This window comes from Limosilactobacillus reuteri, assembly GCF_020785355.1.
GTDB classification, from domain to species: domain Bacteria; phylum Bacillota; class Bacilli; order Lactobacillales; family Lactobacillaceae; genus Limosilactobacillus; species Limosilactobacillus reuteri_I.
In genome coordinates, this window is the sequence record NZ_JAJGVH010000073.1 from 1 (window position 1) to 57,671 (window position 57,671).

66 protein-coding genes and 1 tRNA gene (1 of these 67 running past the window's edge) are annotated in these 57,671 nt (G+C 37.5%); 16 read left to right on the forward strand and 51 right to left on the reverse strand.

What is annotated here, in order from left to right:
* Positions 1-352 precede the first annotated feature (352 nt).
* Together LMB56_RS05080 and LMB56_RS05085 are read left to right on the forward strand one after the other, a co-directional pair.
* Positions 353-1,582: an IS110 family RNA-guided transposase gene (locus LMB56_RS05080; RefSeq protein ID WP_229282092.1), complete on the forward strand. Its 1,230-nt coding sequence runs from the start codon at positions 353-355 to the stop codon at positions 1,580-1,582.
* Between the two features lie 183 nt (positions 1,583-1,765).
* Complete coding sequence (locus LMB56_RS05085; RefSeq protein WP_063164152.1) at positions 1,766-1,969, forward strand: hypothetical protein; 204 nt, start codon at positions 1,766-1,768, stop codon at positions 1,967-1,969.
* Here the strand turns inward: LMB56_RS05085 and LMB56_RS05090 are convergent.
* Complete coding sequence (locus LMB56_RS05090; RefSeq protein WP_102816426.1) at positions 1,947-2,207, reverse strand: hypothetical protein; 261 nt, start codon at positions 2,205-2,207, stop codon at positions 1,947-1,949. The two genes, LMB56_RS05085 and LMB56_RS05090, sit on opposite strands and share 23 nt — an antisense overlap.
* 62 nt (positions 2,208-2,269) lie before the next feature.
* Here LMB56_RS05090 and LMB56_RS05095 point away from each other — a divergent pair, with 62 nt between their 5' ends.
* The gene (locus tag LMB56_RS05095; protein WP_003663756.1) at positions 2,270-2,440 is read left to right on the forward strand and encodes a hypothetical protein; all 171 of its coding nucleotides are present in this window, start codon (positions 2,270-2,272) and stop codon (positions 2,438-2,440) included.
* A gap of 167 nt (positions 2,441-2,607) precedes the next feature.
* Here LMB56_RS05095 and LMB56_RS05100 read toward each other — a convergent pair whose 3' ends face one another.
* Positions 2,608-2,823, reverse strand: coding sequence for a helix-turn-helix domain-containing protein (locus LMB56_RS05100; RefSeq protein WP_063164154.1), 216 nt, complete (start codon positions 2,821-2,823; stop codon positions 2,608-2,610).
* A gap of 157 nt (positions 2,824-2,980) precedes the next feature.
* Here LMB56_RS05100 and LMB56_RS05105 point away from each other — a divergent pair, with 157 nt between their 5' ends.
* Genes LMB56_RS05105 through LMB56_RS05125 form a run of 5 tightly spaced genes read left to right on the forward strand, consistent with a single transcriptional unit; the run spans position 2,981 to position 6,765 of the window.
* Positions 2,981-3,637, forward strand: a complete 657-nt coding sequence (locus LMB56_RS05105; protein ID WP_063164155.1) for a LexA family protein — start codon at positions 2,981-2,983, stop codon at positions 3,635-3,637.
* Between the two features lie 58 nt (positions 3,638-3,695).
* On the forward strand, positions 3,696-4,334 hold the full coding sequence (locus tag LMB56_RS05110; RefSeq protein WP_102816425.1) for a hypothetical protein: 639 nt from the start codon (positions 3,696-3,698) through the stop codon (positions 4,332-4,334).
* Positions 4,335-4,353: 19 nt separating this feature from the next.
* A complete protein-coding gene (locus LMB56_RS05115) occupies positions 4,354-4,932 on the forward strand; it encodes a hypothetical protein (RefSeq protein ID WP_102816424.1) in 579 nt (192 codons plus the stop codon).
* Complete coding sequence (locus tag LMB56_RS05120; RefSeq protein ID WP_229283873.1) at positions 4,916-6,187, forward strand: DUF4231 domain-containing protein; 1,272 nt, start codon at positions 4,916-4,918, stop codon at positions 6,185-6,187. Before LMB56_RS05115 ends, LMB56_RS05120 begins: the two co-directional genes overlap by 17 nt.
* Positions 6,187-6,765: a TIR domain-containing protein gene (locus LMB56_RS05125; protein ID WP_102816379.1), complete on the forward strand. Its 579-nt coding sequence runs from the start codon at positions 6,187-6,189 to the stop codon at positions 6,763-6,765. Before LMB56_RS05120 ends, LMB56_RS05125 begins: the two co-directional genes overlap by 1 nt.
* Here LMB56_RS05125 and LMB56_RS05130 read toward each other — a convergent pair.
* A complete protein-coding gene (locus LMB56_RS05130) occupies positions 6,746-6,946 on the reverse strand; it encodes a hypothetical protein (RefSeq protein ID WP_102816380.1) in 201 nt (66 codons plus the stop codon). The genes LMB56_RS05125 and LMB56_RS05130 overlap by 20 nt on opposite strands.
* A gap of 218 nt (positions 6,947-7,164) precedes the next feature.
* Between LMB56_RS05130 and LMB56_RS05135 the strand changes: the two genes are divergently transcribed.
* Positions 7,165-8,325: a site-specific integrase gene (locus tag LMB56_RS05135; RefSeq protein WP_102816381.1), complete on the forward strand. Its 1,161-nt coding sequence runs from the start codon at positions 7,165-7,167 to the stop codon at positions 8,323-8,325.
* Positions 8,326-8,476: 151 nt separating this feature from the next.
* Here LMB56_RS05135 and lepA read toward each other — a convergent pair whose 3' ends face one another.
* The 5 genes from lepA to hrcA form a co-directional block, all read right to left on the reverse strand.
* Complete coding sequence (gene lepA / locus LMB56_RS05140) at positions 8,477-10,312, reverse strand: translation elongation factor 4 (protein WP_003665812.1); 1,836 nt, start codon at positions 10,310-10,312, stop codon at positions 8,477-8,479.
* Between the two features lie 255 nt (positions 10,313-10,567).
* Positions 10,568-11,719 (reverse strand): molecular chaperone DnaJ, encoded by a 1,152-nt coding sequence (dnaJ, locus tag LMB56_RS05145; RefSeq protein ID WP_003665811.1) that lies wholly within the window; start codon positions 11,717-11,719, stop codon positions 10,568-10,570.
* A gap of 128 nt (positions 11,720-11,847) precedes the next feature.
* Positions 11,848-13,713, reverse strand: coding sequence for a molecular chaperone DnaK (gene dnaK / locus LMB56_RS05150; protein ID WP_229283872.1), 1,866 nt, complete (start codon positions 13,711-13,713; stop codon positions 11,848-11,850).
* A gap of 24 nt (positions 13,714-13,737) precedes the next feature.
* The gene (gene grpE / locus LMB56_RS05155; protein WP_003665807.1) at positions 13,738-14,310 is read right to left on the reverse strand and encodes a nucleotide exchange factor GrpE; all 573 of its coding nucleotides are present in this window, start codon (positions 14,308-14,310) and stop codon (positions 13,738-13,740) included.
* 12 nt (positions 14,311-14,322) lie between these two features.
* Positions 14,323-15,375: a heat-inducible transcriptional repressor HrcA gene (hrcA, locus tag LMB56_RS05160; RefSeq protein ID WP_019254153.1), complete on the reverse strand. Its 1,053-nt coding sequence runs from the start codon at positions 15,373-15,375 to the stop codon at positions 14,323-14,325.
* A 120-nt stretch (positions 15,376-15,495) separates the two neighbouring features.
* Between hrcA and LMB56_RS05165 the strand changes: the two genes are divergently transcribed.
* Entirely contained in the window at positions 15,496-15,867 is a 372-nt protein-coding gene (locus LMB56_RS05165) for a hypothetical protein (protein ID WP_229283871.1), read from the forward strand.
* 60 nt (positions 15,868-15,927) lie between these two features.
* Here the strand turns inward: LMB56_RS05165 and ribF are convergent, their stop codons facing one another.
* The 22 genes from ribF to LMB56_RS05275 all read right to left on the reverse strand — a co-directional run bounded on the left by ribF (position 15,928) and on the right by LMB56_RS05275 (position 39,521).
* Positions 15,928-16,875: a riboflavin biosynthesis protein RibF gene (gene ribF, locus LMB56_RS05170; protein ID WP_229283870.1), complete on the reverse strand. Its 948-nt coding sequence runs from the start codon at positions 16,873-16,875 to the stop codon at positions 15,928-15,930.
* 12 nt (positions 16,876-16,887) lie between these two features.
* Entirely contained in the window at positions 16,888-17,793 is a 906-nt protein-coding gene (truB, locus tag LMB56_RS05175) for a tRNA pseudouridine(55) synthase TruB (RefSeq protein WP_219285279.1), read from the reverse strand.
* A 199-nt stretch (positions 17,794-17,992) separates the two neighbouring features.
* Positions 17,993-18,352, reverse strand: a complete 360-nt coding sequence (gene rbfA, locus LMB56_RS05180; protein WP_003665800.1) for a 30S ribosome-binding factor RbfA — start codon at positions 18,350-18,352, stop codon at positions 17,993-17,995.
* Between the two features lie 19 nt (positions 18,353-18,371).
* Complete coding sequence (infB, locus tag LMB56_RS05185) at positions 18,372-20,630, reverse strand: translation initiation factor IF-2 (protein ID WP_065532820.1); 2,259 nt, start codon at positions 20,628-20,630, stop codon at positions 18,372-18,374.
* Between the two features lie 13 nt (positions 20,631-20,643).
* Positions 20,644-20,955 carry a L7Ae/L30e/S12e/Gadd45 family ribosomal protein gene (locus LMB56_RS05190; RefSeq protein ID WP_003665798.1) on the reverse strand — a complete coding sequence of 104 codons (312 nt, stop codon included), beginning with the start codon at positions 20,953-20,955 and terminating at the stop codon, positions 20,644-20,646.
* A complete protein-coding gene (gene rnpM / locus LMB56_RS05195) occupies positions 20,942-21,244 on the reverse strand; it encodes an RNase P modulator RnpM (protein ID WP_003668183.1) in 303 nt (100 codons plus the stop codon). The genes LMB56_RS05190 and rnpM overlap by 14 nt, the downstream gene beginning before the upstream one ends.
* A 28-nt stretch (positions 21,245-21,272) precedes the next feature.
* Positions 21,273-22,460, reverse strand: coding sequence for a transcription termination factor NusA (gene nusA, locus LMB56_RS05200; protein WP_229283869.1), 1,188 nt, complete (start codon positions 22,458-22,460; stop codon positions 21,273-21,275).
* A 20-nt stretch (positions 22,461-22,480) separates the two neighbouring features.
* Complete coding sequence (gene rimP, locus LMB56_RS05205) at positions 22,481-22,954, reverse strand: ribosome maturation factor RimP (RefSeq protein ID WP_003674323.1); 474 nt, start codon at positions 22,952-22,954, stop codon at positions 22,481-22,483.
* Between the two features lie 133 nt (positions 22,955-23,087).
* The gene (locus tag LMB56_RS05210; protein WP_229283868.1) at positions 23,088-27,419 is read right to left on the reverse strand and encodes a PolC-type DNA polymerase III; all 4,332 of its coding nucleotides are present in this window, start codon (positions 27,417-27,419) and stop codon (positions 23,088-23,090) included.
* A gap of 74 nt (positions 27,420-27,493) precedes the next feature.
* A complete protein-coding gene (locus LMB56_RS05215) occupies positions 27,494-29,227 on the reverse strand; it encodes a proline--tRNA ligase (RefSeq protein ID WP_229283867.1) in 1,734 nt (577 codons plus the stop codon).
* 28 nt (positions 29,228-29,255) lie between these two features.
* Positions 29,256-30,530 carry an RIP metalloprotease RseP gene (rseP, locus tag LMB56_RS05220; protein WP_229283866.1) on the reverse strand — a complete coding sequence of 425 codons (1,275 nt, stop codon included), beginning with the start codon at positions 30,528-30,530 and terminating at the stop codon, positions 29,256-29,258.
* A gap of 22 nt (positions 30,531-30,552) precedes the next feature.
* Positions 30,553-31,338 carry a phosphatidate cytidylyltransferase gene (locus LMB56_RS05225; RefSeq protein ID WP_003665791.1) on the reverse strand — a complete coding sequence of 262 codons (786 nt, stop codon included), beginning with the start codon at positions 31,336-31,338 and terminating at the stop codon, positions 30,553-30,555.
* Positions 31,339-31,357: 19 nt separating this feature from the next.
* Positions 31,358-32,137, reverse strand: coding sequence for an isoprenyl transferase (locus LMB56_RS05230; protein ID WP_229283865.1), 780 nt, complete (start codon positions 32,135-32,137; stop codon positions 31,358-31,360).
* A 305-nt stretch (positions 32,138-32,442) separates the two neighbouring features.
* Complete coding sequence (locus LMB56_RS05235) at positions 32,443-33,618, reverse strand: RNA-guided endonuclease TnpB family protein (protein WP_156249907.1); 1,176 nt, start codon at positions 33,616-33,618, stop codon at positions 32,443-32,445.
* Positions 33,618-34,016, reverse strand: a complete 399-nt coding sequence (gene tnpA / locus LMB56_RS05240; protein WP_035167654.1) for an IS200/IS605 family transposase — start codon at positions 34,014-34,016, stop codon at positions 33,618-33,620. The genes LMB56_RS05235 and tnpA overlap by 1 nt, the downstream gene beginning before the upstream one ends.
* A gap of 179 nt (positions 34,017-34,195) precedes the next feature.
* The gene (frr, locus tag LMB56_RS05245; RefSeq protein ID WP_035157866.1) at positions 34,196-34,759 is read right to left on the reverse strand and encodes a ribosome recycling factor; all 564 of its coding nucleotides are present in this window, start codon (positions 34,757-34,759) and stop codon (positions 34,196-34,198) included.
* Between the two features lie 4 nt (positions 34,760-34,763).
* Positions 34,764-35,486 (reverse strand): UMP kinase, encoded by a 723-nt coding sequence (pyrH, locus tag LMB56_RS05250; RefSeq protein WP_003666862.1) that lies wholly within the window; start codon positions 35,484-35,486, stop codon positions 34,764-34,766.
* 81 nt (positions 35,487-35,567) lie between these two features.
* On the reverse strand, positions 35,568-36,443 hold the full coding sequence (tsf, locus tag LMB56_RS05255; RefSeq protein ID WP_229283864.1) for a translation elongation factor Ts: 876 nt from the start codon (positions 36,441-36,443) through the stop codon (positions 35,568-35,570).
* Between the two features lie 97 nt (positions 36,444-36,540).
* Positions 36,541-37,329, reverse strand: coding sequence for a 30S ribosomal protein S2 (gene rpsB, locus LMB56_RS05260; RefSeq protein WP_229283863.1), 789 nt, complete (start codon positions 37,327-37,329; stop codon positions 36,541-36,543).
* 162 nt (positions 37,330-37,491) lie between these two features.
* Complete coding sequence (locus LMB56_RS05265) at positions 37,492-38,484, reverse strand: D-2-hydroxyacid dehydrogenase (protein ID WP_229283862.1); 993 nt, start codon at positions 38,482-38,484, stop codon at positions 37,492-37,494.
* 1 nt (position 38,485) lies between these two features.
* The gene (locus LMB56_RS05270; RefSeq protein WP_020843055.1) at positions 38,486-38,776 is read right to left on the reverse strand and encodes a GIY-YIG nuclease family protein; all 291 of its coding nucleotides are present in this window, start codon (positions 38,774-38,776) and stop codon (positions 38,486-38,488) included.
* On the reverse strand, positions 38,766-39,521 hold the full coding sequence (locus LMB56_RS05275) for a tRNA1(Val) (adenine(37)-N6)-methyltransferase (RefSeq protein ID WP_229283861.1): 756 nt from the start codon (positions 39,519-39,521) through the stop codon (positions 38,766-38,768). Before LMB56_RS05275 ends, LMB56_RS05270 begins: the two co-directional genes overlap by 11 nt.
* A 94-nt stretch (positions 39,522-39,615) precedes the next feature.
* Between LMB56_RS05275 and LMB56_RS05280 the strand changes: the two genes are divergently transcribed.
* Entirely contained in the window at positions 39,616-40,254 is a 639-nt protein-coding gene (locus LMB56_RS05280; RefSeq protein ID WP_003668200.1) for a lysophospholipid acyltransferase family protein, read from the forward strand.
* Positions 40,255-40,297: 43 nt separating this feature from the next.
* Here LMB56_RS05280 and LMB56_RS05285 read toward each other — a convergent pair whose 3' ends face one another.
* On the reverse strand, positions 40,298-40,525 hold the full coding sequence (locus LMB56_RS05285) for a YneF family protein (protein WP_003666855.1): 228 nt from the start codon (positions 40,523-40,525) through the stop codon (positions 40,298-40,300).
* 73 nt (positions 40,526-40,598) lie between these two features.
* A complete protein-coding gene (locus LMB56_RS05290; RefSeq protein WP_003674333.1) occupies positions 40,599-40,850 on the reverse strand; it encodes a DUF896 domain-containing protein in 252 nt (83 codons plus the stop codon).
* A 128-nt stretch (positions 40,851-40,978) separates the two neighbouring features.
* Here LMB56_RS05290 and lexA point away from each other — a divergent pair, with 128 nt between their 5' ends.
* A complete protein-coding gene (lexA, locus tag LMB56_RS05295; protein WP_003666853.1) occupies positions 40,979-41,605 on the forward strand; it encodes a transcriptional repressor LexA in 627 nt (208 codons plus the stop codon).
* Positions 41,606-41,648: 43 nt separating this feature from the next.
* Here lexA and LMB56_RS05300 read toward each other — a convergent pair whose 3' ends face one another.
* Together LMB56_RS05300 and LMB56_RS05305 are read right to left on the reverse strand one after the other, a co-directional pair.
* A complete protein-coding gene (locus LMB56_RS05300) occupies positions 41,649-42,806 on the reverse strand; it encodes a hydroxymethylglutaryl-CoA synthase (protein WP_229283860.1) in 1,158 nt (385 codons plus the stop codon).
* Between the two features lie 25 nt (positions 42,807-42,831).
* Entirely contained in the window at positions 42,832-43,500 is a 669-nt protein-coding gene (locus LMB56_RS05305) for a ribonuclease H family protein (protein WP_229283859.1), read from the reverse strand.
* 152 nt (positions 43,501-43,652) lie between these two features.
* Here LMB56_RS05305 and LMB56_RS05310 point away from each other — a divergent pair.
* Positions 43,653-43,740: transfer RNA gene (locus LMB56_RS05310), tRNA-Ser, on the forward strand.
* 272 nt (positions 43,741-44,012) lie between these two features.
* On the opposite strand, the gene LMB56_RS05315 is transcribed toward LMB56_RS05310, so the two are convergent.
* From LMB56_RS05315 to LMB56_RS10540, 16 genes are all read right to left on the reverse strand, one after another.
* Entirely contained in the window at positions 44,013-44,429 is a 417-nt protein-coding gene (locus LMB56_RS05315) for a hypothetical protein (protein WP_229283858.1), read from the reverse strand.
* Between the two features lie 247 nt (positions 44,430-44,676).
* Positions 44,677-44,967 carry a head-tail connector protein gene (locus LMB56_RS05320; protein WP_229283857.1) on the reverse strand — a complete coding sequence of 97 codons (291 nt, stop codon included), beginning with the start codon at positions 44,965-44,967 and terminating at the stop codon, positions 44,677-44,679.
* Between the two features lie 443 nt (positions 44,968-45,410).
* The gene (locus LMB56_RS05325; RefSeq protein ID WP_267865204.1) at positions 45,411-46,970 is read right to left on the reverse strand and encodes a phage major capsid protein; all 1,560 of its coding nucleotides are present in this window, start codon (positions 46,968-46,970) and stop codon (positions 45,411-45,413) included.
* A complete protein-coding gene (locus LMB56_RS05330; RefSeq protein WP_229283856.1) occupies positions 46,957-48,075 on the reverse strand; it encodes a phage portal protein in 1,119 nt (372 codons plus the stop codon). The genes LMB56_RS05325 and LMB56_RS05330 overlap by 14 nt, the downstream gene beginning before the upstream one ends.
* A 15-nt stretch (positions 48,076-48,090) precedes the next feature.
* A complete protein-coding gene (locus tag LMB56_RS05335; protein WP_229283855.1) occupies positions 48,091-49,794 on the reverse strand; it encodes a terminase large subunit in 1,704 nt (567 codons plus the stop codon).
* On the reverse strand, positions 49,791-50,273 hold the full coding sequence (locus LMB56_RS05340; protein WP_229283854.1) for a phage terminase small subunit P27 family: 483 nt from the start codon (positions 50,271-50,273) through the stop codon (positions 49,791-49,793). Before LMB56_RS05340 ends, LMB56_RS05335 begins: the two co-directional genes overlap by 4 nt.
* 328 nt (positions 50,274-50,601) lie before the next feature.
* Positions 50,602-51,054: an HNH endonuclease gene (locus tag LMB56_RS05345; RefSeq protein WP_229283853.1), complete on the reverse strand. Its 453-nt coding sequence runs from the start codon at positions 51,052-51,054 to the stop codon at positions 50,602-50,604.
* Between the two features lie 63 nt (positions 51,055-51,117).
* On the reverse strand, positions 51,118-51,498 hold the full coding sequence (locus LMB56_RS05350) for a phage head closure protein (protein ID WP_182590295.1): 381 nt from the start codon (positions 51,496-51,498) through the stop codon (positions 51,118-51,120).
* Entirely contained in the window at positions 51,491-51,628 is a 138-nt protein-coding gene (locus tag LMB56_RS05355) for a hypothetical protein (protein WP_229283852.1), read from the reverse strand. Before LMB56_RS05355 ends, LMB56_RS05350 begins: the two co-directional genes overlap by 8 nt.
* Positions 51,629-51,921: 293 nt before the next feature.
* Positions 51,922-53,346, reverse strand: a complete 1,425-nt coding sequence (locus LMB56_RS05360) for a DNA primase family protein (RefSeq protein WP_229283851.1) — start codon at positions 53,344-53,346, stop codon at positions 51,922-51,924.
* Complete coding sequence (locus LMB56_RS05365; protein ID WP_229283850.1) at positions 53,343-54,179, reverse strand: bifunctional DNA primase/polymerase; 837 nt, start codon at positions 54,177-54,179, stop codon at positions 53,343-53,345. The genes LMB56_RS05360 and LMB56_RS05365 overlap by 4 nt, the downstream gene beginning before the upstream one ends.
* 4 nt (positions 54,180-54,183) lie before the next feature.
* Positions 54,184-54,387, reverse strand: coding sequence for a hypothetical protein (locus LMB56_RS05370; protein WP_229283849.1), 204 nt, complete (start codon positions 54,385-54,387; stop codon positions 54,184-54,186).
* A 63-nt stretch (positions 54,388-54,450) separates the two neighbouring features.
* Positions 54,451-54,687, reverse strand: a complete 237-nt coding sequence (locus LMB56_RS05375; protein ID WP_229283848.1) for a hypothetical protein — start codon at positions 54,685-54,687, stop codon at positions 54,451-54,453.
* A 117-nt stretch (positions 54,688-54,804) separates the two neighbouring features.
* Entirely contained in the window at positions 54,805-54,990 is a 186-nt protein-coding gene (locus LMB56_RS05380) for a hypothetical protein (RefSeq protein ID WP_229283847.1), read from the reverse strand.
* A 14-nt stretch (positions 54,991-55,004) separates the two neighbouring features.
* Complete coding sequence (locus LMB56_RS05385) at positions 55,005-55,235, reverse strand: hypothetical protein (RefSeq protein ID WP_229283846.1); 231 nt, start codon at positions 55,233-55,235, stop codon at positions 55,005-55,007.
* Between the two features lies 1 nt (position 55,236).
* Positions 55,237-55,368: a ribbon-helix-helix protein, CopG family gene (locus LMB56_RS10540; protein WP_411377880.1), complete on the reverse strand. Its 132-nt coding sequence runs from the start codon at positions 55,366-55,368 to the stop codon at positions 55,237-55,239.
* Positions 55,369-55,488: 120 nt separating this feature from the next.
* On the opposite strand from LMB56_RS10540, the gene LMB56_RS05390 reads away from it, so the two are divergent.
* A complete protein-coding gene (locus LMB56_RS05390; protein ID WP_229283845.1) occupies positions 55,489-55,632 on the forward strand; it encodes a DNA-binding protein in 144 nt (47 codons plus the stop codon).
* A 149-nt stretch (positions 55,633-55,781) separates the two neighbouring features.
* On the opposite strand, the gene LMB56_RS05395 is transcribed toward LMB56_RS05390, so the two are convergent.
* Positions 55,782-56,048: an excisionase family DNA-binding protein gene (locus LMB56_RS05395; RefSeq protein WP_229283844.1), complete on the reverse strand. Its 267-nt coding sequence runs from the start codon at positions 56,046-56,048 to the stop codon at positions 55,782-55,784.
* 198 nt (positions 56,049-56,246) lie between these two features.
* On the opposite strand from LMB56_RS05395, the gene LMB56_RS05400 reads away from it, so the two are divergent.
* Both LMB56_RS05400 and LMB56_RS05405 read left to right on the forward strand, forming a co-directional pair.
* The gene (locus tag LMB56_RS05400) at positions 56,247-56,876 is read left to right on the forward strand and encodes a helix-turn-helix domain-containing protein (RefSeq protein ID WP_229283843.1); all 630 of its coding nucleotides are present in this window, start codon (positions 56,247-56,249) and stop codon (positions 56,874-56,876) included.
* A 253-nt stretch (positions 56,877-57,129) separates the two neighbouring features.
* A protein-coding gene (locus tag LMB56_RS05405) for a tyrosine-type recombinase/integrase (protein ID WP_229283842.1) crosses the window boundary here: on the forward strand, positions 57,130-57,671 show its 5' portion. The gene runs 574 nt beyond the window's last position; only the first 542 of its 1,116 coding nucleotides appear in the window; the start codon lies at positions 57,130-57,132; its stop codon lies off the right edge, out of view.

The following is a 57,671-nucleotide window of genomic DNA, read 5'->3' on the forward strand; positions in this document are numbered from 1 at the left end:
CTCGTATTCTATAAATATATCCTTACGGATTTTGCTACATTACAACTTGTTTTCTGGTCACCGCATGATAACCTCTAATTATCATTGGCTTTGGTCAACTGGTATAGGTTAATACCTCCTGTAGTTTTTAACTACTTATGAAGTCTGCCGCCCAGCCAATCTACTGATTTTCGAACTCACATGCTGTATCGATTAGATAGTTTACTAATTCAGAGTAGGATTAGGTGCAGCTTTAACTCTCTAACCAATGAATACTGATACTTGCGAGGATGTTTTTAGTGATTGTAATTAGGGGCTATCATGCAGTGATCAGATTAAGACCAGTAAATTTTAATGAAAGGAGGCCATTCCAATGAAACTTTTTGTCGGTATTGACGTTAGCTCAAAAGATTTAGTAACTTCAATGATTTCTGAAGAAACAACTGAAGTTGTTTTCCATGGTAACTTTGTTAATGATTTGAAAGGCGCAACAGAATTAAAAAACATGATTATCGATACGGCGAATTCAAATCATCTCGACCAAGTTGTGATTGGCATGGAAGCCACTTCCATTTACAGCTTTCACCCAGCAATGTTTTTCCAAGAAGACTCGGACCTTAAAAAGTTCAATACACAATCCGTGGTTATCGATCCTAAGAAAACTAAGCGCTATCATGATGTCTTCGCTGAAGATAAAAATGATCAAATCGACGCTTTTTACATTGCTGACTTCCTACGTGTTGGACGCTATTCAGTAGGGATTGTTCGTCAAGAGAACTACATTGCCCTGCAACGCTTAACGCGTTCCCGATATGAGCTTGTTCAAAGCTTAGCTCGGGCTAAGCAACACTTTATTGAGAACCTATACTACAAGCTCAATAAATTAGTAATTTCTGATGAACTGAATACTTCTATCTTTGGTTCAACGATGATGAGTCTGCTAACTGAAGATATGACTACTGATGACTTACTTAATCTTTCGATTACTGATTTAGCCGATTATCTGAATGAACACGGCCGGGGTCGCTTCGCGAACCCTGAAGCCTTGGCGAAAATAATTCAAAAGGCAGTTCGTGCTTCTTATCGTTTAGACAAAGTAATTGCTAATTCAGTTGATACAGTTCTCTCCGTTTATGCCGAGGAAATTAAAGCTTTTCAGAAGATGATTAAAGACCTCGACAAAGCAATTGAGAAAGTAGTTCAAGTAACTGATGAAGAACAGATTTTGCGCTCCATTCCCGGAATTGGACCAGTATACGCTGCTGGTATTTTAGCTGAAATTGGTCAAATCGAACGATTTGATAATGAAGCTAAATTGGCTAAATATGCTGGGCTTTCCTGGCGAGAAAAGCAGTCCGGAGCTTACGCTAGTGATAATACTCCGCTCAAGAGAACTGGTAATGCTTATCTTAGATACTATTTGGTTGAAGCTGCCAACAGAGTTAGAATCCAAGATCCAGTTTTTGGTGAATATTATCGGCGTAAATATCAAGAAGTAAAGCATACCCCATCAAAACGCGCTCTCGTCCTTACCGCACGTAAACTTATTAGGGTGATTTTCTTCCTACTCAAAAATCATCAAATCTATCAGGAAAAGAGGTAATTGGTATAGGAAGATAAACTGATTCTCGACGCTTAGCTTTTAAAACACCTTGGGATCAAGGCTTATTTAAGTGCGTCAAAAATCTGGTCAAAACAAGTTTGTCAGTGATAATTTTATCTTGACTTATTACCACATGACTTCTTTGCTATACTTGACTCATCTCTTACTAAGGAGGTGAATCTAATGTCACGATCTTCTAATGAACAAATTGCTCATGATATGGCAATGGCCTTTATTCAGGCTGATCTAAGTTCTATGAGTGGTAACGAGCGACTTGAAGAACTCAAAGCAATTAAAGATGATGCTGATCCATCAAAGCCAAACACATCGACAATCATCGATAACTTCAATCGCTATTACCGGATCATTCTTGATGATCTTCAGTAATTCTTTTAACTTTCTCAAGATATGCTTTCCTGTCAAATGATGGGAAACGTTCACGTAAATAACTTGTATCACTCGCAATTTGATGAAGCTGTTCTTTGCTACCGCTAATAGCATTGAGCAGCTTTTTAATAAGCTTTTCCTGTCGTTTTGTTAGCTTCTTATAGAAAGCCAACTCAGATTGAAGAATACTCAGCCTTTCTTTATCTGATTGGATTTTTTCTTCTTGATTTGTTCTCATTGCTACCCTCCTTCCTCCATTTGCTATACTTAACTCATCCCCAAAGAAAGGAGTGAGTTACAGTGACAGATAAACAATTTGAACTAGCAAAATCCTTTGCAAATGCAGTAACCGTTGTTGAATATCAAAAGGAATTATCCAAGACTGATAAAACAACTAATCCACATTTAGCAGCAGAAATATATCAAAGTGCTTATGAATACGGATTAAAGACGTTCAAAGATGCAGACTAATTAAGGTCCTTAGCAGCATCTTTCCAGATCTTTTTCCTCTCTTCAGATGAGAGAGGCCTACCAGACTGTTTAGTATTGCAACCGCTAAACAGTTTTTTTATTTCCTCCGGCTTGCCATCAATAATTATTCTCATTGCTACCCTTCTTTTATACTTTATTCGTTCTCATTAGCGAACGGATGGAGCAAAAAAAATCGATACTTTTGAAACATCATAACCAAGTGCATCCATTATACGCGATAAATCTTCAACACTAATATCAACAATTCCCGCTTCACGTTTTGCATAGGCTCCTCTAGACATCCCCAATTTCTTTGCGAATTCTTCTTGAGTATATCCTTCTGCCATACGTTCCGCTTTTAATCTTTGTAAATTAAATGACATATCGCCCCTCCTTTCGTTCTCTTTTGCGAACACATATATAATACAATCAATGTTCTTTATTGTCAACGAATAATTATTAAAACAATATATAGATGTTTCTTTTTGGGAACAAAAAGAATATAATAATACGTGTAAAATATTTTAGGATGTGAAAATTATGAGGAATAGCTCTGAAGTGGTTGACTACCTCAATAATTTACGTGAAGAGCAGAAAGTTTCTATAAGTGAACTTGCTAGACGCGTTAATATGTCAAAGTCAACTGTCTCACTATATTTTAAGAAAAAACGCGAATTCCCAGTAAATAGGCTTGATGAATTTGCTACTGCTTTGCATACCACACCTGAAAATGTACTAGGTGTTATTGATAATAAAACAGAAAAAAGGCCAACTAATATAATTTATCCATTAGGAGATAACTTTCAACGCATCAGTATCCCCCTCATTGGTGAAATTGCCTGTGGTGATCCGATCACAGCCGAGGAAAATATTGAGGGATACGTCGAAGAAATTTTTGAGAAGCCAGTTCCAAAAGGTAACCTCTTTGCTCTCCGTTGTAAAGGTAAGAGTATGGAGCCAACCATTCATGATGGATCGATTGTAACCATTAGAGAACAACCCACAGTGGAAGATGGGGAAATAGCTGCTGTCCTCGTTGACGGCGACAATGAAGCAACCCTGAAACGAGTTAAACATCAAGGAAATCTTATTATGCTAATGCCAGATAATAAAGAATTCGACCCAATCATCTTGGATAAAGATAACCCGGGCCGAATTGTTGGTAAGGCTGTTCATGTTTCATGGAGTATTAAATAATGATCTACGTCCAAATACTGATCGACGTAAAAAGCTGCGATAATGTTGGGGGATATGTATGTATACTGTCGATACTACAGGTCATGATAACCAGATTAAGAAGTTTATATCTGAGTTACGAGAATGGTTCGATAAAGATGAATTATATGATGGTCTTTCTAATCAAGACATTCTTGAATATCATTACGATGAAAAAGTTTATCAATTTGGAACACATCCTTTAGACTCATATGATATAAAAACTTCAATTAGTAATACTGACGGCCACTATAGGGTTTATCTTAGCTTTCGAAACGGTAAGGGATTTAATATCGGGACCATCAAGGACGATGGCAAACTTATTAATCGCCTTAATGATGATAACTACGAACCCCGAATCTATGTTTTAGGTGGGCGTTATAAGAAAGTAATAATTGATAAAGATGGTGCCGATCACATTAAAAGTTTTCGAGAACCATATACTTTTCAAATTGATTTTCTGAAAAATGAAAAGCCAAAAGATGTTACATATATTAATGACACAACAGCTCAGCAAATGTTAGAACAAAACAAATGGTATCAAGCCAGTCAAAAAGCAGAAAAAATAGGTAATACAATGCAATCTGCTGGAGATAGTATGGCTGGTTGCGGGTGTCTTATTACTCTACTAGTTACAATACCAGTGATTATAATTATAATTCTATTTCTAATTCTTTAGGACTTTGGGGGATAAATAATTGAAAAAGAATAATCAAAATAGTGAATTGAAGTTTAATAGAATCATTTATGCAATTTTAGCTGTTTTACTACTTATCGGAGGAACTGCAATATTTGTATACCATGCTCAGCAAAATGATCCTGAATCATCTGAATATGCCGACAGTAGTGACGACAGTTCAACAGACAGTACAGACGATGATGATATAGATGATTCTTCTGATGACGAATCTGAAAGTAGTACAGAAACAAGTTCAACTAGTGACTCGAACGTTGATCAAGTAGTTTCAATGATCCAAAGTCAATTTAAGGATAAAGCTACAGTTTCATATGATAAAGACAGCAAAGCAATCTTAATCATCCCTTCTGACAGTGAATTCACTGACGAGGTTGTTGACGTTGCAAACGGTGACGGGGATGAAGATACCTGGAATGATTTAACTGATTCAATCAATGACGTTTCTTCTCAAATGGTTAGTAAGTATGGTGCAAAAGTCGGCTTAGCAATCGTTAATCCACAAAATCATGACAAGGTTCTATATGAAGCTTTAGATGGTAATACTATTTATGATGTTGTAACTGATGGGAGCGACAAATAAATTGATAAAAAAAATACTTTTACTAATCACTATATGTTTTGGAGTTCTGGCTTTTAATTATGATAGAAATCACTCTCTTATCTATGCCAGTTCAAATAATACAAATTATGTTCAAAAATTGGAACGTAAAAATAAAAAGTTGACTAAAGAGAATGAAAAACTAAAAAAGCAGAGCCATCAAAATAGTAGTCTAACTTCTATTGCATCTAGCTTAGCGGCTCCTATAGTTGTTTCAATCTTGGTTCCATTTGTCTCACTTCTCTACTTTAGCATCTACAGAAGTTCAGAAATCATTGATTTTGAGAGGCCACTATTGGATTTTAAAACTAGAGCACAGATCTCGATAACTAACACTTTTATCGTAATAACCGCACTTGTTCTCACTGTAATCCTTGAAGCGGGGCTCTTGATAAAACATCCTTATTATTTTTGGTCAATTGAGACATTAGTACTCATATTTTGTATATACCTACTCTATTCATTGGATAAAATTCCTTCAAAACACGCCTTAGTATTTGAGTTTCATAGAAATTATAAAGAGTCCCAATACTACACTATTATTCATAAATTAGACGATATATTTTATCTTGGAAAATTAGTGCAGCAAAAGCCAGGTAGCCAAAACACCTATGAAGAAGATAACTTATACAAGTTATTAAATAAGGATTCTTTAGTAGGCATAGATGCTCATGTCGGAAAAATAATAAGGCATAAAAAAGATTTAATGAAGAACAAACATAAACCCTCTAAGACTTCTGCAAAATTTCAAAATAATATAACAAAACAAAAAGATACGGAAGGAGAAATGATCTTGCCTTTACAACCGGATGAATATATTAATTTTAGATTAGATGATCAAATAAGTTGGTACGATAAAAAAAGTGCTACTCAAAAGAAATGGTACTACTGGTCAAAAATAGTTACTCTAATTTGCACGGCATCTATTCCTGTTATATCAGTAGCATTTAGACACCAATCATTTACTGTTGTAATCACTGCTGTAATTGCAGCAATTGCAACTATTACAGAAGGGATTTTGACGCTAACTAAATGGCATGAAAAATGGATTGCATATCGTTCAAACGCAGAAGCATTAAAACATGAAAAGTATTCTTATCTAACTTCTTCAGGCGCTTATTCTAACTTAAATGATAATGATAAGTTCCATACATTAGTAGATCGTACAGAAAATATTATCTCTAACGAAAATACTAACTGGGCTTCTCTAGGAAAAAAGAAAGGAAAGACTATTTAATGAAACACAAATGCTTTATCTCGTTTAAGACAGAAGATACCTCCTATAAAGAAAAGATTCAAAATAACTTAGACGTTGATATGATTGATAAATCACTTAATGAACCAATTAACTCTGAAAATGAAGAATATATAATGCGTAAGATTCGAGAAGACTATTTAAAAGATTCTACAGTTACCATATGCTTAATTGGAGAACACAGTGCTGAAAATGATCCGTTTGAAAATCAACATTATATTAAGCGAGAATTACAAGCAAGTTTATATGATAATCCCAATGGTGTCCTCGGAATAGTTCTTCCCGAAATGATCGATAAAATTTATAAAGGCACCTATACTTGCAAAACATGTGGACAAGAACATAATTATGTTGCCATTGATGAAAATACAGTTATTAAAGAATTTAGTACAAATTACTACATTCCTGATCATGAAGGATGCGCTTGGGGAATCGATGATAGATATTGCATTTTAGTTAAGTGGGACGACTTTATTAATTCCCCAAATTTATATATTGATGCAGCCTTTGATAAAAGATCAGCTCCTGTACGAAAAAAGATTACTGTTTTTCCGAAATAATACGATATGTTTTTTCAAATATTTCTTTTTTTACAGGCCATTGTTCCCCCTCAACACCTGTAATAATCCAATCTCCAGCATCTGCATGCATTGTACCCTCTAGTGTTTTAATATCTAAAGGTTTCTTTGTCTGGTAGGCTTCAACCGGTATACTTTTTTTAACTACTTTGTATTGTTTCATAATTTCTACTTCTTTCGTTTTTATAAACCTATGAACATTATAGCATTAATCAAAAAATGATTGATTAGTAACTGTCCAAGCCCTGATGACATAAAAAGCTGAAAATAAAAACCTCAATGATCCAACTTTGGCCGGCTGATCATTGAGGTAAGTGTTGAGATACCAGGGGTGGAGTACACCCTCAGTACGTCTTTATTATAACAGAAAGGAGTTTTACTATGAATGGTAATGTTAGAAAGCGTGGTAAAAAATGGTACTACCGCTTTGATATTGCTGACAAAGATGGAAAAAGACGACAGTATGAACGAGTCGGAGGCGATTCTTACAAGGAAGCAATGCACCGATTACGCGTTGCTTTAGAGCTTTATGAAAATACAGGAGCAGTTACCAATACTGATAAGATTTCAACTCATGATTACTTTGAATTTTGGTATGACAATTATGTTAAGACTAACTTATCTAAAAACACTCAACTGAATTATCGGCATGTTTTAGATAAATATGTGCAACCTACCCTCGGAATTTATCAATTATCTAAAGTCACCCCAGAATTAATCCAAAAGACTATTAATAAGATCGCAGACTCTACCGAATATAAACCTGATCATACACAACTACATGGCCATACTGTCGAAATTATTCTTATGGTTATCAAGGAAGGTTTTCGACAGGCAGTCCATCCTTGGCATATTCTTACTCAATCACCTGCAGAATACGTCCGACAACCAAAATATAACCATCCTAAAACTACACGAGAAGATCTAAAAATTATTACTCTACAACAATTTAATCAACTTTTAGAGCAATTTCCTCTTGGCCACCCATTTCACCTTCCTCTCTTAATCAGCTTTTATACTGGAATGAGGCGTGGAGAAGTAGCTGGTCTTGAATGGGATAATGTTAGTTTACCAGATGCTGAAATTAATGTTACTCAGCAGATGAAACAGTATTCCAAAACGGATATCCGACTTGGAAAACTAAAAACAGCCGCCAGTTATCGAACAATTGCAATCGGTGATCAACTTATCCATGCGCTTAAAGTTCAGCGGCGACTACAAAATGAAAATCGTTTACGCTATGGTAAAAATTACCATGAATCTAACTTTGTATGTACAAAAGAAAATGGGAAACCTGTCACTCCCAATTCGATTAAGTACTATGCAAGTACTGTTACTAAAGAGCTAGGTTTCCCATTTAATTTCCATAGTTTACGTCATACCCACGCAACCATGTTACTAGAAGCGGGTGCATCTGCTAAAGAGGTCCAAGTACGATTGGGCCATAACAAAATTGCCACCACTCTAGATACCTATGTCCATCTTAGCAATAAGAAGAAACATCAAACAGCAAATCTATTTGATCAAATAGCTAAAATGTAAAATCTTGCCCACCATTTGCCCACAAAGTATTTTACGTCTTGCCCACGAAGGTACTTCATGTGGGCAAATGGTGGGCAAAACACTTTAATTGGTCTATAAATTGGTCTACTTTGTGAAATTTAGCAAGTTAGAAATGCCTTTACATCAATATTTACTTTTCATCCAATTGCTCATCGGTCTTCAAAACTGCCATAAAGGCGGCCTGAGGAATATCAACTTTTCCGACAGCCTTCATCCGTTTCTTTCCGCGTTTCTGCTTATCTAATAATTTAGCACGCCGGTCTGGATCCCCGGTATGAATACGGGCAGTAACATCCTTCCGGTAGGCTTTAATATTAGTTCGTGCAATAATCTTTGAGCCGATTGCAGCTTGAATTGGAATTTCAAAGTTTTGCCGCGGAATGATCTTCTTTAATTTAGCAGTAATTTCCCGACCACGTTCTGCCGCAAAGTCACGGTGAGCAATAAAGCTCAATGCATCCACCTTATCGCCATTAAGCAAGATGTCAATCTTAACCAAATTACTTGGACGGTAGCCATCAATTTCATAATCTAAGGAAGCGTATCCTCGTGTAGAACTCTTTAACTTATCAAAGAAGTCAAAAATAATTTCTGACAACGGAATATGATAAATAACGTTTACCCGGGTATCACTTAGATATTCCATCGTATCAAAGTCTCCCCGTTTTCGTTGGCAAAGTTCCATTACTGGGCCAACATAATCATTGGGGACCATGATTGAAGCGCGAACATATGGTTCCTTAATCGCTTTAATGGAAGAAGCGTCTGGCATTTCAGCCGGATTTTCCACTTCCTTTGTTGTCCCATCCGCTAATTCAACATGGTAAGTAACAGATGGAGCGGTCGTGATTAAATCAAGATTAAATTCACGTTCAAGTCGTTCTTGAATAACATCCATATGAAGTAACCCTAAGAAACCACAACGGAAACCAAATCCCAATGCTTGCGATGATTCCGGTTCAAAAGTCAATGCTGCATCATTAAGTTGAAGTTTTTCCAACGCATCACGCAAATCATTAAACTTAGCATTATCGGTTGGATAGAGTCCAGCATATACCATTGGCGTCATTTGCCGGTATCCTTCTAACGGCTTATCTGTAGGATTATCCGCACTTGTAACCGTATCACCGACCCGGGTATCTTTAATGTCTTTAATTGCCGCTGTAATATAACCTACATCTCCAGCCATTAACACATCACGGGCCAATGGTTTAGGAGAGTTAATTCCTACTTCTGCTACCTCATATTCGGTACCACCGTTCATTAATTTAATTCGGTCACCTTTTTTTACAGTTCCTTCAACAACCCGGACACTAAGGACAACTCCACGATAATCATCATACTTTGAATCAAAGATAAGAGCTTTCAAAGGCGCAGTTAAATCTCCTGTTGGTGCTGGAACATCCTTAACGATTTTTTCCAGAACTTCATCAACGCCCATTCCAGTCTTAGCACTAATATCAACTGCCTCATCAGTATCTAAACCAATCTCATCTTCAATCTGCTTCTTAGTACCCTCAGGATCAGCAGAAGGTAAATCGATCTTATTGATAACAGGTAAAATTTCAAGGTCATTGTCAAGTGCTAAAAAGACGTTAGCAAGGGTCTGTGCTTCTACCCCTTGCGTTGCATCAACTACTAAGACGGCACCTTCACAGGCAGCAAGAGACCGTGATACTTCATAAGAAAAATCGACGTGGCCTGGTGTATCGATTAAATGGAAAATGTAATCTTCACCGTCTTTAGCATGATATGTCAAGGCAACAGCATTTAATTTGATTGTAATGCCCCGTTCTCGTTCTAGAGGCATATCATCAAGAATCTGGTTTTTCATTTCACGTTTACTGATTGAATCAGTCATTTCTAAAATCCGATCAGCAAGCGTGGATTTTCCATGGTCAATGTGGGCAACAATCGAGAAATTTCGAATGTGTTTTTGCCGCTCTTTCATTTCTTCTAGGTTCATTTAAAAAGACTCACTTTCAACGAATATTCTTTATCTAGTATACCAAATCATCGTTTAGAATGGGAAACCTTCTACTAGATATACAAAAGGGAGCGAGACAGAAGTCACTTGTGACTTCGTTTTCGAGCCCCCGCAAGCAACAATAGGCCTTCAGTGTTCGACTTTTGCCGGACGCTGAAGGCCATTGTTGTACTGCGCTGTTCGTATTTTATGGAAGTGACCTAACTTATGTCACAGTCCCTTCATAAAAACTATTTACTTATCCTCAAAGGCATCACGTAACTTATCAAGAACTGTCTTCTTAACACCCTTAACATCTTCACCACTAGCAGCCGCAAACGCTAGCATTGCTTCACGTTGACGTTTGTTAAGGCTCTTAGGTGTCTTAACATGGACAGTAACATGTTCATCCCCGTTACCATTACCGTTAAGGTGTGGAACACCCTTGCCACGCAAGCGGAAATTAGTTTCTGATTGTGTTCCAGCAGGAATTTTAAGGTTGACATCACCATGAACCGTTTTAACTTTTACTTCGTCTCCCAAGGCTGCTTGAGCAAACGAAATATCACGATCAACGTAAATTGTTGAACCATCACGCCGGAATTCTCGACTTGGTGTTACTCGGAAGACAATATACAAATCTCCGGCTGGGCCACCGTTCTCACCAGCGTCTCCTTGGTGTTGAAGCCGCATTTGTTGACCATCATCAACACCGGCAGGCACCTTTACTTCTAGCTCATGACGTTCGTGAACATGTCCTGCACCATGGCAAGTATCACAACGATCTTCTGGCTTAATAATCTTTCCAGTTCCATTACATTCTGGACAAGTGGTTTGAGTTTGCATATTGCCTAGTGGTGTTTGACGAACACTCGTAATCACTCCGGCACCATGACACCGTGGACAAGTTATTGGCGATTTACCAGGCTTAGCTCCGGTTCCATGACAAGTCTTACATTCTGCATCACGGTCATACTTGATAGTAGTTGTTTTACCAAAAACCGCATCCATAAAATCAAGAGTCATTGCATATTGTAAATCACGCCCTTGACGCGGGGCTGTTGGGTCCCGACGAGTACGACCGCCGCCACCAAAGAATTGACTAAAGATGTCGTCAAAGCCGCCGCCAAAGTTAGAATAAGCTTGACCACCACCAAAGCCGCCGAAGCCTTGACCGCCAGCACCTTGTGGGCCAGCTGAACCAAATTGATCATATTGAGCACGTTTTTGACTATCACTCAATGTCTCATATGCTTCATTAATCTTCTTAAACTTTTCTTCTGCACCAGGCTCGTGGTTAACATCTGGGTGGTATTTTGCCGCAAGCCGACGATATGCACGCTTGATGTCTTTTTCGGATGCATCCTTAGAGACACCTAAAATGTCATAATAATCTTGTTCTGCCATATAATAAATACCTCATTACTTTATTGCTTGTTTAGTTATACCACAGCCAGCAAACGAAAGTAAAAGCCAAAGTCCTTTTTTCTGGCCTTTGGCTTTTACACTAACATTTTAAGACTGTTTACCGCAGGCTATTTCTTGTCGTCTGGTGTAACGTCCTTAAAATCACCATCAACAGTATTGTCATCATTACCGTTGTCATTACCATTTTGTTGGTTACCACCAGGTTGACCATTAGCAGCGCCACCTTGTGCATCTTGAGCTTGTTGGTAAAGCTTTACGCTAAGGTCTTGAATAACTTTGTTCAAAGCATCCTTCTTAGCTTTCATTTCATCAAGGTTGCCGCTTTCTTTAGCCCTCTTTAATTCGTCACGAGCACTTTCAGCCTTCTTGATATCATCTTCAGGAACTTTACCCTTAACTTCCTTCAAAGTCTTATCAACTTGGAAGAGTTCTTGGTCAACTTCATTCTTTAAGTCAACTTCTTCCTTCTTCTTCTTGTCGGCTTCGGCATGCTCTTCAGCATCCTTCTTCATCCGTTCAATTTCTTCATCACTTAAGCCTGAGTTAGACTTGATCGTGATGTTTTGCTTCTTGTGAGTTCCTTGATCTTCAGCAGAAACATTAACAATACCGTTCTTATCGATATCAAATGTAACTTTGATTTGAGGAACACCACGAGGAGCAGCAGGAATATCAGTTAGTTGGAAGTTACCTAAAGTCTTGTTATCTGCTGCCATTGGACGTTCACCTTGAAGAACGTGAATATCAACAGCTGGTTGGTTATCAGCAGCAGTTGAGAAGATTTGACTCTTTGAAGTAGGAATAGTTGTGTTACGGTCAATCAACTTAGTGAAGACACCACCCATGGTTTCAATACCAAGTGAAAGTGGAGTAACATCAAGTAATACGACATCCTTAACATCACCAGTAAGAACCCCACCTTGAATAGCTGCACCAAGAGCAACGGCTTCGTCAGGATTAATTGAGTGGTTAGGTTCCTTACCAGTTAATTCCTTAACCATTTCTTGAACGGCAGGAATACGAGTAGATCCACCATTTAAGATAACTTCATCAATGTCATCAAAAGTAAGATCAGCATCTTTCAAAGCATTCAATACCGGTTGCTTTGTCCGTTCAACTAAGTCATTAGTTAATTGGTTAAATTGTGCCCGACTTAATGTCTTTTCCAAGTGTAATGGGCCGTTTTCACCAGCTGAAATAAATGGTAGGCTGATTTGCGCTTCTTGAACACCTGACAAGTCTTTCTTAGCCTTTTCGGCAGCATCCTTCAAACGTTGAAGAGCCATCTTATCTTGAGAAAGATCAACACCGTGTTCTTCCTTAAAGCCATCGATTAACCAATCCATAATCTTTTGGTCAAAGTCATCCCCACCTAAATGAGTATCACCATTAGTAGAGAGAACTTGGAAGACACCGTCACCTAATTCAAGGATGGAAACATCAAATGTACCACCACCAAGGTCATAAACAAGGATCTTTTCATCTTTATCCTTCTTATCAAGACCGTATGCTAGTGATGAAGCAGTAGGTTCGTTAATAATCCGCTTTACATCAAGGCCAGCAATTTTACCGGCATCCTTAGTAGCTTGACGTTGAGCATCGTTGAAGTATGCAGGAACAGTAATAACTGCTTGAGTAACAGTATCACCAATGTAGTCTTCAGCATATTTCTTAAGGTATTGCAAAATCATTGCTGAAATTTCTTGTGGAGTATATTTCTTACCATCAACTTCAACAGTGTATCCTGCTTCACCCATGTGACTCTTGATTGATGAAATAGTGTTAGGATTAGTAATTGCTTGACGTTTTGCTACTTCCCCAACTTGAGTTTCACCATTCTTAAATGAAACAACAGATGGTGTTGTCCGACTTCCTTCTGGGTTGGTGATAATCTTAGGTTCATTACCTTCCATAACAGCAACCGCAGAGTTAGTAGTACCTAAATCAATACCAATAATCTTATTACTTGCCATAATTTATTTCCTTCTCTCACAAATTTATTGAGCTACAACAACCATTGCTGGGCGTAATACCCGGTCTTTGAGTTGATATCCTGCTTGAAGAACATTAACAACAGTTTCAGGCTTCTGACCTTCTTCGACCGGAACAGTTTGAACTGCCTGGTGAAGAGTAGGATCAAATGTTTCACCATCAGCTTTGATTTCAGTGATGCCATGGTCATTTAATGCCTTGACAAGGTGATCATGAACCATTTGAATACCCTTTTTAAGTTGTTTACCATTATCGTCTACAACTTCAATCGCTAATGCTCGTTTAAGGTTATCAAGCACTGGTAAAATTGACTTTGCTAAATCCTGACCATCATATTTAAGGATTTGAGCCCGTTCTTTATTAAAACGATTAGTCATATTTTGAATTTCTGCTTCTGCTCGTAAATATTTGTCATCTTTATCAGCGAGCTGCTTCTTTAAGTCAGCGATCTCTTCTTTTAATTTAGAAGTTTGATCATCCTTCTTATCTGAAGCCTCTTTTTTTATATCTTTTTTAGGTGCCTTTTCATTTTCAGGCGCAGTTTGTTTTTGTTGATCTTCTTGTTTTTCCTTGGCCAATTAACTCGCCTCCTATGAATCATAATAGTGACGGTAGAAATCTAATAGCCGTTTTGCTAATTCTTGGCGAAAGGCATTTACAATTCCAATTGTCCGTGAATAAGGCATCCTTGTTGGGCCAAGAACTGCAATAATTCCTCGTCCATATTGTTCAACATTATAACTTGCAGTAATTAAGCTATAATCATCAAGAAGCTTATTCTTAGAGATTTCTTGACCGATTTTAACATTAACTCCATTATCTGAGGTAAGTGTCGAATCCAAGATATTTGATAAATTGTCATTCTTATCTAACAAGCCATACAGTGATTGGATTGCGTGAGGATCATGAGTACTTGCAAAATCCAGTAAGTTCAGTCGACCACCAACGAAAAACCGCTCACGTGCTGCTTGAGATAAGACATTATCAAAAATATCAAGGAAGCCATCGGGACTATGCATATAATGCAGAACCTGAAGTGGAATATCATCTTTTAGTCGTTTTACCACTTCTGATAGCGGCAAACCAACTAATTGATCATTAATCATTCTAATTACTGCCTGCATTGCATCTGTGTCAATGTCCGGCGGCAAAGTGAATGACTGATTTTCAACCTCACCGCTATCGGTAACCAAAATTGCAATAACCTTATGATTTCCTAGCGGTACAACTCGAAAGCCACTCAAACGAACACTTTCTTGCTCAGGCTTTAGTGTAAAAGCAGTATATGAAGTTAAATTTGATAAGATATCTGCTGAATGTGAAATAATCTCGTCAATCTTTTGAAAACCGGTTCCAAGTGAATTTTGAATCACTACCAGATCATTATCAGTAACTGCTTGTGGATCAAGCAAGTTATCAACATAATACCGGTAACCTCGTTTCGATGGAATCCGGCCCGATGAAGAGTGCTCTTTTAAGATCAAATCATTGTCCTCTAAAACCGCCATCTCATTACGGACAGTTGCTGAACTGACCTTAAAAGGCAACTTTTCTGCTAAATGTTTTGATCCAACCGGTTGACCAGTTGATGTGTATTGACGTACAATCGCTTGCAGAATCTTTTTCTGTCGTTGTGTTAGCATCGTATATCACTTCCCCTTTTAGCACTCATTAGGGTCAAGTGCTAAACACACTGTATAATATACCAATTACTACCCTAAAAGTCAAGAAACGTCAAACAATTTTTTAAAGGAGCTTTATCCATGAAACATAAAGAACATCGCTATATTCAACCCCAGAATACTCAAGAAGCAATGTTATTAATTCAGAAGTTATTTAATAAATACCGTAATGCGCCCCTAACGAATGAACTATTGGAATACCATAACAACCTAATCTATCGCTTGCAGTCAGATATTAAAGATGAAGCAATTAAGGAGAACAATCCTAATCAACTTAAAGCACTTACTTCCATGACCGAAATTATGCGTAACTGGACAGCGATGCGCTTAAACGGCCAGCCTTTTAACGGGAAAATGCGGCATTTCAAATTAGTGACTGATGGCGGATTCAAATTTGAACGAAACATTCATAAGATTAACCAGACTACCAGTCATCGTGGGAGTCGGCATTAAAAAAGAGGTTTGATGAATCTTGGTGGCGCAATTGCCACGAAAGATCAATCTAAACCTCTTTTATTTATATTTTTCTAAAATACGACGAGCGTTTTGTTCATCTTGTTTCATCTGTGCAACTAATGCATCCGCTCCCGTGAACTTTTCTTCGCCACGAAGGTACTGATACCAACGAACAACTACTTCCTCGCCATACACCATTTGTTGAAAATCAAATAAGTTAATTTCAACCGTTAATTGATTAGCATCGCCAAATGTTATGTTGTGGCCAACACTTGCCATACCGTCATACCACTTCTTACCGAGCTTAACTTTGACAGCATAGACCCCAATCCCAGGAATTCGCTCCTCTTCTGGATGCTCAACATTGATTGTAGGAAAACCAAGTGTTCGTCCACGAGCTAAGCCATGAACTACTAAGCCAGTTGTTTGATAAGGGTACCCTAACGCTTGGTTGGCTGCTTCCACATTACCAGCATCGATTAATTTCCGAATTTCTCGCGAACCGACCTTTTCTTGACTTCCATCCTCAGTAAATTTGGGAACGGTCACAACTTCAAACCGCCCCGCTGCATATTTAGGAAGCAACTCCATGGATGCAATATCTTCTTTTCCATAAGTATGATCAAACCCTGCTACGACCGTTTGAGCATGAAAGCCTACCAAATACTCATCAACAAATTGCTGAGGGGAAAGGCTTGCAAACGATGATGTAAAACTTATTAGATAAACCCGATCGACATCAAGGTCATTTAATAATTCAAGCTTCCTATCGACCGTTGATAAATATTTAAAGCCGCCCTTATATTGACGATAAACAATTCCAGGAGCATGATCATACGTCAAAACTACTAACGGCAATCCTTTTTTACGGGCAATTTCACGGGCACATTTGATTACTGCTTGATGTCCCCGATGAACACCATCAAAGAAACCCATTGCAAGTACAATTGGCCCCGCAGGAATTAGTCTTTTTTCCAAAGGATGGTGAATTTTTATAACTTGCAACTCCTACACTCCTCAATTAACTGCAAACATTTTAGTTGGCTTATACATTTTATTTTTCGGATCAAAATGATATAGTGCTTTTACTTGTCCATCAAATGATAACACAATTTCCTTCTCACTAGTATTAAGTTCACTTGGAGAAAGCCATCCCCCATTTTGAACCTTTTTCCATTGAGCCACTTGAATCGTTAATTGCGGATAGTCCTTCAAAGCATAATCTAAAGGATACAAGTATTGCTGGAGAGTTTGGGTCGCAACAGCATCGCGAACGTCGTCTAAACTTAAAGTCTGATCAAGAGTAAAGCCTCCACTCTTCAACCGCGTTAACAAACTCATTACTCCTGGATATCCTAGTTTACGTGCAAGGTCAACAACAAGCGTCCGAATATAAGTACCCTTACTACATTCAACATTAAAGCGGATTCGTTGTTGTTTATTTTCCTCATCATACTTTGAGCTTAGTAATTCAAATTTGCTAATAGTCACTTGCCGTTTGGGCCGTTCAACAGTTTCACCAGCTCTTGCATATTCATAAAGCTTTTTTCCATTTACTTTTACCGCCGAATACATCGGTGGGATTTGTACTATTGTCCCCGTTAATGAATTCATGGCTGCTAATATTTCACTAGTGGGAATTTCATCTGCAACTACTTTTTCTTCAATTTTATCTCCATCAAGGTCTTGGGTAGTAGTCGCAAACCCAATTAAAAGCTCACCTTGATATTGTTTTCCTGATTGCATCAAATAGTCAACAACTTTGGTAGCATTTCCAACACAAATTGGTAAAACGCCTGCTACACCTGGGTCAAGTGTCCCTGAATGACCAATCTTTTTAGTTTTTAAAATTTGTCGTAGTCGACTAACACAGGCAAAACTAGTCATCCCACGTTCTTTATATAAGGGTATTATTCCATCCATCGTTATTCCTCCAAGTGGCTGTGATATAAGTCAAGTTACTTTCGCAAAAGACAAATAACGCAGTACAACAATGGCCCCCATCGCTCGGTAAAACCGAACGTTGGAGGCCTATTGTTGCTTACGGGGGGCTCACAGAGGCTAGCTTCGCGTCGAAAAACAAAGTCACAAGTAACTTCTGTCTCGCTCCCCTTTTTGCTAATTATTTTTCTTTTTTGTGTAAGTCGTTAATGAGTTGATCAATTCGACTACCGTAAGCAACTGATGGGTCTCTTACAAATTTAATTTCTGGAGTCTTAAAAATATTAAGACGTGCACCTAATTCACTGCGAATTAACCCAGTCGCCTTATCTAATCCAGCCTGTGCCTTTTCGGCATCAGAAGCAAGATCTGACAAGATACTGTAATAGATAGTTGCTTGCTGGAGATCACCAGTAACATCCACACCTGTAATTGTAACGTTTTGTACACGTGGATCACGAACACGTTTTAACAAGATTTCATCAACATCTTTTTGAATTTCTTGAGCTAAACGATCTACTCGATATTGTTTACTTGGCATCTTTATCTCTCCTCAGCTTTTACTTAACTGGAACTTCTTTCATCTTGTAGGCTTCAATAACATCCATTTCCTTAATGTCATTGTAGTTTTCGATTGTCAAACCACATTCGTAACCCTGCTTAACTTCTTTGACATCATCTTTGAAGCGCTTAAGACTACCTAATTCACCTTCGTAAATAACAACGCCATCACGAACTAAACGAACCTTTGCATCACGGGTAATCTTACCAGAAGTAACCATTCCCCCGGCAATTGTACCAACCTTTGATGCCTTATAGATTTGACGAACTTCTACTTGACCAATTGTTTCTTCCTTGTATACCGGTTCAAGCATCCCCTTCATCGCATCTTCAACTTCTTCAATTGCATCGTAAATGACACGATGAAGACGGATATCAATACTATTAGAATCAGCCAATGTCTTAGCTACGGCAGTTGGACGGACATTAAAGCCAATGATAACCGCATTAGATGCTTCAGCTAAGGTAACATCACTTTGATTAATGGCACCAACGGCTTGGTGAATAATATCAACACGAACACCGTCAACTTTAATCTTTTGAAGACTTTGACTTAAAGCTTCAACCGATCCTTGAACATCGGCTTTAATGATAATTGGTAAGGTCTTCATTTGACCCTTCTTCATAGTAGCAAAAAGGTTGTCTAATGTAACGTGAGAAGTCTTTTGACGTTCCTTATCCATGGCACGTTTAGCCCGTTCTTCACCTGCTGCACGGGCAGTCTTTTCATCATCAAAGACAACAAACCGGTCCCCAGCTTCTGGTACTTCATTTAGCCCAGTAATCTCAACAGGAGTAGATGGGGTGGCTTCTTTAATCCGACGACCATTTTCATTTGTCATTGTCCGCACACGACCAAATGTGTTACCAACAACAATTGGGTCCCCGACATGAAGAGTACCTTGTTGAACTAAAACAGTAGCAACTGATCCCCGACCTTGATCAAGACGGGCTTCCACAACTGATCCAGCTGCATTTTGATCTGGATTAGCCTTCAATTCCAGCATTTCAGCTTGGAGTAGAATCATATCAAGCAATTCATCAAGATTCTTGCCAAATTTAGCAGAAATCTTAACAAAAATCGTATCTCCACCCCAATCTTCAGGAATCAAGTTATACTTTGCTAATTCTTCAGTTACACGATCTGGATTTGCACCTGGCTTATCAATCTTGTTCACTGCAACAATGATTGGTGTCTGGGCAGCTTGCGCGTGGTGAATCGCTTCAACTGTCTGTGGCATAACTCCATCATCAGCTGCAACAACAAGGACCGTGATATCAGTAATATTAGCTCCTCGTGCACGCATTTCAGTAAAGGCAGCGTGTCCTGGCGTATCAAGGAACGTAATTAATTGATCATTATAGTGAACTTGGTAAGCACCAATTTCCTGGGTGATTCCCCCCGCTTCATGTTCAGTAACATGAGAGTGACGTAACTTATCAAGCAAGGTTGTCTTACCATGGTCAACATGTCCCATAACGGTAACAACAGCTGGCCGCGTTACTTGGTGTTCAGTATTATTTTGTTCATCTTCAAACATCTTATCAATGTCTGAAACGTCAACTTGAACTTTTTCCTTAGCCTCAATACCGTAATCAGTTGCTAATAATTCAATTGTATCCTTATCAAGTGACTGATTTTGGTTAATCATTACACCAAGCATAAATAATTTTTTAACGATTTCTGCTGGTGAACGGTGTAAGATCTTTCCTAAGTCTTGAGCATTCATCCCATCAGTATATTCTAATACTTCTGGAAGCGGCTTATCTTTTCGTTGTGTTGGTTGCTTATGAGCTACCTCACGTAACCGCTTGTTCTTATTGTGTTTCTTGTTCTTCTTATTTTTCTTATTAAAGCGTTTGCCATTACGGCCTTGATCGTTATTTAAGCTGCCGCCAAATCGACCACCGTTGTTTTGGTGTTGATTATTTTCTTTTGTTCCATTGTTTGGCCGGCTATTGTTTTTCTTTTGTGGACGCTCATTTTGAGTTTTATCATGATCATGGTGTTGATTATGATTTTGTGCTTGATGGTTATTTTGCTTATTGTGACCATCATTTTTCTTTACTGGTTGGTGTTGATTATTAGTTGTTTTTTGTCCACCCTTTGCAAGTTGACGTAATTGTTGCGCTTGATCTGGGGTAACAGAAGACATGTGACTTTTAACTCCCATTCCTTGCCGATTGGCCATATTAACTAAGTCTTTGCTAGGCATTTTTAATTCCTTAGCTAATTCATAAATTCGTTCTTTGGCCATATGCTCACACTCCTTATCTCATAGTTAGTAGTTCCTCAAACTTTCTTGCAAAACCTGATTGCATTACACAAAAAACTGTTCGTGCTTGCCCTGTTGCCTGACTAAGCTGTTCCCTAGTGAAATCTGTTGAAAAAGGAATGCCATAAAACTTACATTTATCAGTAATCTTTTTTGCACTAGCCTTTCCAGCATCTGAAGCTAGGAACACAAACTTTGCCTTCTTAGTTTGAATATTTTTTAAGACAATCTCTTCCCCACTTTGAAGTTGCCGGGCACGCCGAGCGATTCCAAGGAGGTTTAAGACCTGTTCTTTATTTTTGATCATTACCAAATAACTCTTGTCGTGCCTGTAGGTGGTCTGCATACTTGATTAATTCATCATAAAATGATTCATCAAGTTGAACGTGAAAAGCTTTTTCAAAAGTTTTTTCTTTCTTGGCGCGCTTTGCAATATCCACATCTACTGCAACATAAGCTCCACGACCAGGCTTCTTACCGGTTGGGTCTAAGGATACCTCATTTTCCTTATTCTTAACTACCCGAATTAATTGCCGTTTGGGCATCATTTCACCGGTAACAATGTCTTTACGCATCGGTATTTTTCTCTTTTTCATTATTTTCACCCCGCTGCTTAATTTCTAGTTATTCTTCGTTATTGTCAATATTTTCTTCTGAATCAGCTACTTCTTCAGATTCTTGATCATTTTCAGCCATTTCAGATTCAGACTTGATATCAATCTTGTACTTAGTCAAACGAGCAGCGAGACGAGCATTTTGTCCCCGCTTACCAATGGCTAAGGATAATTGACTATCAGGAACAACGACAGTGCATGAACGTTCTGTTTGTCCTTCAGTCGTTTCTTCCCCTTCGCTATCTTCAGTTTCGCTTGTTGCCTTCTCCTCGTTAAAGATTACATCAAGTACTTCTGCTGGGTTCAAAGCATTAGCGATAAATTTAGCGGGATCCTTAACGTACTCCACAATATCCATATTCTCGCCATCAAGTTCATTAACGATTGCTTGGACACGAGAACCACGTGGACCAACGCAAGTCCCAACCGGATCAACATTAGGATCATTTGAGTATACCGCAACCTTAGCACGATCACCTGCTTCACGAGCAATATTTTCGATTAAGACAGTCCCATCCTTGATTTCTGGTACTTCCCGTTCAAATAATCGCTTTAAAAGTTCTGGAGCAGTCCGGCTAACAAAGATTTGTGGTCCCCGACGATCGTCATTTACTTTCGTTACGTATACTTGAATCCGATCATGGACATGGTAGTGCTCATTAGGCATCTTATCTCTAAAGCCCATGGCACCTTCTACGCCATCTCCTAAATCAACGTATGTGAAACGCTTATCTTCTCGTGAAATTTCACCAGTGATAATCTCGTTTTCATAAGTCTTGTACTTGTCGTAAATGATTTTCCGTTCTTCTTCACGGAGACGTTGCATTACCACTTGTTTAGCAGTTTGGGCAGCAATCCGACCAAAGTCACGAGGAGTAACTTCTTCGCGAATTTCATCGCCAATGTCATAACCTTGACCATGAGGGAGCTTCCGCGCATCAGCTAAACTCATGAATTCGTTGCTATCTGCTTCGACTGCTTCTTCATCATCAGTAATTGTTTTTACAGCGTAGACTTTAATATTACCAGTCAATGAATTGAATTCTACTTCAACATTCTTATCACCGTAATTTTGCTTGTATGCTGATTCAAGTGCTTGTTCTAACGCTTCAATAACAATCTCTTTCTTGATACCCTTTTCTTTTTCAAGATAATCAAGGGCGCCAATCATCTCAGTGTTAATTTTTGGCTTACTCACCTTTCGACACTCCTTTAATACTAGAATTTAATCGCTAATCGGGCCTGGGCAATTTTCTGACGATCAATCGTAATTTGCCGATGACGAGTCTTATCTAAATAATCCAACGTAATTTCTTTATCAGATAATTGCGTTAAGGTACCCTCATAAACCTTTTGACCATTAATCTGTTGGTAAAGAGAGATGTGAATGTAATGGTCAATTGCTCGTTGATAATCTTCCTCTTTCTTTAGTGGGCGTTCAGCACCTGGTGAGGAAACTTCTAAAAAGTAAGCCTGTGGAATTGGATCAGGTTCAACATTATCTAATGCTTCACTTAATTCATCACTGACAAGTGCGCAATCTTCTAGCGTAATCCCACCGTCTTTATCAATATAAACGCGGAGGTACCAGCTTTTACCTTCTTTTACAAACTCTAAGTCATATAAGTAAAAATCATGGTCCTGTAAAATCGGCGTTACAAGATCTGTTACAGTTTCTACAACACTGCTCAAACGTGTCACCTCCATTATTTGCAATAAAAAGAGCGAGCATCTCTGCTCACTCCCACGAGTTATTTACCATAATCTATTGTAGCATGTAACATCGCTACTGGCAAGCAATGAAGCATGTTTTCATTGTTATTCCTTAAAACAAGCTAAGTTGATTTTCGTCAGGCAGCTTATCTAATACATGATTATCGGTGAGGAAATCAATCAGTGTCTGCGAAACCTTCCCGCGCTCTGCCAAATCTTCTTTAGAAAGGAATGGCCGTTCTTCACGTGCGGCAACAATTTGCTTAGCAACGTTTAGTCCTAATCCAGGAACTGCTCGGAATGGTGCAATTAATGAATCACCATCAATCAACCAATCGGAGGCATCTGATTTTTCAATATCAACCATCTTAAATTTGAAGCCCCGTTCCAGCATCTCATTAGCTAGTTCAAGGATTGTTAAGAGATTCTTCTCTTTTGCACTGGCATCATTTCCCTTATCATTGATTTCTTTCATCCGTTGCTTAACCGCATCTTTACCGTGAGACATCGCTACTACATCAAAGTCATCTGCGCGCACGGAGAAAAATGCACAATAATAAACTAACGGGAAGTAAACCTTAAAGTAAGCAATTCGCAGCGCCATTAAAACATAAGCAGCCGCGTGCGCCCGCGGGAACATGTACTTGATCTTCAAACATGAATCCATATACCATTGCGGAACATTAGCTTCATGCATCTTTTCTTGCCACTCGTCTGGAATTCCGCGACCTTTCCTTACGTGTTCCATAATTTGGAAAGAAATTTCTGAGTCCATTCCATAGTGGATTAAGTCGGTCATGATGTTATCACGACAACCAATCACATTAGCGATAGTGGCAATTCCTTGTTTGATTAGTTCCTGGGCATTATCTAGCCACACCCCAGTTCCATGTGAAAGACCAGAAATTTGTAGTAATTGCGAGTAGTTTTTCGGATGAGTATCCTCCAGCATTCCCCGGACAAATCGCGTCCCGAATTCCGGCAATCCTAGTGTACCAGTTTTACTTTGAATTTGTTCTTCAGTTACACCCAATACCTTAGGACTAGAGAATAAGGCCATCACCCCTGGATCATCCATTGGAATCGATTGAGGATCAATTCCTGATAGGTCTTGTAAGGCACGAATCATCGTTGGATCATCATGCCCCAAAATATCCATTTTAAGAATATTATCGTGAATCGAGTGGAAATCAAAGTGAGTTGTTTCCCAGGCAGCTGTTTGGTCATCAGCAGGATACTGTACAGGTGTAAAGTCATAAATATCCATATCATCAGGGACAATAATAATTCCCGCTGGGTGCTGACCAGTAGTCCGCTTAACACCTGTAGCTCCTTTTGCTAAGCGATCCTCCTCTGCCTTTCTAAATTCCTTTTCTGTATCTCGTTCGTAAGCTTTCACATATCCATATGCAGTTTTATCGGCAACCGTACCAATCGTCCCGGCACGGAATACATTTTTTTCACCGAATAAGACTTTCATATAGTTATGGGCAATTGGCTGGTAGTCACCGGAGAAGTTTAAATCAATATCCGGCACCTTATTCCCCTTAAATCCAAGGAAAGTTTGGAATGGAATATCATGACCGTCTTTTACCATTAGAGTGCCACACTTTGGACATTTTTTATCTGGCAAATCGAAACCTGAACTATATTCCCCTTGTGTATAGAAGTGGGTAAATTGACAATTTGGACAACGGTAATGTGGTGGCAACGGGTTAACTTCTGTAATTCCCGAAAGCGTTGCAACCACACTTGAACCAACAGATCCCCGCGAACCTACTAAGTATCCATCTTTATTGGACTTAGCTACTAGTCGTTGGGCAATTAAATAGTGAACAGAGAAACCGTTCTTAACAATACTGTTCAACTCTAATTCAATTCGGTCCTGAACTAGTTGTGGCAAAGGATCACCATACCATTTTCGCGCAGTATTCCATGTCCGATCTTGGATTTCCTGTTCGGCCCCCTTCATATGCGGTGGATAAAGTTTATCTTTTACTGGCCGAATATTGTCATCAATCTCAGCTGCAATCTTATTACTATTCTCTACAACTAATTCGTGGGCTTTTTCTTCACCGAGAAAAGCAAATTCATTTAGCATTTCATCAGTCGTTCTAAAGTGAACTTCTGGACGCTCAGTTCGATTTAACGGGTTTGCGCCACCTTGCGAGTTAATCAGGATCTTACGGTAAATTCCATCATGTGGATCGAGGTAATGGACATCTCCAGTGGCAACCACTGTTTTCTCCAACTCATCCCCTAATTTGACCATATTTTTGAGGATATCTTCAAGGTGGTCTTCATCTGCAATCACATGTTGTTCAAGCAACGGTGCATAGTTTGGCTTGGGCTGGACCTCAATAAAATCATAGTAGCGAGCCTTTTCTAGTGCTTGATCGTAACCCTTCTCCATCATTGCGGTAAATACTTCTCCCGATGAACAAGCAGTTCCCAAAAGCAATCCTTCACGATATTTCGTCAGCACTGTTCGCGGAATTCGCGGTACCCGGTAAAAATATTCAACGTTTGATAGCGATACTAACTTAAATAAGTTTTTCAAGCCAGCCTGGGTCTGCGCAAAAATCGTTACATGAAAAGGCCGCGCATGACGGTAAGCATTATTTTCTTCCATATGCTTGTTTAAATCATCCACATACTTCACATCATAACGGACTTCAGCATCTTTCAAGAACTTATAAAGCAAGTGTCCTGTAGCTTCCGAATCATAGTTAGCACGGTGGTGATGTTCCAACGCTACCTTAAACTTTTTACTAAGCGTGTTTAATCGGTATCCTCGCATATCAGGATATAAGAATCGCGCCAGTGGTAATGTATCGATTACTGGTTCCGCGATTTTTCCCATTTGGTGACGTTCATAGCCAGTATTCATAAAACCCATATCAAATGAAACGTTATGACCAGCAATAATACAGCCCTTACAAAAGTCCTTGAACATCTGAAAAACTTCTTCTTCAGTTTTTGAACCCTGCACCATTTCAGTGGTGATACTAGTTAAATTAGTTGTTTGTTCTGATAACGGGAAACCAGGATCGATGAATTCATCAAAACGTTCCAAGACATTTCCATCTTGCATTTTAACTGCAGATAATTCAATTACCTTATCGTAAATTGCTGATAACCCTGTCGTTTCCACGTCAAAAATGACATAAGTCTGATGAGCGAGCTCTTCATGATTCTCGTTATATACCAATGGAATTCCATCATCAACAACATTAGCTTCCATCCCATATAGCATTTTAATGCCCGTTTTTTGGGCCACGCTAAATGCTTCCGGAAAAGCCTGGACATTCCCATGATCGGTTACCGCAATTGCTGGATGTCCCCATTTATGAGCACGAGTTGCAAGCTCAGTAATCGAATTAGTGGCATCCATCTGACTCATTGTTGTATGCGTATGAAGTTCAACTCGTTTATCATCTTGAGGAGCTTTATCTTGACGCGCTGTATGAGTTACTTCATTAACATCATAAGCCGTGATTACCAAGTCTCGCATCCAGGTATCTTCTTGTACAGGTCCGCGAACTTTCAACCACATTCCTGCTTTGATATTGGCAAATTGTGCTTCTTCATCACTGTTACGTGAGAATTTCTTGACAGCAAAAGAAGAAGTATAGTCTGTAATTTCAAACGTTAATAATTGACGACCTGAGCGTAGTTCGCGAATTTCTGCATTAAATACATATCCTTCAACAACTACGGATCGTTCTTCACCCTCAATGTCTTTCATTTGAATAACATTCTGCTTACTATCAATCAACCGGCCAAGTTGGACTGGACCATCGGCAGGAGCGACTGGTGCACTTTTCTTTGCTGTCTTCTTTGCGGCCTCATTTTTCTTGATCCGGGCAGCCGCCTTGGCAGCAAGCGCGGCATCGGCCTTCTCGTGTTTAGCTTTTAATTCTTCAATTTTTGCTTGCGAGGCTGACTGATCAACAAACGGATGAATCCTAAATTTAGGAAATCCTAGCTCTTGGTATGATTTTTCAATCTTATCTAATGCTTTCTGTGCTAGTAAGTCTTTAATTACCTCATTTTCGACAACCAGCGTCACACGCCCATCCTTAACCTCAGGAGCCGTTTGTAAGCAAGCTTGTTGGAGCATTGGTGTATCACTAATTGCCTTATTAATGATGAACTGCCAATAATTAGCTATCTGTGATTCATCAAGTTCTGTCATGGGAGTACTAATCTTTAAACTAACTTTAGCAATATCTTTAAACCCTAGCTGTAAGCTCTGATTGAACTGCGTAAATAGGTCATACGGTAAAGCTTTATTAAAGATTAAGTGAAATTCCCATTGCCGAGACTTTTTATGAACAACAACTGATTGAACTGCGGCATTTCTGAATGCAGAATTGTCTTTTTCCGGAAAGTGAATTTGTTCTAATAGTTTTCCAAATAATTCTTGGCGACTTAATCCCACGTTTAATCCTCCTACTTAAAAATGTGGTGCGAGTAACGTTACTTATCTTAACATCGCAGCCACATTAGTTTAAATTATTTGTTTTTTTCTTCGTTCAATTGCTTTAGTAAAATTCCCACCGTATTTACTAGCTCTTCCTGTTTAACTTCAACAGTTTCACCAGTTTTACGGATCTTAATTTCAACAATACCATCTTGAGCTTTCTTACCAACAGTAACCCGAATTGGAATACCAATCAAATCTGAATCAGCAAATTTAACCCCTGCTCGTTCTTTCCGGTCATCTACTAATACCTCATAACCAGCTTCAGTTAATTGTTGATCGATCTTATCAGCCATTGCCATTTGATCTTCTTTCTTCGCATTAACCGGAATTACGTGAACATCAAATGGAGCAATACTATCAGGCCAGACAAGACCATTTTCATCAGCATTTTGTTCAGCAACGGCGGACAATAGACGAGTTACACCAATACCGTAGCTTCCCATGATTACGTCTGTCAACCGACCATTGCTATCAAGGACTTGGGCACCAAGTTTACTTGAGTAATGAGTACCTAACTTAAAGATATGACCAATTTCAATTCCGGGAGTAAATTTAAGCGGTTGGCCATCAGGAGCAATTTCTCCTTCTTTAACATTCCGGAAGTCACCAAACTGATCAACGCGGAAGTCGCGATCAATATTAGCATTAACATAGTGGTAACCATCTTCATTGGCACCACATGCCATATTAACTAAGACCTTAACATAATTATCAGCAAGAATTTTTACTTCTTCGCCTACTCCTACAGGTCCTAATGATCCAGGATGAGCATTAAGGTACTTTTCGGCATCTTCTTCTGTAGCTAATTCAAGTTCTTCACAATCAAGATCATTTGTTACCTTTGCTTCATTAACTTCATCATCGCCACGCATTAATACTAAGACTGGTTGGTATTCATCTTCACTCATTTTAGCAATGTAAAGCATTGATTTGATTACTTGATTAGGATCAAGATCTAAACTTTCCGCAGCTTCATCTACCGTATGAGCACCCGGAGTAGCTTTTTTCTCAATTGGTGCCGGAGCTGCTGTTTGTTGTACACCAGTAAATTTACTTTCAGCTTTCTCAATATTGGCAGCGTAATCTCCATCAGTATAAGCGATTATGTCTTCCCCTACTTCAGCTGGTGCAGAGAATTCTTGTGAGTTCTTACCACCCATGGTTCCCGAATCAGCGAGAATAACTTTATAGTTTAAGCCAATCCGATCAAAAATGTTCCGGTAAGCCTTTGCTTGATTATTGTAGGCTTCGTCTAATCCTTCTTGATCTGCTGAGAAGGAATAACCGTCAAGCATTTCAAATTCTTTCCCACGTAGAATACCGTACCGAGGACGATCTTCATCACGAAACTTATCTTGTAATTGGTAAACTACTAATGGAAGCTTCTTGTACGACTTAATACTATCACGCAATACTTCAGTAAAGGTTTCTTCATGGGTTGGGCCCAAAATAAAGTCACGGTCACGACGATCTTTAAGTTTGAAAAGATTATCACCATAGCTTTCGTAACGACCAGATTCCTTCCACAAATCAGCTGGAAGAAGTCCCGGCATAAGCATTTCAACCGCTCCGGCCTTATCCATTTCATCACGAATAATATTTTCTACTTTTCGAATAACCCGGTAAGCTAATGGCAAATATGACCATACCCCCGCAGATACTTGGTAAATGTATCCGGCACGAATCATCATCTTATGACTTAAGGCTTCCGCATCACTTGGGGCCTCTTTTTTTGTTGGAATTAATACCTTTGACTGTTTCATTAAAAAATATACTCCTTTGTTTTTTTAATTACCGAATAAAATATCTTTGAATATCGTTCCATGTTACTAGAACCATAAGTGTTAGTAAGATTAGGAAACCAATCATTGTGATAATTCCCTCAGCTTTTTCAGGAATTGGTCGCCGAATGATCGCTTCAACAATATTCAATAACAATTTCCCGCCATCCAATGCTGGAATTGGTAATAAGTTAACAATTCCTAAGTTGATTGATAAGAGGGCTAAGAAATTTAAAACTCCATTGATTCCCAATGAGGTGGCTTGCGATGTCCCAGCATAAATTGCTACCGGTCCACCAAGGTCATTTAAGCTAAACCCATGAGTAACCATGTGGCCAAGAACACTAAAGATTAATGTTCCCGCTTGGATAAATTGTTGCCAACCAAACTTTAATCGAGCAGCTAAACTTCTCTCTTGCTTTTCAACAATTCCAATTTGGCCAACTTTTTGATGACCTCGCTCAACCGCTTTTGGTGTTAGCTTAGTATGATAAGTTTTATTGCCACGCTCATACGTTACTGACACTGTCTTATTAGGCTTATTTGAAATATTCGTTGAAAGGTCAGTCCAATTATTTATTTTTTGGTTATTAACCTTAACAATCCGATCGTTTGCTTTTAAGCCCGCTTTGGCAGCTACGGAACCAGCATTCACTTGCCCTAACTGATTGCTATTAGTTGGTACGCCCGTTAAGGTGAAGCCAAGAATGATAAATACCACTAAGGACAAAATGAAATTATTCATCGGACCAGCAAAATTGGTCATCATCCGAGCAGGCAGACTTGCTGAACGAAATTGCACATCACGTGGAGCAATCTGTACCTCGGTTCCGTCTCGCTCAATAATCATTGCATCATGGTCAACACTATATACCCTTAGCTGATCTTCGTCCCCATTGACATATCCTTTTATCCATAAGCCATCTTCTAAATCACAAGCAACTAGTTGAAGGGGGATCCCCTGAAATAAGGTTGTTTTATCACTAGCATTAATACTAATAACTTTATCTTGATCATTTAGTTGAATCGTTAGCGGGGTACCTGGCTTTAACTCATCTTGGTCCTCATCATCAGCCCCAGCTAAACGAACATAACCACCGAGGGGCAAAATTCGAATAGTATAGGTAGTACCATTTTTTCGTCTCCACCAAATTTTTGGACCCATTCCTATTGAAAATTCACGAACCAGAATTCCTGCTCGTTTAGCAAAATAATAATGACCATATTCATGAACAAGGACAAGGATTCCAAAAACAATAATAAATGTAATAATTGTTATTATCAAAAAATCTCTTCCTTACGTTTGATTAAATGATCCCTAATAAATGAAGCATTGGCATAACAATTAGCATACTATCAAACCGATCTAAAATTCCACCATGGCCTGGAAGAATTTTTCCTGAATCCTTCACACCGTAGTAGCGTTTTAATGATGATTCGATTAAGTCACCAAATTGACCGAAGATTGAAAGAATCAAAGTAACGAATATCATTGTTACCCAACCTGCGCCAACAGGGATAAAGTAGCAATAAATAGCCAAAATAATAACAGCCGCTAATGTACCACCAATTGAACCTTCCCAAGTTTTATTAGGACTAATCTTAGGAGCAAGTTTATTTTTCCCGAGTTTTCGACCAATTAAATATGCTCCACTATCTGTAATCCAAACGATTAGCATTCCATATAATAGCGTTTGAAAATTGATTGCCCGGGCAGCAATAAAGTAGCGAAATCCCATTCCAATATAGAGCATTGCCAATGTTAAAACCCCAGCATCATCAAAAGTAAAGCGTTGTTTTCGAATAACCGTATGTAATAGAAGTAGAACAACTAAAATATAGAATCCGAACCATCGAGTTGCAACGCTGGGTAAGAAGTCAAGCCAGCTATCCGGCAATATTAATAAAGCAACCCCCAGATAACTGATCAAAGCTTCAAACGAAATTACAAACATTTTTTTCATTACCAATACTTCTGACATTGCAACCATTCCTAAGGCAACTGCTGCAATTGTTAATGGCCAATGACCATATATAATAAGCGGTATAAAGATTGCAAGTGCAATTACCGCGGTCGTTATTCGTGTTTTCAAAACAAAATCCCCTTATTATTTATTGATTTTTTAGCCCACCGAACCGCCGATGACGTCCTTGATAGGCAATTATTGCTGATCGCAATGAATCTTCATCAAAGTCTGGCCAGTGTTCTGGAACAAACTCCAATTCACTATAAGCAATTTGCCACAGCATAAAGTTACTAATCCGCTCTTCGCCACTTGTTCTGATTAGCAGGTCAGGGTCCGCAAATTGACCTAACTGTGCTGACATCAAGTACTTACCAAACGAATCTTCATCAATATCCGCAAGTGCCAAATTCCCATTTTGAACGTCTTCTACAATCTTTTTAGCAGCTTGAGTGATCTCATCTCGACTTCCATAGTTCAAAGCAAAGTTGAGAATCATTCCTGTACAGTGGGCTGTATCAGCCATTGCGTCTTTAACAGCTTTTTGCGTAGCTTCAGGTAGTTGCGTAATATCTCCCATCACTGTCACCTTAACATTATGTTTGACAAGATCTGGAACAAATGTTGAGAAGAAGCGGACAGGCAACTGCATTAAATAACTTACCTCTGAAGAAGGACGTTTCCAGTTTTCGGTTGAAAAAGCATATAATGATAAGACTTTTACCCCTAATTCACTAGCAGCAATTGTAATCTTTTTTACTGTTTGCATTCCCTGCTTATGACCAGCAACCCGTGGAAGGTGCCGTTTCTGTGCCCACCTACCATTACCGTCCATAATAATTGCAATATGATTAGGAATACGTTCCATATCAAGTTGCTGATTTATTTCATCATGTTTACTTTTGGAAAACACTAATTGTTCCTCCATTTTTTATCATGTACTTAAGATTAATTACAGACACTTCTTAAAAATTCACGTCTGCCAATTAATTATAGCCTTTATTATACCAGAGGCAAATTTCGATTTGTCAATCCACAGTAAATTGTTACATAGTTTTATCATAACAATTCAATTTTAGCCAAATTGAACTACTCCCACTTAGCTAAACCTACGGTTTAATGCTTGAAGTGGGAGATTCTGGAAACATCGCATACTTACCCTACCGATTCTGAACGAACCTTCAAGCAGAGGTTACGACTATTAACCAAGGCTCGTCCCGAGCCTAACTTTATCTATCGGATAGCTAATCCTTTTTGCAAGATGACTTGTGCAGCGTTAATATCACGATCTAAATGTTTACCACAGTTTGGACAATCCCACTCACGTACCGCTAACCATTCCGATTTATTTAATCCTAACCGATGATTATTCTTCCCACAATTAGCACAAATTTGGCTAGTATATGACGGATTGACCTGAATAAGCTTTTTACCGTACCAGTCACACTTATATTGCAATATATCTACTAATTTTGACCAGCTAGCGTTAGCGATTCCTCTAGCTAAATGGTGATTTTTCATCATTCCCTTAGTATTAAGTTTTTCCAACACAATGATGTCGTACTTTTTGACCAATTTAGTAGTGAATTTTTGTAGCTGATCCAACCGTTGGTTGGCAATCTTTTGCCGATACTTCGCCACCATAATACGAGCTTTCTGATAATTCTTAAAATCGTCTAATTGCCGTGGAACTAACACTTTATTATGATGATCCCAGGCGATTTCCTGCTGGGCCTTTAAGAACCGACGACTACGCAATTTCTCCCAACGATACAACTTTTTACGGTATTTGTCTTCAAAATGATTGATCGGTTCCTTGCATCCATCTGAAAGATTAAGTAATGACTTAAGTCCTAAATCGCCACCAATATATTTACTTGTTTTAGGAAGAGTTTGGTTTTCGCTTTCCACTAAAACAGTAATGTAATATTGACCAGCAACGTTCAGACGAACAGTGACATTCTTAATTTTACCCATTGGCAATCGACCAGCCCTAAAATAGACGATACCGAGTTTTGGTAACTTTATATGATGGCAATCTAAAACTTTAATATTGCCATTAACGTACTTTGAATTGTAGCTCTGAGAATATTTTCTGGATTTAAATCGAGGGAACTTATTTTGACCTTTAAAAAAGCGTTGAAAAGCATCGGCTAAATTGCGATTAGCACTTTGCAAAGCAGTTGATTCTGCTTGTTTCAACCAAGGATACTCAACCTTAAGTTGTTTCAACAGATTATTCATCCCAAAGGCATTCACAAATTTAGCTTCCGGATTGTTCTTGCGCCGTTCAATTTGCATATTAAGCATTTGATTCCATACAAAACGAACACAACCGAAGGTTTGCCAGAGCTGATTTCGTTGTGCTAAATTTGGATAGATGCGCATTTTAACGGCTTTTAGAACCATTATTTTCTCCCTTGACTTTCAATATATCGTTTTAAAACTTCTAAAGGCGCTCCACCAGTGCTAATTAAGCAATAGCTTTGTGTCCAAAAGGCTGATTTCCAAAGATACTGCTTGATTTCTGGAAATTGTTTTTTGACCATTCTGGAGCTAGACGATTTGTAAGCATTTAAAAATTTAGCCATTTCCGTATGAGGCGTTGCTCTAAACAAAACATGTACGTGGTCCTGATCATGATTCCATTCTTGCAAATTAATGCCGTATGCTTGTCCTACAACTACAAAACGATGTTTAAGATATTCAGATATTTCATCGTTAATTACTTTTCGACGATACTTAACCACCATTACCAAATGGTAATTAAGTAAGTATACTGAATGCTGATTTCTATCTAATTCTATTGTTATCACCACATTTTATAGATATATACTAAATATATCATAGAACAAAAGAAAAAGCACTAACGTGCTTTAAGAGAGCGATTCATCCCCTACTTATAGAAATGGGGGTATTCTCGCAAATTTATGGATAAAAAGGTTGTGGACTTACGCAAAGTTCACAACCTTTTTATTTTTGAAAACTAGCCTTCCATTAATTCCTTTTCTTTTGCATTTGCAATATCTTCAAGGTTCTTAATTCCAGCATCTGTTTCGTTTTGAACTTTCTTTTCAAGATCATGGAATTCATCATCATTAAAGTCGCCGTTCTTGTTACCCTTCTTTAAGTCATCCATCGCTTCACGACGAACGTTTCGAACTGCAACTTTTGCCTTCTCTAATTCAGCTTTAACGTCCTTTACTAATTCTTTCCGCCGATCTTCAGTTAATTGTGGAATGATTAAGCGAATTGAACTTCCGTCGTTTTGAGGAGTTAATCCTAAATTAGATGCATAGATTGCTTTTTCAATTTCTTCAAGCACGCTTTCATCATAAGGGGTGATTAATAATTGCCGTGCTTCTGGAATTGTGATTGATGCAACTTGATTTAATGGAGTTGGTGCTCCGTAGTATTCAACTTTAACAGAATTTAATAAACTTGCATTGGCTTGACCCGCACGAATATCAGCAAGTGTCCGTTGAAGTGCATCACCCGATTTTGCCATTTTTTGTTTGGCATCATTTAAAATTTCTTTTCCTGTAGCCATATTATCAGTCTCCTTCAATTGTTGTACCAACTTCTTGACCAGTTACTACTTTCATAATATTGCCTGATGTGTTCAAGTTGAAGACTACCAATGGAATATGATTGTCCATCGATAGTGAACTAGCAGTAGTATCCATTACATGTAAATTCTTTTCAATGATATCCATATGGGTTAAATGATCAAACTTAGTAGCATCCTTAACTTTATTTGGATCAGCTGAGTAAACACCGTCAACCCCATTTTTACCCATTAAAATGGCATCAGCGTTGATTTCTGCTGCTCGCAATGCGGCAGTAGTATCAGTTGAGAAGTAAGGACTTCCTGTTCCACCAGCAAAAATAACGATTCGATCTTTCTCTAAATGACGAATAGCTTTCCGCCGAATATATGGTTCAGCAATTTGGCGCATTTCAATTGAAGTTTGTACCCGGGTAGGAACACCAATTGATTCAAGCGCATCTTGAAGCGACAAGGCATTCATAATAGTTGCTAACATTCCAATGTAGTCAGCTTGCGCACGTTCCATCCCTAATTCAGCACCAGTAACACCACGCCACATGTTACCACCGCCAACAACAATAGCAATTTGAACGCCCAAATCATGAACTTCTTTTAATTCCTTAGCTACATCCTTTAAAACGGGAGGGTTAATCCCAAAACCCTTGTCGCCAGCTAATGCTTCTCCACTGAGCTTTAAAATTACTCGCTTATATTTAATATCTGCCATATGATATCCTCCTTGAATTGGTAAGTTAATTTTTAAAAAAGGACGCACTACATTGAGTACGTCCTCCTTTTGACCGAACGCTTAGTTCATTTGGTCCTTAACTTCTTGAGCAAAGTCATCTTGCTTTTTTTCGATTCCTTCACCGACTTCGTAACGAATGAAGGACTTCAACTTACCATTCTTGCTTGAAACATATTGTTCAACAGTTTGGTCAGAATCCTTAACAAAGTCTTGATCGGCTAAACAAATTTGTGAAAGGAACTTGTTTAAACGACCCTCAACAATCTTGTCAACGATCTTTTCAGGCTTTCCTTCGTTTAAAGTTTCTTCCTTGAAGATAGCACGTTCATGGTCAAGACGTTCTTGAGAAACATCATCACGAGTCATGAATTCAGGATTGATAGCTGCAACGTGCATTGCAACGTCTTTAGCAGTGGCATCATCAGCACCTTCTAAGACAACTAATGCAGCAATTTGACCACCTTGGTGTAAGTATGCACCAAAGCTATCGCCGTCATCCTTTTCTACAACAGTAAACCGACGAAGACTAACCTTTTCACCAGTCTTTTGTGTAGTACTGATAATATCATCATTTAATGTACCATTTTCTGTCTTGATTTCTAATGCTTCTTCAACATTAGCAGGCTTGTTTTCACTAATTAACTTAGTAACCTTCTTCAATAAATCCTTAAATGGTTCACTAGCAGCAACGAAATCAGTTTCTGAATTCAATTCAACGATTGCAGCTGTATTACCATTAACAGCAATATCAGCTAATCCTTCAGCTGCAACACGATCACTCTTCTTGGCTGCCTTAGCAATACCCCTTTCACGAAGGTAGTCCATTGCTTTGTCCATGTCACCATCACTAGCAACTAATGCCTTCTTAGCATCCATGATACCGGCACCGGACTTTTTACGTAATTGCATAACTTGAGCAGCTTTAATTTCAGCCATGACGAAATCTCTCCTTTTATAATCTTTTTTGAAAAAAGGGCTGTTTAGTACTTAGGCCAGAATGGTCCGTACAAAACAGCCCAAGAATTTAATATTTTTATTCTTCTTTACCTTCAACGCTGTTCTTCAAGTTCTTTAATGAATCTTCGCTAACAGTTTCGTTAGCAGCGTTATCATCAGCAGTTTCTTGTTGAGCATCGTCTTGACCTTGCTTACCTTCAACAAAAGCATCAGCCATCTTTGAAGTAATTAAGCGAACGGCACGGATAGCATCATCGTTTGATGGGATAACGTAATCAATGTCGTCTGGGTCAGTGTTAGTATCAACCATAGCTACGATTGGAATGTGTAACTTTTGAGCTTCCTTAACAGCGATTTGTTCCTTGTGAGGATCAACAATGAACATAACATCTGGGATCCGTGGCATATCTTCAATACCACCAAGGAAACGTTCAAGCTTTTCACGTTGCTTAGTTAAAACAGCAACTTCCTTCTTAGGAAGAACATCAAATGTACCGTCTTCGCTCATCTTCTTAAGTTCCTTCAAACGAGCGATCCGTGATTGGATAGTCTTCCAGTTGGTCAAAGTACCACCTAACCAACGGTGGTTAACGTAGTATTGACCTGCACGAGTAGCTTCTTCTTCAATAGCATCTTGAGCTTGCTTCTTTGTACCAACAAATAAAGCAACACCATCGTTAGCAGCAACATCCTTCATGTAGTTGTAAGCAGTATCAATTAACTTAACAGTCTTTTGTAAGTCAATGATGTAAATACCGTTACGTTCAGTAAAGATGTATTCTTCCATCTTTGGGTTCCAACGACGAGTTTGGTGACCGAAGTGGACACCGGCTTCAAGCAATTGCTTCATAGATACAACAGACATAAATATACCTCCAAATTGTTTTTCCTCCCCAGTCTTCTTCTGGCAATGGGACTAATTAAGCACCCTCACCACCATCATTCTGGGTGTGAAATTGGCGTGTAACACCGAAATATAGTATACAAAAAACCTTGCAAACTGACAAGGTTTTTCACTTAACTTATTTTAAAATTTAACTAGTTTATCTGAGGTGCCAGTTTTAATCAAATCTAGATTGGCAGACAAACTCATCTTAACCATATTTTTAATTGCTTGATCAGTATAAAAAGCAATATGTGGCGTGATTAAAACATTTGGTCGATCAACTAAATCTTTAAATTCGTCATAATCAACTTCTTGGAAATTAATTTGCTGGTTAAAAATCTTGGTTTCACCAGTCATTACGTCTAGAGCAGCTCCTCCGACTTTACCGCTATTCAATGCTTCAATCAATGCCTTTTCATCGACTAATGGTCCACGTGCAGTATTAACCAGTAAGACCCCGTCTCGCATCATTGCAAATGTTTCTTCATTAAGCATTTTATCTGTCGCTGGAACATGAGGTAAATAAAGCGAAATAATTGTTGCCCGTTTATATAATTCATCAAGGCTAACGTATTCAACAATTCCTTTTAGTTCCTTATTTTGGTGACGGCTATATGCAATCACTTTGGCACCAAAACCAGCAAAGATTTTAGCCGCCGTAGATCCAATGTTTCCTGTTCCAACTATTCCAACAACCTGTTTATTCATTTCCTTAGCAATATGCGGTGCCCAGTTATAATCTCCTTTTGCTAACTTCAAATAAAATTCTTTCGTTCGACGTAAAAGGTTAAGTGCTTGAGTAACTGAAAATTCAGCAATTGCAGCTGGGGAATAAACCGGTACATTGGTAATTTGAAAACCAAGTTCTTGTACTAATTCATGGTTAAGATTATCAACCCCAACATTTCGCAATGACATCTTTGTAATACCATTAAGTGCTAATTGACGTAAGGCCTCGTCTGAATAAGGCTTTTGCTGGAATACTACTACTCCATCGCTTCCTTTAGACAAGTTAACTGTATTTTCATCTAAAAGTTTCGTTGTTGAGTCTACAGTTACTTCAGGATGTTCCTCTTGCCATTCCTTAATGTAAGGAACTTCATCCTGATAAACACCATACATATAAATCTTCATCTTAATTCCTCCGTAGTTTCAATAAATCGACACCATGGTCTAGTAAAAATTTTTCTTTTTGGCGGCGGGTTTGATGTTTAAAATAATATTCCGCACTCAGGGCATCATGCTTTGATTCAAATCCCTCTGAATAAATAAGCTTTAGCGGATGACGCTTTTTCACACGAGTATATTTTGCCCCTTGATAAGTCTGATGAGTATGAAAGCGCCGTTTAACATTGTTGGTAAAGCCACAATAAAAGCTATTATCCGCGCAATACAATACATAAATATAGTATTTCTCACTTGCCATATAATAACTCCTGAACCTCTGGAGTATACTCGTTATCTGCTCCATGAACAATTAATGGTGGTACTACTTTTACTCCTCCAGGCCGGCCATCCTTAATCACTTCAAGCAACAAAATATTCGCATCACGATCAGGTTTAGGATGAATAAACTGAATTTTTTTAGGTGCTAATCTATTTTCCTGACACACTTGCAAAATCTCACCTAAACGATCTGGACGATGCACAAGATACCCATGACCATTCATTTTTAATAAGCCACTCATCTTTTTAATAACTGTCACTAAATCAGTCGCTATTTCATGCCGAGCAATCGCTAAAGCTTTATTTGGATTTTTCTGGCTTTGGGCTGTAACTGGGAAATAAGGAGGATTACAAAGGACAACATCAATCGAATCCTTAGAAATATAATCATTAACGTTAGCAATATCATCATTAATGACAGTATACCGATCTTGTAAATTATTTAGCATAATTGTCCGTTCAGCCATATCCGCAATCTGTGGTTGTAATTCAACTTCAGTAAATGTTCCGCCAAGCTTATCGTGGAGAAAAATGCCGATCGCCCCGTTTCCAGCGCACAAGTCAACAATTTTTAATTTCTGTCGATGATTAGGACGCACGAAATTTGCTAACAAGACAGCATCTAATGAAAAAGCAAAATAATGGGGATTTTGGATTATCCGTACATCCTGACTATATAACTGATCAATTCTTTCATCCTTTTTTAAAATATTTCTGTTTTCCATTATGTCCTCCATTATTTTTGTACTTGCAAGATCCACTTTTTTTCGTCATACTGAGGAACGAAAACTTAATTTTGTTATAGATTGGAAGATTGACATGTTGTACACTTTCCTCGTTAAAATCGTTAATCCATTTTTAAATTTGATTAACGGACGACCTAAAATATACAATCGGGAAAACATTCCTGAAGGCAATTATATTATTATTGCACCTCATCGTACTTGGATGGATCCTGTCTTACTAGCGCTTGCCGTATGGCCCAAAAAATTTAGCTTCATGGCTAAAAAAGAACTTTTTAAGAATCCAATTGCTAGCAAATTCTTAAAAGCACTAAATGCGTATCCAGTTGATCGGAAAAATCCAGGTCCGTCTGCTATTAAAAAGCCGGTTACAATTTTAAAGAAGACTGACTTATCGACCATTATTTTCCCTAGCGGATCACGCTATTCATCTAAATTAAAAGGCGGGGCTACCGTGATCGCTAAAATGGCAAATGTCCCCTTAGTTCCTGCTGTTTACCAAGGACCTCTAAAATTTGGCCAGCTATTTACTCGTAAGCCGCGCCAAATTGCATTTGGGAAGCCTATTTATATTGACCGAAAGCAACGGCTCACCCCCGAAGTACAGGCTGACTTAGAAAAGCAAATGCAAGACGCTTTTGACCAATTAGATAGACAAATTGATCCCAATTATAAATATATTGTTCCTCCAAAGCCGAAGAATGATGAATTTTAATTTCCAATATAAAAGGATGTGATAATTATCACATCCTTTTATATTATTTACGATTCGACTTTTTAGCTTGTGCTTTCATCGCTTGCATCATTTGATGTAATTTACGACTTGATGGTTTTTGCCCCATTTGAAGCATCATCGTCCGCAGCATCTCTTCCGAAATCGGTGGATTATTGCGGAGGTAGTTTTCCATGTATTTACGTGCACCAAAGAAGCCGATAACCAAACCGACTAATAATGCAAGAATCATTAGCATGATCGTCATACCCACAATTACTTCCTCCTTTGCTCGTTACCTATCCATCTTACACGAAAGAGCAATTTTTGAAAAGAGCAAATCGCTGTTAATCGTCACGAAGTCCTTTTTTACGTTGGATTTCACGAACCTTTTCAGGAGTAACTTCTTTCCCTTCTTTATCAAAAATCCGCATCATTTCAATATTACTACGCATTGCTTCTCTAAAGTTCTTTAGGTATTCCTTACGTAAACGATCTCGTTCTTTTGTTTCTTCTTCAGTTAAACCTTCTTCTTTATTCTTATGAGCAAGTTCATTAATTCGCTTCAATAAAGCATCTTGTTCTTTAGATTCAGCCATTATAATCATCTCCTTAATAAAGTCGATTTTACTTATTTTATAAAATCAATGCAAATCGCGAACGTACGTTTGAAATATGCATCTATCTATGATAAGCTTAACACAATTAATGATAATGAGGTGTCAATATGGCAAAGGTAGCAAAAAATAAACAAATGGCCGTCCTAAATTATATTCACAAACAAGTTGAAGATCATGGCTATCCACCGACTGTTCGTGAAATTTGTAGTGCTGTTGGCCTGTCTTCAACTTCAACAGTCCATGGACACATCTCCCGCTTAATTGAACAAGGATTCTTACAAAAAGACCCTTCTAAGCCTCGAGCACTTGAGATTACACCCAAGGGACTTGATATTTTAGGTGTAAAACCGATTCAAAAAGAAATTCCAATGCTTGGCGTTGTTACGGCTGGACAACCAATTTTAGCAGTCGAAAATGCTACTGAGTTTTTCCCGATACCTCCTTCTATTCAAGATAATAATGATTTGTTTATGCTTACCATTCGTGGAACTAGTATGATTAAAGCAGGGATTTTTAATGGCGACCAAGTAATCGTGCGTAAACAATCCACTGCTAAAAATGGTGATATCGTTATTGCAATGAACGATGATAATGAAGCTACTTGTAAACGATTCTATAAAGAAAAAACACGTTTTCGTTTACAGCCAGAAAATGATACGATGGAGCCAATCTTCTTAGACAATGTTAAAATCCTTGGTAAAGTAGTGGGACTATTTCGTGATCATATTTTCTAAATAAAAAAGGAGTCCATTTTGGGAGGACTCCTTTTTTATTAGGTTATTTAGCTTTATAAATCCGTTGATGATCCTTTTGTCCTTTAAGAACGAAAGGCAATGGATCATTAGTAACATCAAACTCGATATCCCGATCATTCATTCCTAATTGACTACTAAATAGTTTTTCGTATTCTGCCACCGAAACCTGGCGACGATGTTTTAATTCTTCTTGAATATTATTCATATAATGCTCGTAGCCATCTTCTAAGATTCCTGTGTAGAACTCCCCTTCTGCACCAGAACCATAGCTAAATAACCCAATTCGGCTTCCAGCTCTTAAGTCACTATTTTGCAACAATGACATTAATGATAAATATAGGGAGCCAGTGTAAAGGTTACCAACTTGGCGCGAAAATAGCTGGCTTGCGGTTAATTGTGTTCGTAATTGTTGGGCTACCTTATCATTACGATCTTTGAGCAACCCTTCTAACCCTTTCTTTCCCATTTTAGTAAACGGCATATGGAACGTAAGGGCAGCAAAATCCGCTAATTCTCGCCCAGTTAATTGCTGGTAACGGGTAAAAGTTTGAAGGAAGAATTCAATATAAACATTAGTAGAGTATTTTCCATCTACTAAAGCTTCTGTTGCATATAACGGCCGCCAAAAGTCCATTATATCCTTGCTATAAGCGACAGTTGTATCTTCAAGGGTTAGGATGTGCGGGTTCTGTGAAATCAGCATTGCAACTGCTCCAGCTCCTTGAGTCACCTCTCCTGGAGTATTTAATCCATAACGAGCAATATCAGCAGCGATCACCAACACAGTTTCTTGAGGATTAAGCGCCACTATTCCCTTTGCAAATTGGATAGCAGCTGTTGCAGAATAACAAGCCTCTTTCATTTCTACCGTTCGGGTAAAGTCGCTAAGCCCCAATAAGTGTTTAATGTAGATCGCGCTTGCTTTTGAATTGTCAATCCCTGACTCAGTTGCCACAATTACTGTCGAAATATTTTTTTCTAATTCCGGAGTAAGCAATTTTTTCGCTGCCGTAGCTCCTAAAGTCACAATATCTTGCGTAGGTGGCACAACTGCCTGTAGATCCTGTCCAATTCCAATGGTAAATTTATTGGGATCTACGCCGCGTTCTTTTGCTAATTCAACAAGATCTAAATAATCATTTGTTGTTGCAAAAGCCATTCTGTCAATACCAATTCTCATTTCTTATCATCCTCTTGTTAAATAATTATAACTGATCCATCGTTTTATTTAGTAATTCATCGACCTTATTATTTCCAGCATTCGTTGCATGACCCTTAGTCCAATCAAAATGTAAATTAGGGAACTGAGGTAAAAGGGTAATAATTTCTTCCCATAGCTTCTGATTTGCTACCGGCTTGCCACCAGCGGTTAACCATCCCCGCCGCTGCCAATTAGTTAACCAGCCTTTCATAATTGGGTCCAGTACATAATGTGAATCCAAAATCGCTGTAATTGGTTGATCTTTGAGGCCAAGTTCTAATAGTTTAGTTAGTGCTTGGATTAAAGCTGTAATCTCCATTTTATTATTAGTAGCCCCAAATTCGCCAGCAGTTCCTGTATAAGCTTGATCTTTAGTTTGAATAAAATAAGCCCAGGCCGCTTTATCATCTGCCTTAACATGCTGCCCCAACTTATTGCCATGATTACGGGAGCCTCCATCAGTATAAACAAGAATACTATCAGAATAATCAACTGCTTTAGTCGAGGACACGGTATTTCCCGTAGCCTGAAGCCACTCATTAGCACCTTTAAGCGTTAAGAAGCTTTTAAACTTAGCATTTGGATACCCATTAACTTCTTTCTGACATTCAGCCCAAGTTTTATATATTCCTGGATGACGACCTTTTTTGACTGCATAATATTTTTTTACCATAAAAATCCCCTAATTAAATTTCAAATTACATCATATATTAGAATATCATATCAGCAAGAAATCATTTCTGCAAAATTATTAAATAGCCCTTTCCTTGATTGATATTCTCTTTACGCTTTACAATTTTTTTGTTACAATAATAAAGTTGAAATGGAGACATACTCAAGTGGCTGAAGAGGACGGTTTCGAAAACCGTTAGGCGTGTAAAAGCGTGCAGGGGTTCAAATCCCCTTGTCTCCTTAATACGTTTGCATTTAATGGCAAACAATATCAAAAAGCCGTTATATTAAGCTTTTTCAAAAATATTATTTTCAATAAATGGCAACTAATTGGAATTAATTGTTGCCAAAATGTTGCCACTGACAACATACCAATACCGATTGGGCACGTCCATCACAGTAAAATGTGATGGTTTTTTGTTTTAAAATAAAAAAGACGCTCTACTGTGAGAGCGCCCCTTATACAAAGATTTAAAACAAACTAATTATATCACATTAGCAATAACGAGTTGATTAATTATACGCTAAACTATTTTTCGTTTCGTCTGAGAGCAAATTAATATCATAATTTTTAGCAAATTCCACTAATGCTTGGTTTTTGAGTCTATTAAAGTTACGCAAACTAATTTTATATAAGTCACATAATTCTTGGCGCTTATACTTTTTGTTTACGATGTATTCACAAAGAATCGTTTGATACCTTTGATTGTCTATCTTATCAATAGCTGTTTCAATCCGATACAATCTATTGCTTAAATCCGCATGGTGTACAAATTTGTTTTCAGCGTAATTCAAGTTGCTATGGTTAGCTGTTACCTCAGCAGTAGGATTACTAATCAGTGTTTCTCTTACATTGAGTAATTCTAAGTCTTCCTTTATACGGGCATAGTCTTTTAATATTTGCCGGATAATTTTAATTTCTTTTTTCAAAATAGATAACCACCTTTATAGTGATTATTGGGTATAAAAAAAGCGTCGTGATAAACGACACTTTAGTGACTATTTGCAACTCTGCCGATTACTCGGTGAGCAAAGCTCCATAGTCAAGCTATTTTATTTAAAAGATACAATGGAAATCAATAAATCGAATGACTAAAGGTAAAAATGACAACTACCTTTCGTATAAATTATACCATAGTATGACTATAACGCATAATTAAGAATAAACAATACATAATTACCATAATTCACCACGTAATTGCTGAATTAAACTAACAACTTGATAGGGTGTTTGTTTCATATCCGTTGTGCGGTTACTATACCAAAACTGTACTAATAAGATAACCGCAAGCCTATATTTCTTGAACTTCATAAAATCGATATCATTAGAATTTGTAATTGCGCTCGCCACATAATCTTTAGCCGTATCAATATATGATCGAATCATTAAATCGTCTTGGTTTCCATCAATACGTAAAGCGTCTTTAATACTATTAACACTAACTTCTGGTAGATTACTATCTTCCATGTTTTGAATCTCCTTTCTTAATATTTAACTCTATCAATTAGTACATTAGAGTGTAACCTTGTAACCCACCCCTATAAACGTTGATATAACAACGTTTAGGGGTTACATTTTACTTTTGCGGGTTACGTTTTTGTTTTGAATTAAAAGTGTAACTTAGATGTGGGCGCAAAATTGCGCTCTCCTAATTCAATCGGCCGAAAATTCGGTTGATTACATCTGTCCAAAATTGGACACAACTTACCTCACCCCAATTTTGGGGAGATGTACTCAAAATTGAGGACATCTTTACTCAACGCAAAATTGCGCTCAGTTCATTCTTTTTGGCAGCCGAAAATTCGGCCATTAAGTTCGTGGCCATTCTGAACTGGTTATGAATTTAAATATAAAAAGCTTCCCGCATGTTCAAATTGACCACACAGGAAGCAAATATTTTTATTCAATTATTACTTGCTAGGTGTAGTACCGTTAGACAAAGAAACATTAATAGCTGCATCTGCTGAAATTGGTTGATAATCATTGCGTACAATTACAGATAAACCTTGCGCAAATTGGTCGAACTTATCCCATTGTGCGGTTACTTGGTTACGCCGGAATACTACTACTGCTTCTGCAATATCACCAATAATCATAGGGAACGATCCATCAGAATTATTAGGCATTACAACATCGCTAATCATAACCACCGGAGCGCCAAAGAGTGCAAAACCACTAGCGGCGGTTGGGTTAGGCTGTAATAAGTAACGTCCCTCATTGTCCTTTAAAGTATCAAGATAATTAAAGCCGGATTGGTTAACAAACCACGTCTTGTTCAGCGCTGGGTCAAGGTCAACGTTAAAAATCTTCTTCAAATCGTCGGTAGTTGTTGCCTTTTCTTTTTTGAAAGTATCACCAGTAAGAACATCCATAATATTTTTGTTATCAGTATTATCAACTAACTTTTGTAATTGATTTTTGACTTCACTAACAATATCAACAGCAGAATCATCCACAATTTCATTAGATAATGCAATCTTGCCGGCACGGGTCTTTACGTCGAATTTAACATCTTCAAACATGTTAGCATCAACATCCGCAATATCTGCTAATTCTTCCTTAGTGGCTAATACTGCTGTATTGTTACGTTTGGCGATTGGATAATGGCCCGAACCGGATGATACTGTCTTAACCGTCGCATATTGAGCAAGATTATACTTGCTATTCTTTAATTGCAATACAGGAGTTACCACTTCTTCGGGAATAACTGCTTGAACTCCACTTGTGGTTAAGCCGTCCCGTAATTCACCACGTGAGCGAATAAAATCTTCGAAACTCCGTGTAGCACTCTTAGTTTCTGATCCGTTATTTCCATCAATAATTGTTTTATCCATTTTCTCATCTTCTCCTTTAATAAATTGTTCATAGGAACGAGTGTTTACATTTACATTCTTCTTGTCTGTACTAATATTAGTCGAATCATAAGCAGGAACGGCAACTACAGAAACATCAAACAAATCTTTAATCTGGTTAATAGTTCGTGTAATGTTTCCTTGATCGTCTCTATCCCATTTATCAGCGCCATCATCAACATCAAAGCTAAATGAACAACTATCTAAATTGCCAGCTTGAACATTAGCAAAAACATCGTTAGCCGTTGTAGTATCCGGTAATGTTGCCTCAAAATGTAGCCCTTTGTCATCTGGTGTTAATTTCAACGTACCAGCCTTAACACTAGCCAATACTTTTGTATAGTCATGGTCATTGAGCATCAACACATTAGATAAATCAACACCTTTAAGTGCATTCGGTGATACTACTTCTTTAAAACCGCCTAAGTCCTTACTGGGTGTGTTCCAAACAATAGCATATCCCGAAAGCTTCTTAGGGCTTGTTTGCGCGGGTTTATCTTCTTGTGAAGTATTATCTTGATTATCTTCATTGTCGCTATCAGTGGGCGGCGTGACCTTTTGCGATACTGGTTCGTTTGCCCGCAGTTCTGCATTAATTGTTAATCTACGATCTTGCATTATCTTTTATCATTCCTTTCTGTATACTATTAAACTCATCCCCATTATCGACAGGTGGCAAACCTAACTTATTACGGGCTTCATTGCGTGTAAGTAATCCATTAGTATAACCATCTATCGCTTGTTGCTGAACAGTAGCAGGATCAAGGCTTAAAAGCTTATCAGTATTGAAAGTAAAATCGTGGCCTAATTTCTTTGTTAGTTCGCTTGTAAAGCAATCAAAGTAATGTTGTAAGGTACTTTGAAGATACTGTAGATTACTTTGTTGTTGATTGCTATGCTGGTTTTCTAGTCCCAGCCGTTCCACTGGTAACCCAAAAGCTTTAGCAATCTGTCTAGTCGTCCAGTCATTAGAATTAACTAATTTCAATACGTCTGTATTAAGCGATAAGTTATTAATATCCATTGAAGCATCAGTAACGATCGTATGAAGCGCGTTATTACCAGTAGTAGCCTCATCGAACTTCTTTCTAATCGCTTCTTTTGCTTCTGGGCTTAATTCTGCTTGATTAGATTTAATTACCGTTGTCCCATGAATTCCTTGATTGAAGAATCCTAAAATTAGCTTATTGCCTGCGTTTTGAATTGGTATTTCATCCCTTAATGCGTATAGCGGACTATAACCGGCTACCCCGTCTAATGTGAAATACTTAAAGTGGAGTATTTTATTAGGCGATATATCCCGCTTAATTCTCTTATTAGGGGAATAAGTATATTTAAGTCGTCCCGTAATATCATCTTGACTTACTACCATTTGATTATTAGGAATAAACCTTAATGTATGATTAGGTAATATTTCAGCAAATGAATTTCCGTTTAGCAGCATATTAGTAGCTAACGCAAACTTAAAATGGTAACCGTCCATAGTGTCGTTAGGTGCTATGTTCAACATTTTATTAATTACATCTACATCACACTGAACAGGGTTAGAAGCAATATCGCTAGCAATAATATTAATTGCAGTAAATACATCACTATTACGTAAATTGCTAGGTGATACATATGTATAAGGATCATCACTTGAAATACTGACTAAAGCATCTAGCACAGGATCGCCATTATTTGCTGCTGTCTTTTTAGCAAACCAATTATTAACCCAACTCATTTAAAAATCACCTCCTTAAAATGTAAATTTATCGCTAGTATAGTAATCATTAGCATTTGTAACCTGCTCATGTTCATTGAAATAATTTCTAGCGATCACATAAGCATTCATAAGGGCGGCGGCCGGATCAATCCTACTATTTGAGTTACGACTTTTCTTTTGCAGTTGCCACCCGTTATTATCTTCTTTAATCCGAGCATTAATCATTGAATATCTAAGCAATCTATTATCACTATGAACAATTTTCTTTTGAAAAAGATTATCCCTAAACTCTCTTGTAGGGACGTTAAGTGTTAATGTTCCTTGCCTTATTTCGATTAAAGGAATGTTTGGAAATTCTCTTTCACACTTGGCAATAATATTGTTAAAATTCCAAGGATCATAACAGATAGCTTTTACATTCCAATTATTGGCTTCTATAAGCTTGCGCAAATAATCAAAAACATCGTCTATATCAATAACTCCACTGTCCAAAGTAGTAATTGAGCATTCTTTACGTTTTTCACCAGTTCGGTAATCAAAACCATCTCGCTTTATCTTTTGATCCAGCCCGTATTTAGTGCCAACAAAAGAATGTGAATCAACATAAAAACGGCTACCAATTGGAATAATCCAACTAATCGCCGTTAAATCATTTGTTTTACTCATATCAAAGCCAATATAAACATCTTGCCCAATTATATTTGGCTTTTCTATTTCTGTTTTATCCCAATCGTCAACGCTAATATAAGAATTATCCGCCGCTTGCAACCACATATTAAAATTCTTAGTTAATACGGGTATTAAATCATCCTGCGCAATTCCTAAATTAACATCGTCTTTAATCTTAGAGGCCATCCGCTTTTCTATAGTTGGGATTTCAAAAATAGGGTTCGCCTTTATCCAATTCTTAGGCTTTGTAACCTCATTTCGATTGTCTAGCTCCCATATTGCTATAAAATATCTATCAGCTCGTTTCTTACCGGCTAATACGTCACTTAACATCTGATACTCTGCATACATAGGAACATTCAAATCTAACCCACTAGTTGAAATAATCAATAGTAGACTATTAGGCTCTTGAGCTTGACCAGACTTTAACACATCATATACTTTTCTATCTTTTGCAGCTGCATACTCATCAAGAATAATAGTTGTACCAGCATAACCATCAAGGGTATTTGTATCACTGGCTAATGCTGTCGCAAAACTATCAGTGGGTAAGTCCGTAATACGTTCTTTTTGTACTTTTATCCGGTGACGTATCAACCGGCTAGACTTCTGAACCTGTCTCAGACTACTTGAAAGCATATCATAACCTAACTTAGCCTGTTTCAGTGCGTTAGAAACGAAAAGAACTTGTCTATTTTTAGCTGGTTTTTGTTCCATCATTAATCCAATAGCAGCTAATGAAGCCGCTAGGTAAGTTTTGCCAGATTTTCTCGCCATGCTAACCATTCCTTGAGTATAACGTCGTTCGCCCGTTTCCTTAACACGCCAACCATATAATTCACTAACAATCCATTCTTGATATTCCGCTAGTTTGAATTTACCCCCGTTAGTAAGTGGCAGCATTTGAACAAACTGACAAGCCTTGTGCGCCATTTTCTCATCGTAATAATAAGGAAAATCATTGGATTTTGAACGCTCTAAATCATTCTTAAAACGTTGGCAAGCTTGTTGTATTTTTCTTCCTGCTGTTATCTTCCCAGATAGCACATCATCAACATACCTAATCACCCAGCTTCACCTTCTAGGAAATTAGCGAACGGATCATCTGGTTCTTTTTGTTGAACTTTCTGATTTTCGATTTTAGCACGGCTGGAAATGGTTAATCCGAAGTCATTAGCAATCGAACGCATATTTTTAATTGCTTTATCTTGCATTGTAAAATAAGGATTTGCCTTATCAATTCCTTTGTCTGTTGTGATACATAATCCATCTTTGATAATATGCTCTTGGCAATCATGAACCGTTTGAGCAAGTAAACAATAGTTAATTAGTTGGCTACGATCTAGGTTGCTGGCTGGTGTATGCTTCTTTAATAAGGGAACAATTCTCAACCACTCCTTACGAGCGTAACCTTGTAATTCATTGGGAGTTTCATCATCAATAGAATCATAATTATTCTCAAGATTATTTTGGACTTCTTCACGATCTGCTAATTGTGATTTAGTCCAGTGACCTTTTAGATTGTCTACTGATTTTATATTAGCCATGTAATTTCACCACCTTTATTAGACAAAAAAAGACCGAACCCAAACGAGCCCGGTCTTTAAATGTACCCAATAATCTTTATTATACTAATATTATAGCTTTTTTCAGCAAAAAAGGCAAACGAACGTTCTGATAAAAATTATGCGACTTCGCACAATTTCAGTGTTATAATATTATTAATCATAAAACTTGCTAAAGCGCATGGAATTTTTAGTTCTGTGCGCTTTTTATATTGGATTTAGAAAAAAACTAATAAAATTGGAACTTTATGCAAAGAAAAGTGGATGTGCCGCTCTTCTTGGCAAAAGCATAGCCCCCCTATATTGATTTTTAGCGCTGTGATCTGTCTGTTTGGCTCTCGCGGCGCTTTTTTCGTGCTTGCTTCTGTTTCCATGTCTTGCGGTTGTGACAAGCATAGCACAGCGTTTGTAGGTTGTTTGCGTCTAGTCGCTTGCTCCAATCATCCCTTATTTCTGTTATATGATCGACAACATCACCTTTTCGCATTCTTCCTTGTGCCTCACAGCTTGCACAGAACGGGTGAAGCATTAACCAATGGTGGCTTAGCTTTCGCCACTGCGTACTACGATAGAATAGTTGGTACTTGCCTTCACGGTCACTGTGGGTTCGCTTATAATATATTGACTTGTTGAACTCGTGTCGTTGTTCTTGGTTAGCATAAGTGACCGGCTTTCTATAATCATGCTTATTACAATAGCGTTGATCATATGGTATTACTTCACTACATCCTGGGTGATTGCATACATGCATTGGCTTACTCATTTAATTACCTCCAAACTAAAAGGGCGTCGCAATTACCGACACCCTTAATATTTACTTGCCATCTTAGTATGGGATTAGTTTACTTGTATCGCTTGGTATACGTTTAGGAAAGCTATTATCCCGCTTTAATGATATTGTATCAAAAGCATTAAGGCGATCATCACTGCTAATTGCTACGATCTTATAATTAACATTCTTATAACAAACTAGAATCTTGTTACTGTTAACGTTAGGATTGTGGCGAATGACAATAACCATATCTACATCAACGTGTGTTCCCAAGTTATCATATGTTTGCGTTTGAGTATTGGTATATTCACCACACCAAACACTAAACTGTGGAACAAAGTATTCAACTCGTCCATTGTAATTATTAGCTTTGAATGACTGTGTGACACCAAACTCTGCTTTAGCTTTCATTCTGGTTATATCATAATTAAGCATTATCTAAATCCCCTTCTAATACTTCATAAAGCATAACTGGCGTGGCGTAACAAATATGGTGTGGATTAACTAGAAAATTACCTTCCCATGTTGCATATATCTCCGTACGCCGTTTATATTCTCTAACCATGACAAGCGAATCTTTCGAGAACTCGTCTAGTTTTTCTGATCCGTCTGTATCCGTGTAATAAACTTGCCGTTATCCATCGCTAGTTTGAATAGGAGTATTTTCTTTTTTGCTTTTTTATTTTGATTGAATACTGGCATTGTTATAGTCCTTTCTCGTAATCTATTAGACTTATTAGTGCATCAAAGCGTAACCTTGTAACCGTACCTTATAAACGTTGGTATAACAGCGTTTAGGGGTTACATTTTACTTTTTGAGGTTACGTTTTTTACTTGAATTAAAAGTGTAACCTCTATCTAATCAGATAGTAATTTCAGACCTCTATACCCTCTGAAGGTTTTACCATCAATCTTTTTTGAAGCTTTGGGGTTAATTCCGTGTTTTTGCAAGTTATTATTAAATTTCTGTTTGCCCAACGGATGAGCGCCCTCACTAGCACAGAACTCCTTGTAATTGTCATAAACGTATACATTCTTTTCAAATGCTTTTGTGTCGGTGGTATCACATCTTTCATCTAGCCATCTAGCTACTAAGTCATTACTAATAACCCAATTATGTAACGATGTTTGCATACTATCAGTAGTAGGAAAGCCCCACTTATCTAATTGACCCGGATAATCATTTTCTAATAGTTTTTTGAATAGCTGCATACATTCATAGGCAAAAGCCCCACGTTCTTTATTAATAACATCAAATGAGTATTTATTATTGAAGTCTTTAATTTTATATACTTCAACAATAAGTGGGCGTCTAATGAATCCATCAGTAAAATCATTAAATACTGGTAAGCTGTTAGCGCTAAATATTAATTTAGCATGATTAACAAACTCAAACGGATCTTTATTCTTAAATTGTCCTGTAATAGCATCCCCACCAGTCAAACCCTTTAGCATGCTAGTTTGTTCCATGAAACCATCGCCAATATCGGCGAAATAGTTTAAATCTTTTTGATATAGCTTTGAGGTTAGAAACTTACCGCTTGAACGGTCTACTAAATCAGCTAAATCTACGTTTGATGTATTACTTGCACCGACTAACGAACGTAAGTAATTGAGAATTGTTGATTTTCCATCGCCACCTTTACCGTGAAGGATCATGAACTTTTGAAAATCTTGATAGGTACGGGCAAACATGTAGCCAATATAAGTTTTAACCACATTAGCAGCTTCTTTACTACCAAAACTTTCTTCAAACCATCTATTAGTAACTGGTGCATCCCCGTTAACTTCTAAATTATAGTTGTGGCCTTGTAAGATGTAATCATCAGCAGAATTAGCTTTCATTGAACCGTCTTTAATGTTGTATGATCCATTCTTAAAGCTAACTAAGTAAGGATTGCTATTATCAAATGGATTTTCGTTATTCTCTGAGGTAGCCATAATTGTGACTAATGTTTTAGTGTTTCCGTAAAGTCCTAATTGCCATTTATTAACTTTAATTAGATTTTTAGCAATAATCTTTTCTAAGTGGGTTTTAGTATCCGTTAACCAGTATCCATTTTCTTTATCGTACCAATAACCATCTTGGCTAAACTTATTATTAACCATCGGATTTTCTTTAATAATCGTTTTAGCAAATAAAACTACATTAACTTTCTTTTTATCGTCGTCATCACGGTATAACCAAATAGGAGTTACTTTTTCTGCATCTTTAGTTATTTCATCATCTCGCTTGTTCGCTAAGTCTTTGTATTCATTGGGTATATCTTTAATTGTCATCATTTATAATCTCCACTTCTTTTTAAGATTGAACCAAAAATATTATTTACTTCATTGTCTGGTAAAGGGGATGTGAAGTTACTATTAGCGTAATCGAGCAAATTATAGATTGTGTCACTATTCGCCCCTGTACGTACTAATTTACCCATCAAATGTGTTAAGTAATTATTGCGATCACCTTTGTTTGCTCCTTGCACCAATTCATCAAGGAGCTTTCCCGTCCAAGTCTTACGGGTCGGTGACGTCCTAATGTTTTTCGTGGCGCAATTTTGCGCTGCCATCGGGGATGTTCTATAAGCAGCGAGTTCAATAATCCAATCGGGCAACGGTTGAACATTCTCACGGCTTAATGTTTGATACCCTTGATACTGTGGCATATACCACTTGTTAATTTCTGAAATATAACTAGGAGCAATTACAACTTTACCCGTTAGAAGTTCAACACCCGGCATTAATTGAATATCTTTATTTCCTAAATCATGATTAAGATTATAGAAAATATGTATACCACCACGTGGGGTTAATTCTGTGTAGGTTTTTAATGAATCCATGTAGGTATTGCCATGATCCATTAAATACTGACTATAATTTTTCACTCCATTAATACCATTGCCGTGATAATCTAAATCAATAACCGCTAAACCACTAGCTTGTAAATTAAGCGCTAAATTATAGCTTGAATCATATTCAAACCAGTTCATAATAGTAGCTTTGTCGCTAGTTGCATCATGTTCGCCGTGCATTCCCTTAACAGGTATCTTAGTACCAGCAGTTAGGGGATAAACCTTAAAACCACAAGCGGCAAGTACTAAGGCTGTATCTAATTTCTTATTCATAGTTTCACCTCTCATCAAGCGTGTTCAAAAGGCGTCTTACTGCTTTAAGTAAAGCCTCATCATCGCTTATTTGCATTTGATTAATCATTTCATCTGTTATTTGACCTTCAACCATTACAAATAGGCGGTTTCCAATGTGATCATGTGCAGTGATAAAGTAACGTTCGTCGGTTGCAGTTTCATTATTGTTGAAGTTGTTTTTAGCCATATCTTTAAGAAATTCCCCTTTTTTCTATTGACCATATGAATTATCAATCTCTTTGCTTAGTGTCTAATTTGTTTCTTTCAATATATCAGTAATAGATACCATTAAAGATTTAATTATATTTTCATCTCTTATTAATTCGTGAAAGGTATAAAGTGCATCGTTAACTTGTAAAAGGTTCTCTTTAGCTTTTGGGGTACGCTCAAATACTGCATCTAATTCATCATTTAATGCACCAAGTAACCCCTCTATTACATCTAAATTAGAATTCATGTTCTCAAGATTATTTACATTAATCTTCATCTTTTGATTTCTCCTATATTCTGTATTAAAATAAAAGAGAATTAAATAAAGTCATGCTGTCTATTGTTAGTGGTTCATCAATAGACTTTTTCTTTATTCAATTCTCTTTTTTGATTGTTAGTCGTTAGTAGCTACTTGGGTAGGATCTTGTGAGCTATTAGCGGCTTTTTTGTTTTCATATAAAGCAAACAGGTAGACAGCAAGTAAAACAATTGCGCCATCGTATGCTTTGACACCTAAGCAATAGGCGATCCAAACACCAATAAGAAGTGCCACAATTCTCGAATTAATTAACTTGGTCATTATTTATCATTCCTTTATAATTCGTTGATGATTTCGACACAATCTTGCAATTGGCTAAGAGCTTCTTTTAATACAGTAGCGCTAAGCTTGTGATCAACTTCAATTGCTGAATCAGCGTTTAAACGTGATAAAACAAAATCAATATCATATTTTGCTAATCCTAATTTAGCTCGTGCATTAAAATTTGTATCCTTGTACTTCTTTTCTGCTAAATATGCTTCTTGTGCCTTGTCTAATTTTTCCATGTTATTTCCTTCTTTCTACATATTCCTGTAAGATTTTACGAATTAACTGAGTTTTATTAATTTCCTGTTTATTCGCTAGGCTATTTATGCTAGCGTCTAGATTTTCTGATATTCGCAACGTAAAACATTTCATAACGTCCCACCTTTCTTTTTGATACCAACTTGGTATCTTTATTATATACTGGTATCAAATTGGTATCAATACCCATTTTGGTATCAAATTGGTATATTATGATTAATATGGAGGTTAATCATGAGCGAAACCAAAAACTTTACTTTACGCTTGCCAATTGATTTATATAAAGAAATGAAGCAATTGGCTGATAAAAATTTCAGACCACTGTCTAAAGAAATTATCGTTGCCATCAACGAATATATTAATAATCATAAAGATTAAGCATCGTTATATATGGTGCTTTTTTATTTTGCAATCAAATTCAACCCTTTAATTTTTTAAGTGGTGCCAGCCACTGTTAGTTTTGGTGGCGCAATTTTGCGCTGCCAAATATTAAACACCTCCTAACACATCCCCCATGTTACAGGTTATTACTTTGTGGCCATGAATTTATCTAGGTCATTACGATTGAAACGATAGACCTTGCCAATATGCTTGTATGGAATATTGCCAGTCTCCAGCCATTCATCAAACGTGCGATTAGTAATTCCCAAATATTCACAAGCTTGCTTCTTGGACAAGTACAACGGGAATTTTTCACGCTGTGCGTTGTCCTTTGCTTCTTGAAAAGCGTTTAGGACTTCTAATTTGATAGAATCAGTTATTTCTTTTGATAGTTCAACCTTCATTGCTTCCATTTACTTTCACCACCTTAATTTAATTACATAATGATTAATCAGTTCATCTATAACATTTAATCATTATGTACAACTAATATAATACATTTAAATCATAGCATGTCAACTCAATTTGTACTAAAAAATCATTATATAATGAATTATCATAGAATTTAGTCGAAATGAATGGTAATATTTATTCTGAAAGAAGGTGTTAAAATGCTTGCCAATAGGCTAAAAATTTTACTTGCAGAACGTGACTTATCAATTAAAGATGTGATAGAAGATACTGGTATTTCGCGAAATGTATTGTCAAACATGATTAATAAACCCTTTGCGAATATATCCACTGAAAACATTGATAAGTTATGTAATTATTTAGAAGTTACACCGGCTATTTTTTTTGATTATTCTAAGTGGCGGTTTTCTTATGAATTAAAGTCAAATGTTAAAATTTCAGATACTGATGTTAAAGCAACCGCAAAACAAGTAGAAGCCGTTCTAGAAATAACCATGAGAAGCGGAAAGCGGCGTTATGCTTTTGAGCTTTATTATGTTATTGAATACGATATGGATTATGGAGCTGGCGATAATTACGATGTATTCATAACGGTTTACGATCCGATGGGGGCAGATAACGATTTTATAAAAGTCTATCATGAGTTATCGCCACTATTTCAGCATCAAATAGAAGCAGAAATTACACAGCCTATACCTGTTATTATGGAAAAAGCTAAGCGGCGTGGTGAATTTGATAACAAGAAAGATAAAATTAAACTTCAATTTGACTATGTAGACTTTAATAATGATATAGTCTTTCAATATGATTTTATCTATAAAAAGTCATAATAATTACTGATTTGGACTTGTAATTAGAACCAGTCCCCTGAATCAGGGTTACGCTTTTGTTTTGAATTAAAAGTGTAACCGCAAAAAGTAAAATGTAACCTCTAAACGCTGTTATATCAACGTTTATAAGGTGCGGTTACAAGGTTACACTTTGATGTACTAATAGGCTTAATAGATTTATTTAATTCTCCTAACACATCCCCCGTGTTATTTAGAAACGTGCCCAACGGCGCTAAATATAAGGAGAATGTAAATGACACCATACGCATATAGTACAAATAACGGTAAAAGATACCGTGTAATCTATCGAACTCCAGACGGAAAACAACACTCAAAAAGAGGGTTTACTACTAAGACGGAAGCTCGTGCATGGTATCGTCGTAAAATGATTGAAATTGAAAATCATGGTTTTATTAATAGTGAACACGTCACATTTGAGGAAGTAGCTAATCGTTGGCTATTGAATAAAAAGCACACCGTCGCTAGTTCTTCTTACAACAAATATGAAACTGAATGTAAACTTCATTTAATCCCTGCACTAGGTAATAAACTAATTAAAAATATTACTATTGCAGATTGCCAGTTATTAGTTTATAAGTGGTCAAAAAAATTAAAACTTTATAACAAGTTAGTTAATGACGCTAGCAGCATATTTAACTTGGCCATCAAATACAAAGTGGTACATGATAATCCTTTCAAACAAATAGAACGCCCCAAAGTTAGCACCAAGCGAAAGATAAGGTCATTTACTAAAGATGAGTTTGTTACCTTTCAAAAAGGACTTCGTGAATATTA

Bases quoted from the DNA above. Each gene is read 5' to 3' on its own strand.
- LMB56_RS05080 (WP_229282092.1), top strand. From the start codon at position 353: ATGAAACTTTTTGTCGGTATTGACGTTAGCTCAAAAGATTTAGTAACT.
- LMB56_RS05085 (WP_063164152.1), top strand. From the start codon at position 1,766: ATGTCACGATCTTCTAATGAACAAATTGCTCATGATATGGCAATGGCC.
- LMB56_RS05090 (WP_102816426.1), bottom strand. From the start codon at position 2,207: ATGAGAACAAATCAAGAAGAAAAAATCCAATCAGATAAAGAAAGGCTG.
- LMB56_RS05100 (WP_063164154.1), bottom strand. From the start codon at position 2,823: ATGTCATTTAATTTACAAAGATTAAAAGCGGAACGTATGGCAGAAGGA.
- LMB56_RS05105 (WP_063164155.1), top strand. From the start codon at position 2,981: ATGAGGAATAGCTCTGAAGTGGTTGACTACCTCAATAATTTACGTGAA.
- LMB56_RS05110 (WP_102816425.1), top strand. From the start codon at position 3,696: ATGTATACTGTCGATACTACAGGTCATGATAACCAGATTAAGAAGTTT.
- LMB56_RS05120 (WP_229283873.1), top strand. From the start codon at position 4,916: ATGGGAGCGACAAATAAATTGATAAAAAAAATACTTTTACTAATCACT.
- LMB56_RS05125 (WP_102816379.1), top strand. From the start codon at position 6,187: ATGAAACACAAATGCTTTATCTCGTTTAAGACAGAAGATACCTCCTAT.
- LMB56_RS05130 (WP_102816380.1), bottom strand. From the start codon at position 6,946: ATGAAACAATACAAAGTAGTTAAAAAAAGTATACCGGTTGAAGCCTAC.
- LMB56_RS05135 (WP_102816381.1), top strand. From the start codon at position 7,165: ATGAATGGTAATGTTAGAAAGCGTGGTAAAAAATGGTACTACCGCTTT.
- lepA (WP_003665812.1), bottom strand. From the start codon at position 10,312: ATGAACCTAGAAGAAATGAAAGAGCGGCAAAAACACATTCGAAATTTC.
- dnaJ (WP_003665811.1), bottom strand. From the start codon at position 11,719: ATGGCAGAACAAGATTATTATGACATTTTAGGTGTCTCTAAGGATGCA.
- dnaK (WP_229283872.1), bottom strand. From the start codon at position 13,713: ATGGCAAGTAATAAGATTATTGGTATTGATTTAGGTACTACTAACTCT.
- hrcA (WP_019254153.1), bottom strand. From the start codon at position 15,375: ATGCTAACACAACGACAGAAAAAGATTCTGCAAGCGATTGTACGTCAA.
- LMB56_RS05165 (WP_229283871.1), top strand. From the start codon at position 15,496: ATGAAACATAAAGAACATCGCTATATTCAACCCCAGAATACTCAAGAA.
- truB (WP_219285279.1), bottom strand. From the start codon at position 17,793: ATGGATGGAATAATACCCTTATATAAAGAACGTGGGATGACTAGTTTT.
- rbfA (WP_003665800.1), bottom strand. From the start codon at position 18,352: ATGCCAAGTAAACAATATCGAGTAGATCGTTTAGCTCAAGAAATTCAA.
- infB (WP_065532820.1), bottom strand. From the start codon at position 20,630: ATGGCCAAAGAACGAATTTATGAATTAGCTAAGGAATTAAAAATGCCT.
- LMB56_RS05190 (WP_003665798.1), bottom strand. From the start codon at position 20,955: ATGATCAAAAATAAAGAACAGGTCTTAAACCTCCTTGGAATCGCTCGG.
- rnpM (WP_003668183.1), bottom strand. From the start codon at position 21,244: ATGAAAAAGAGAAAAATACCGATGCGTAAAGACATTGTTACCGGTGAA.
- LMB56_RS05215 (WP_229283867.1), bottom strand. From the start codon at position 29,227: ATGAAACAGTCAAAGGTATTAATTCCAACAAAAAAAGAGGCCCCAAGT.
- LMB56_RS05230 (WP_229283865.1), bottom strand. From the start codon at position 32,137: ATGGAGGAACAATTAGTGTTTTCCAAAAGTAAACATGATGAAATAAAT.
- LMB56_RS05235 (WP_156249907.1), bottom strand. From the start codon at position 33,618: ATGGTTCTAAAAGCCGTTAAAATGCGCATCTATCCAAATTTAGCACAA.
- frr (WP_035157866.1), bottom strand. From the start codon at position 34,759: ATGGCTACAGGAAAAGAAATTTTAAATGATGCCAAACAAAAAATGGCA.
- pyrH (WP_003666862.1), bottom strand. From the start codon at position 35,486: ATGGCAGATATTAAATATAAGCGAGTAATTTTAAAGCTCAGTGGAGAA.
- tsf (WP_229283864.1), bottom strand. From the start codon at position 36,443: ATGGCTGAAATTAAAGCTGCTCAAGTTATGCAATTACGTAAAAAGTCC.
- rpsB (WP_229283863.1), bottom strand. From the start codon at position 37,329: ATGTCTGTTGTATCTATGAAGCAATTGCTTGAAGCCGGTGTCCACTTC.
- LMB56_RS05265 (WP_229283862.1), bottom strand. From the start codon at position 38,484: ATGAAGATTTATATGTATGGTGTTTATCAGGATGAAGTTCCTTACATT.
- LMB56_RS05270 (WP_020843055.1), bottom strand. From the start codon at position 38,776: ATGGCAAGTGAGAAATACTATATTTATGTATTGTATTGCGCGGATAAT.
- LMB56_RS05275 (WP_229283861.1), bottom strand. From the start codon at position 39,521: ATGGAAAACAGAAATATTTTAAAAAAGGATGAAAGAATTGATCAGTTA.
- LMB56_RS05280 (WP_003668200.1), top strand. From the start codon at position 39,616: ATGTTGTACACTTTCCTCGTTAAAATCGTTAATCCATTTTTAAATTTG.
- LMB56_RS05290 (WP_003674333.1), bottom strand. From the start codon at position 40,850: ATGGCTGAATCTAAAGAACAAGATGCTTTATTGAAGCGAATTAATGAA.
- lexA (WP_003666853.1), top strand. From the start codon at position 40,979: ATGGCAAAGGTAGCAAAAAATAAACAAATGGCCGTCCTAAATTATATT.
- LMB56_RS05300 (WP_229283860.1), bottom strand. From the start codon at position 42,806: ATGAGAATTGGTATTGACAGAATGGCTTTTGCAACAACAAATGATTAT.
- LMB56_RS05305 (WP_229283859.1), bottom strand. From the start codon at position 43,500: ATGGTAAAAAAATATTATGCAGTCAAAAAAGGTCGTCATCCAGGAATA.
- LMB56_RS05320 (WP_229283857.1), bottom strand. From the start codon at position 44,967: ATGGAAGATAGTAATCTACCAGAAGTTAGTGTTAATAGTATTAAAGAC.
- LMB56_RS05325 (WP_267865204.1), bottom strand. From the start codon at position 46,970: ATGCAAGATCGTAGATTAACAATTAATGCAGAACTGCGGGCAAACGAA.
- LMB56_RS05330 (WP_229283856.1), bottom strand. From the start codon at position 48,075: ATGAGTTGGGTTAATAATTGGTTTGCTAAAAAGACAGCAGCAAATAAT.
- LMB56_RS05340 (WP_229283854.1), bottom strand. From the start codon at position 50,273: ATGGCTAATATAAAATCAGTAGACAATCTAAAAGGTCACTGGACTAAA.
- LMB56_RS05345 (WP_229283853.1), bottom strand. From the start codon at position 51,054: ATGAGTAAGCCAATGCATGTATGCAATCACCCAGGATGTAGTGAAGTA.
- LMB56_RS05350 (WP_182590295.1), bottom strand. From the start codon at position 51,498: ATGCTTAATTATGATATAACCAGAATGAAAGCTAAAGCAGAGTTTGGT.
- LMB56_RS05355 (WP_229283852.1), bottom strand. From the start codon at position 51,628: ATGGTTAGAGAATATAAACGGCGTACGGAGATATATGCAACATGGGAA.
- LMB56_RS05360 (WP_229283851.1), bottom strand. From the start codon at position 53,346: ATGATGACAATTAAAGATATACCCAATGAATACAAAGACTTAGCGAAC.
- LMB56_RS05365 (WP_229283850.1), bottom strand. From the start codon at position 54,179: ATGAATAAGAAATTAGATACAGCCTTAGTACTTGCCGCTTGTGGTTTT.
- LMB56_RS05370 (WP_229283849.1), bottom strand. From the start codon at position 54,387: ATGGCTAAAAACAACTTCAACAATAATGAAACTGCAACCGACGAACGT.
- LMB56_RS05375 (WP_229283848.1), bottom strand. From the start codon at position 54,687: ATGAAGATTAATGTAAATAATCTTGAGAACATGAATTCTAATTTAGAT.
- LMB56_RS05380 (WP_229283847.1), bottom strand. From the start codon at position 54,990: ATGACCAAGTTAATTAATTCGAGAATTGTGGCACTTCTTATTGGTGTT.
- LMB56_RS05385 (WP_229283846.1), bottom strand. From the start codon at position 55,235: ATGGAAAAATTAGACAAGGCACAAGAAGCATATTTAGCAGAAAAGAAG.
- LMB56_RS10540 (WP_411377880.1), bottom strand. From the start codon at position 55,368: ATGAAATGTTTTACGTTGCGAATATCAGAAAATCTAGACGCTAGCATA.
- LMB56_RS05390 (WP_229283845.1), top strand. From the start codon at position 55,489: ATGAGCGAAACCAAAAACTTTACTTTACGCTTGCCAATTGATTTATAT.
- LMB56_RS05395 (WP_229283844.1), bottom strand. From the start codon at position 56,048: ATGGAAGCAATGAAGGTTGAACTATCAAAAGAAATAACTGATTCTATC.
- LMB56_RS05400 (WP_229283843.1), top strand. From the start codon at position 56,247: ATGCTTGCCAATAGGCTAAAAATTTTACTTGCAGAACGTGACTTATCA.